Consider the following 57,671-nt stretch of genomic DNA (forward strand, 5'->3'; position numbering starts at 1 on the left):
GCATTGGCAATTGTAGCTTCTCGGCAATCTGCACAACAGGCCGCGTAGCAAGATTGAGCGCCTTACGGCGCGCAGGTTGCCTCACCCCGGCCTTAGGGCCGGGGCTTCAGGTCGCCTCCGGCGGGAGTATTTCGGGCAATACGAAATCTAGGGGAAATAGGTCGGGAGGTCGTCCGCCTGCCAAACAGGGTATTTTGTCATGATCTGTTTAAAGCGATCAGAATCAATGAACGCCTCAAGCCAGTGGTGCAGATTGGGCCATTCCTGAGAGTCGAACCAAGGTTTGTCGACAAACGCAAACTGACGAACAAACGGCAGAATGGCAAAGTCCGCGAGGCGTGGGTCATCGCCAAACAACCAAATGGTGTCCCCAAGTTGCACGTTGAGGCGTGTCAGGTGATCACTTGCCTTTGACCGTTCGATGTTTCGGTCACAGGCCTCGTAACGCGTGTGGTACTTGTAGCGATCCAGCGCTGTTTTGAAGGGCCCATCAGTGTCTGAAATCAGATCGTGGCCCGCAGATGGCATCGCGAGGAGGTTTTCAGGATCGTTCTGCTCCAGCGCCCAGAGCATGATATCAAAGCTTTCATCAATCACCTGCTGTCCAGACTTCAGGCAGGGCACAGAGGCGCTGGGAGAAGTGTCCAGAAACTCAGGCGCCTTGTCACGCAACAGCACTTCGCGCAGTTCAACGGTCAGTCCTGCACTGGCGACGGCCAGCCGCGCCCGTATCGCATAGGGGCAGCGGCGAAAACTGTAGAGAATGGGGTGATCCGTCATGCCCGAAGCTGGCCGTTTTCGGCGCCTAGAATCGTTGCGGTTACGATTTGGCCCTCGGTTTGCAGGGTGTCAAACTGGACTTCGGTGAATTGTTCGGTGCGGCCCATGTGTGCATTTTCCATCAAGATCTGATGAACCTTGCCGATTTGGGCCGCGAGGTGTTGTTTGACCTGATCTTCACCAACAGCCCGCAATCGGGCAGCGCGGTCCTTGATAATGTTGCCGTTCACCTGTTTGGGGATTTTTGCCGCCGGGGTGCCGTCGCGCTTGGAATAGGGGAATACATGCAACCAGGTCAGGTCGCAGTCGCTCACCAGTTTCAGCGAGTTCTCGAAATGGGCCTCGGTCTCGGTCGGAAATCCGGCGATGATATCAGCACCAAAGGTCATTTCGGGGCGCAGTTTTCGCGCCTCTTCACAAAAGCGGATGGCGTCGTCGCGCAGGTGGCGGCGCGCCATGCGTTTCAGGATCAGGTCATCGCCATGTTGCAGCGAAAGATGCAGATGCGGCATCAGGCGGTGCTCGGTAGCGATGGCTTGCATCAGCGCATCATCCGCCTCAATCGAGTCGATAGAGGAAATGCGCAGACGTGGCAGGTCTGGAACCAGCTTGAGAATCCGTAACACCAGATCGCCAAGACGTGGGGTTTTGGGCAGGTCGGCGCCCCAGGATGTCAGATCGACGCCCGTCAGAACAACCTCGTTAAACCCTTTGTCGACCAGACGTTTGATCTGATCCACCACAACGCCTGCAGGTACTGAGCGCGAGTTGCCGCGGCCGTAAGGGATGATGCAGAATGTGCAGCGATGGTCACAGCCGTTCTGCACCTGAACATAGGCACGGCTGCGGGTGCCAAATCCGTCGATCAGGTGTCCGGCCGTTTCCGTCACGGACATAATGTCGTCGACCTGAACCTTTTCCGTGTCACCGACAAAGTCTGCGGCCATGCCGGTCCAGGTTTCGGGCTGCATCTTTTCCGTGTTGCCGATGACCTTGTCGACTTCGTCCATCGCGGCGAAAGTCTCGGGTTCGGTCTGGGCGGCACACCCGGTCACAATGATGCGTGCACTTGGGTTCTCACGACGCAGTTTGCGAATCTCCTGACGCGCTTTGCGGACGGCTTCGGCCGTCACGGCACAGGTGTTCACAATGACAGCGTTTTCCAACCCTGCATTTTGAGACAGATCCTTCATGGCCTCGGTCTCATAGGCGTTGAGACGACAGCCAAGGGTCGTGAACTTGGGTGCGGTGGACATCAGACAGACTCCAGAAAGTCCTGAGTGAATTCACCGGCAAAGACGGTCATGGTTGGCCCGGTCATCCAAACGCCATCCTCGGCCCAGTTGACCCAGAGGGTGCCACCATCCAAATCGATCTGCACCTTGCGGCCAGTAAGCCCTCGTCGTGCGGCGGCGACCGCGGTGGCGCAGGATGATGAACCCGAGGCAAGCGTCGGGCCGACGCCGCGTTCCCAGACACGCATACGAATGTGATCTGGTCCTACAAGCGAGGCAACCTGAACATTGGTGCGTTCGGGATAAAGTGGGTGATGCTCATGGGCCGCGCCAAAGCTCTCAAGGTCCACCGCATCGGCGTCTTCGACAAAAAAAGTGCAGTGCGGGTTGCCCATACCGGTGGCCGTCGGCGTGCCCTCGATGGGCAACTCAAGCGTGTCCATTTCGCGGGCAAGGGGAATCTCGTGCCAATCCAGTTGTGGCTGGCCCATGTTCACAGCCGTCAAACCATTGCCAGCGTCGCGGGCAAGCAAAAGGCCACGTTCTGTGGTCAACCGGAGAGTGGTCAGGCCGGTCTCATTCATGAGCTTGCGGGCGATACAGCGGGTTGCATTCCCGCATGCCGCTGATTTTGAACCGTCGGCGTTGTAAAACGTCAGATGCGCATCGTGAGTGCCCTCAGAAATCACCGCAAGCTGGTCAAATCCAACGCCGCAATGCCGGTTGGCTATGGCTCGCACAAGACCGTCCGCAAGCGGAACATCGCGCTGGCGCGCGTCAACGACGACAAAGTCGTTTCCCAGCCCATGCATCTTTTCAAAGGGCAATGCGGTATTTTTCCGAGCGATCATGAGGCGCATATAAGCGCTTTGCGATCGGATGACTATATGAGTCTCGCGCCCAACGGTCCGATGATGGCATCGAAATCACATCCGATTTGACGGTTGCGTTCATTCGATTCTCTGAGTGTGGTGGGATCAGGCAGGGCTTTCGCAGAACCAGAACACTTTTCGCTCTATTCGAGACGAGACGGCATGGCGCATGACCAAGTCTAATTGATCCAGACATGTCAGCTTGGGTCGGGCAATAGAAGATTATAAAAAACAGGCACTTAATTGTAACATCCCTAGCTAAAGTAGGGATTGGTAGAATTGTGATGCGGGCCGGGTAACAGCGAATTAGTCATGAAATTGTTTGGTGCGAGGGAAAAACACATTTCCGGCGATTTCTGTCTTGACCGCCACATGCCAAGGGCATAGTAAGCGCGCCACAGAGTGGGCCGTTAGCTCAGTTGGTAGAGCAACTGACTTTTAATCAGTAGGTCGAAGGTTCGAACCCTTCACGGCTCACCACTTTTCCAAAACTGATTGTACCACCGCGATGGTCGCTGGCTTTAGGCGCCTGGAACGCTTGCAGCCAGTGTTGTTTCGAGCATAGTTGCGTGCGACGCAGAAACTCGGAAAGACTTGCCATGATCGAAAGACTTCACACCAGCCAGCGCATGAGCAAAATCGTCAAGCACAACGGCGTGGCTTATCTCTGTGGACAAGTTGGGTCGGGTGATACCGTGGCCGAACAAACCCGCGATTGCCTGTCGCGAGTTGATGCTTTGCTGGCTGAGGCGGGGACGGATAAATCCAATATCTTGCAGGCGATTGTCTGGATTTCGGACATGGCTTATTTTGCCGAGATGAACGACGTTTGGGACGCATGGGTGCCTGAAGGTCACGCACCGGCACGCGCCTGCGGTGAAGCAAAGCTCGCACGAGATGTTCTGAAGGTTGAAATCATCGTAACTGCGGCACTGCCCGAGTAATCAGGGGTTCGACATGACAAAACCAAAGATCATTCACTTCTCGGATATCTTATGTGTTTGGGCCTATGTGGCACAGTCTAACCTGTCCCGATTGGCACAGGACTTTGGAGACCAGATTGACGTCGAGGTGCGCTATTGCTCGGTGTTTCCTGACAGCCACGGGAAAATCGATCGCGTCTGGGCGGATCGGGGCGGTTTTACCGGATATGCGGCACATGTACGTGACGTGGTCACCGGCTTCCCCGATGTTTCTTTGAACGATGATACTTGGGTTGCCACCCGTCCCCGGTCGTCAGCCAGCCCGCATCAGTTTATCAAAGTCGCTGAACTGATCGAAGCGGAACAGGTGGCATCCGGCAACCCGCTTGATGAGCGACTGAGCGTTCGTGCGGCCAAGGAGTTGCGGCGGGCGTTCTTTGTCGAGGCTCAGGATATCTCGCACTGGGATGTCCAGCGCGAGGTTGCAAATCGCCTTGATATGAACTTCGATGATGTTCTTCGTCGTTACGAAAGCGGCGAGGCCATTGCGCGACTGGTAGGGGACTATGAGTTGGCTCAAATAATGAAGATCGAAGGCAGCCCCACCTATGTTTTGAATGAAGGGCGCCAACGGCTTTATGGCAACGTTAGTTACGGCATCGTCGCCGCCAACGTCCGGGAAATCCTCAGCAGCCAACTGGATGAAAGCGCGAGCGCGTGTTCGTGAGTTTGCTTTAACGTCGCGTTTCGTTTGCTGCGCGCGCTGGGCTCTTTCATAGTAGTGGGGCGAGCGGGGAGGCTGCAATGAACGAAAGAGTGCACGACTTTGTGCAATTGGCCTCTGTGGCATCACCGGATCGGCTTGCCATCATCGCGGCCGACGGGCGGCACTGGTCTTGGGGCGATTTATCAGCAGCGATTGACGATGCGCAAAAGCAGCTCAAAGCGCTTTCTGTAGCGCCCGGCGACCGGGTGGTGCTGGTTCTTGAAAACTGTCCCGAGATCGTCGCGTTCTTTTTCGCGGTCACCCGGATGGAGGCGGCCGCGGTGGCGGTGAACGCCCGTATGACCGATGCCGAGCTGCAAAGGATCGTTGACCACTCTGACCCCAGCGCAATCGTTTTCTCAACTTCAGTTCCCGGCCCGTCTCAGGATCACGCCGACGCGTTCGGGGCCACAGAAGTGACGGGGGCTTTTGGGACCGCACACATTGTTCGCAGAGAGGGCAGCCTGCCAGAGCCCAGCTTTGCTTCAGCCGATGAACAGGTTGCTTTGCTGCTTTATACATCCGGCACCACCGGCGCACCCAAGGCGGCGATGTTGACCCATACGAACCTGATGGCCGGCGCGCGCGCTTCGGCAGACATGCGTGGCATGCAGGATCAGGATATGACTTATCTGGCTTTACCACTGTCCCACATCTTTGGCCTTGTGACCCTCTGTGCTGTTTGTTTTGCCAAAGGCTCGCTGCGGCTCGAGGCTCGGTTTTCTGCTCAGCGTCTGTATGAGGCATTGCAAAAGGACGTCACGCTTTTGCCGGCCGTGCCGCAAATGCATGCACATTTGTTTCACTACGCCCGAACCCACGGCATGGCGCGCTATGACAAGGGGCTGCTGCGCTACGTGTCATCGGGTGGGGCACCTCTGGATCCATCGTGGAAACGCGAAGCCGAGGCCTTCTATGGGTTACCGCTTCAGAACGGCTATGGGTTGACCGAATGCGCAGCCGGTGTTTGCGCAACCAAAAGCGCGATCTCGGACCCGGATGTAAGCGTTGGCGTGCCGATGTTGGACAGTGAACTGTCGCTGGATTTTTCCGTGGACGGGGCCGAGCCCGACAAGGGGATCGGAGAGATCCTTGTAAGCGGTCCGCAGGTCATGAAGGGGTACTTCCGTGACCCGGAACAAACCGCACCGGTGTTAAGCGACAAAGGTGTGTTTCGGACCGGTGATCTTGGGAGAATGGACGAAGAAGGCCGGTTGCACATCGTTGGGCGCAGCAAGGAGTTGATCATCAGGTCCGGGTTCAACGTCTACCCGGTTGAGGTCGAAGCGGCGCTGACTGAGCACCCTGATGTCATTGTTGCTGGTGTGGTCGGACGTGCCGTTGAGGGCAACGAAGAGGTTCTGGCCTTTGTCAAAACCGCAAAGGACAGCGGGTTGACGATTGAAAGCCTGCGCGCGCATTTGGCGGATCGCCTGGCACCCTACAAACGCCCCAGTCGAATTGTGATTGCAGATGATCTGCCAGCGGCGCCAACAGGAAAAATCCTCAAAGCCAAGCTGATCCCTTTCTTCGCCGATGTGCTGGAAAATGATGACGATTGAAGGCCTTGTGATCTCAGACCTTGAATCAGAACGCCCGCCAATGTCTAACTGATAATGACAGGGACCAAATAGATCAGGACGAAAGTAAGCGCATGACAGCAAACGGTTTTGATCCGGTCAGGTTGGACCGCATTCGCGGATGGATGCAGCGGTACGTCGATGACCGGAAGTATGCCGGATGTAGCCTGCTGATCTCGCGTGGCGGTGATGAGGTCTTTTACAACGCCGTCGGCCACCGCGACCACGAGGCAGGATCGCCGTTTGAGCGGGACACCATCGTTCGGCTGTATTCCATGACGAAACCGGTAACATCCGTTGCGCTTATGATGCTCGTTGAACGGGGTTTGGTGCACCTAGAAGCTCCGGTCAGCCAGTACATCCCGGAATTTTCGAATATGCAGGCCCTGATACCCGGTGCAGAGACGATCGATCAAACCGAACCAGCGCTAAGCCCGACATTGCACCAGCTGCTGACGCATACCAGCGGGCTGAGCTATCACTTTAATCCGGGCCTACTTCCACAGGCGATGGCTGGTAAAAACCTGTTGTTCCATCCAGATCAGGGATCGCTTGCACGAATGGTCGATCGGGTTGCCGCGCTGCCTTTGGCCTTTCAACCGGGCGCCCGGTGGGAATATTCGATTGGGATCGACGTGATTGGCCGGGTGATCGAAGTGGTCTCGGGCCAAACCCTTGATGCGTTCTTTAAAGAGCACATCCTTGACCCCCTTGGTATGTCCGAGACGGCATTCTCTGTCCCACCGCATGGGTATGATCGGTTCGCCGCGCTTTATACGCCGTTGGATGGTGATGCGATGGCGCTGAATGCAGCACAAACGGGCGGTGACAGCTTGCGTCGGGCCGATGGTGGCGAGGCCTCTCCGTTTTTGAATGCAGACCTGCACTCTGGCGGTGGCGGACTGGTGGGAACACTGGATGACTACATGCGCTTTGTCGAAGTCCTGCGCCGCAAAGGGCGCTTTGATGGCGGGCAGTTGCTGTCGCAAAGCACCATGTCATTCATGATGCGCAATCATTTACCGGGCGACATCGCCTCATTGGGTCCCCAGAGTTTTGCTGAACAACCAATGGACGGCATGGGCTTTGGCATCGGCGGAGCCGTAGTGCTTGATCCGGCTCGTGCCCGAACACTTGGATCGGTTGGGGATTTCAGCTGGGGTGGCATGGCCTCGACCTTTTTCTGGGTCGATCCGGTGCAGGACCTCAGCGTTGTTTTCCTGACCCAACTGTCACCATCCAGTTCCTATCCGTCCCGCGCCGAGATGAAAGCTTTGGTGCATGGCGCGTTAACAGACTAGCGGCGTTTCAACCGGGTGACGGTGTTTGTTGCAAGGAAGATAACCGCAGCAACACAGACGATCGTGGGGCCAGCGGGCGTGTCCCAAAGGAAAGACGCACGCAGCCCGAGGATGGCGGCTGTGCCACCGATAAGCGCGGCGATCACGGCCATAGACTCGGGTGTACGGGACAATGGCCGGGCGCTGGCGGCAGGGATGATCAGCAACGCCACGATTAGCAAAGCGCCGACCACTTTGATCGCCACTGCCACAACAATGGCAAGGCCAAGGGTCAGAACAAGCTGCTCCCGCTTGGGGTCGATGCCGCTGGCGTAGGCAAGATCGGGGCTGAGCGTAGAGGTTAAAAGCGCAGACCACCGCCATGTTACCAGAGCAACAACTAGGGCCGCGCCAATCCAGATCACCGCGAGATCCGACTGTCCAACGGCGAGAATGTCGCCAAAGAGATATGCGTTCAAGTCGACGCGAACCCCTTTCAGAAAACTGACTGCGACGAGGCCAAAGGCCAGCGCGGAATGGGCAAGCACGCCAAGCAATGTGTCCATCGCATAACCTCGACCCGACAGGGCCGATACGGCAAAGGCCATCATCAAGGCCACCGCCAAAGCTCCGGTAAAGACCGAGGTTGAAAGTGCCAGAGACAGAGCCACACCAAGAATTGCGGCATGCGCCGTCGCATCGCCAAAATAGGCCATACGGCGCCAGACGACGAAACATCCCAACGGGGCCGCAGCCAGCGCAACGCCAAGTCCGGCCAAAGTTGCGCGCACCAGAAAGTCATCAAGCATGGTCGCAAGCTCCATGTTCGTGGCTGTGATCCGAATGGCTGTGGTGGTGATGGTCGTGATCATGACGATAGAGCGCCAATGCGCCTTGTGTCCCGGATCCAAAGAGTGCGCGGTACTCTGGGGCTGATGCCACGATCTCTGGCGTTCCGTGGCAACAGACATGACCGTTCAGGCACACAACACGATCTGACGCGCTCATCACGACGTGAAGCTCATGGCTGACCATCAGAATGGCCGTGCCCAGATCACTGCGAAGTTGTTCGATTTGACGGTAGAGACTGGCCGAACCCGGCTGATCTAGCCCAGTGGTGGGTTCATCAAGAATCAGCAGATCTGGTTTCTTAAGAAGCGCACGCGCCAGCAAAACGCGCTGAAACTGCCCGCCAGACAATGCCACCATTTGGCGGCTTTCAAGCCCTTCGGCGCCGGCATGATGCAGTGCGGCCTCAATGTCTGGGCGGCGGTGGCGCAGGGGTAAGTTGAGGAACCGCTCAACGGTCAAGGGCAACGTCGCATCAATCGAGAGCCTTTGTGGCACATACCCAATCTTCAGACCTTTTGCCCTGTGGAGTTTCCCCGCCGTCGGTTTTTGAGCCCCAATAATAGTCCGCAGCAAGGTGGTTTTGCCGGACCCGTTTGGCCCGACGACGGTCACGATCTCACCCTTTTCGATACCAAAATCTACGTTTGACAAGGCTTGGTTTCCACCAATGCGTACACCGATGCCTGAGAGTGTCACCAACTCCATGATCAAGCCGCCTTTTGGCAAATGGGGCAAAGGCCTTCGGCCTCAACAACAGTGGTTTCGATCAAAAATCCAACATCTTCCGCAGCTTTGCGCAGCCCGATTCTTGGAATTGCCGACTCTGCGACGGCACCGCATTCACGGCAGATCAGGAATAGGGGAGAGTGCTCGGATCCGGCATGCGAACACGCAAGCCACGCGTTCAGGCGCTCAATCTTATGTACCAACCCCTGTTTTTCAAGGAAATCCAGGGCGCGATAAGCAACTGGGGGCTGCGAGCCCAACCCTTCCTGAGCAAGTTGAGCCAAAATATCGTAGGCGCCCATGGCCCGATGTTCCTGAAGCAGAATCTCCAGTACGCGACGTCGGACCGGGGTCAATTGAGCCTGGCGCTCGGCACAACAGGTCTCGGCGGTTTTCAGTGCTTCAACAACACAGGCCTCGTGGTCGTGGCTTTCGAATCCGATGTCATGCATGGTTGCCTCATTTTGTAGGAACGCTACTTGATATAATATAACATATCATATAAAGCCAGCATCTTGTGACGTGTTTGCTAAAGGAATTATTGTTGTGAGAAAGCAGCTTTGGGGTGTTGTTGCGAGTGTTGTTTGTGTCGGGTCGGCAATGGCAGAGGATGTGCAAGTTATTGCAGACATCGCACCGGTTCATTCCATTGTTTCGCGGGTTATGCAGGGTGCAGGAACGCCTGAATTGGTTTTGCGTCCAGGTGAATCCCCACATGACTTCGATTTGCGCCCGAGCACGGCGCAAGCCCTGCAAGAGGCAGATATCGTCATCTGGATGGGGCACGCACTCATTCCGGGGCTGGAAAAACCCCTTGAAACGCTGGCCGGAAGTTCGAGAGTTTTAGATTTGTCAGACGTCGCCGGTACAACCCGACACAATTTCCGCGAGACGGCTGTATTTGAGGATCATCACGAAGAGCCGCACGAAGACCACGATCACGAAGATGAGCATCACGACGATCAAAAAAATGATCATGAAGGTCACGACGAAGCTGCGGATGAGCACGACGCGCACCATCATGATCACGAGGGCATGGATCCACATATGTGGCTTGATCCTGAAAATGCTGCAGTCTGGGCGGTTGCCATTGCCGAAACGCTCGGAGCCAGTGATCCCAAAAATGCAGCCCTCTATTCAGAGAATGCCAAGCAATTTGCATCGGAAGTTCATCAGGTCGAAGGTGAAATTCGCGCCTTTTTAGAACCGGTTTCGAGTGAGCCATTTCTAGTGTTCCACGATGCCTATCAGTACTTTGAGCATCGCTTTGGGTTGAACGCTGCCGGATCTCTGTTGATCTCAGATGCCAGCACACCCAGTGCCGCCCGGTTGGTCGAAATCCAGCACGCCATAGAAGAGCGGAACGTGCACTGCGTCTTTACAGAGCCACAATTCGACCCACGCCTAGTCAAAGCGGTCGCGGGTCATGTCCGGAGCGGCATCATGGACCCAATGGGTGTTGATCAAACCGTTGGTGCTGATCTTTACCTTGGGATGCTGCGGGCCTTGGCACAGAACATGTCAGACTGCCTCACAGACTGAGAAAGATTAGGTTCGCCATGCCCCAGAGCGTCATTTGGAAATGGGTGTTCTGGGCGCCTTCGTGGCAATACCAATAGGAAAAGTTCTCGCCAACGATCAGGAACATTGCCCAAATCGACGTAAACATCAGCGCACCCAATGTTGCGACAGCTTTTGCGGTGCTAACCGGGACACTTGCGACCAGAGACAAGACCATAAGGGCAACGGCGCTCCATAACACGATCACCGTCGAAAGCTCACCCAGAACCACCAGTCTAAATGCAATCTTTTGCACGGTTCGGTTGGATACTGCGCGGTGCTGCACCCGAGCATAGTCATCAGGATAGTCGTCTTTCATACGCTCCATCGCAAAGACCTGAGCGGTAAAGGTCTCATTGAGCGCGGGGTGAATGATGTTGTCACGTACACCCAGAGTCAGCCAAAGCGCAGGGAACACCAATGAGATGGTTTGCGCGATCAAAGTCATATCCATGAAGGTCACCTGCAACAAAAAACGGGCCGCCCCAAAGGCGGCCCGTATGTCGATGTCTAACCCAACTTAGGTCCAGTGAACATCGGCTGGACGGATCTCGAACGAGATGTGGTGTCCTGCGTTTGCCAGACCATCTTTGGTGTGGTTATAGAGCGAGCGCCAGTAAGGCTGGATCGTTACTGCATCTTCTTGCAGGATTGCTTCGCCCTTAGCCATCAAAGCACGGCGTGCTTCAACGTCGGCTGTTGCCAGAGCTTGCTCAAGAACCGCGTCGAACTCAGGGTTTGCATACCCAAATTCGTTCCAAGCTTCGCCAGATTTATAGGCCAAAGCCCAAATCTGCACGCCCAAAGGACGGTGGTTCCAGTTGGTCGACGAGAACGGATACTTGGTCCAGTCGTTCCAGAAGGTCGAGCCGGGCAGGATGGTCCGTTTGACATTGAAACCAGCGTCGCGCAACTGAGCGGCCACGGCGTCGGTGGTGTTCTTGCGCCATGCGTCGTCAATCGAGTGGATTTCCATCTCGAAGTCACCCATGCCAGCTTCGTCCAGCAGGGCCTTGGCACCAGCAGGGTCGTGCTTGGGCATGCCGATGTCGGCATACTCGGGGTGTGCTGGTCCAACGTGGTGGTTCGCAGCAACAACGCCGCGTCCATCGTAGCCCAGTTCCAGCAGAACGTTGTTGTCGACGGCCATTGCAATCGCCTGACGTACGCGTTTGTCGGCGTAAGGCATTTTGCCATCAACTTCGGCCAGTTGGTTTGGACGGATTACAATGGTTGCCATGGTGACAACTTCATTCTGATTCCATCCGTCCAGCGAACCAACGATGTCGATGAATTCGCCATCAACTGAATAGAGGGCGTCCACTTCATCGGATTCAGCAGCGGCCATCCAGGCTGCTGGGTCCGTGCCGTAGTCGACATACTCGATACGATCCAGCCATGCGCCGTTGCCAGCATTCCACCAGGTGTGGTCTTCGTTGCGTACCAACGCACTTTGAACACCAACTTCCAGGCCGTCTGGCAGATAGGGGCCAGTGCCGACTGGGTTGCCGAGCATGTTGTTGGCGTCGTGCGAGCCGTGAACAATCGCCGCCGGATAGTCAGCCATGCCGGGAACCAGCGAAATGTCGGGCTTGGGCAGGTTCAGGCGAACAGTGTGGCTATCGACAATTTCGATGCCGCCGTCGATGGCCTTGTTGGTGTTGGCGTCGATCAAAGTCGCGAAACGACCAGCCATTGAGTTGCCTTCAACGTCTTTGTCGCACCAACCCGCGATATTGCGTGCAACATCTTCGGCGGTGAAGTCGTCGCCATTGTTCCACTTAACGCCCTTACGAACATTCAGAGTGTAGGTTTTGGCGTCGTCCGAGATGTCCCAGCTTTCCAGCAGCTGAGGCTGGAATGTACCGTCGTTCTCATAGGTGATGAGGTACTCAAGCCAGCCGCGCGAGAAGTTGGCGATTTGCGACCAGTCATAGGTGCGCGGGTCTTTCAGGGCGCGCACTTCCATCTGGATGCGCACGGTGCCACCTTGCTTGGCGTGACCATCGGCCATTGCAGGCGCAGCCATGCCGAGCATGCCATAAGCTGTCGCAGCCGTCGCACCGAATGCGCTGGCGATGGCCAGGAATTCGCGGCGGTTGACCGGGTCTGTGCCGACTTTGCTCGCCTGATCGACGATCATCTTCGGCATCGGGTCTCCGTTGCGTTTGTAAAAGGTCATATTATTCCTCTCTGTTGGTATTTGGGTTTTGTCCCATATGCGCAGCTATGCTGCATTTTTTTGTGACGGATCGGATCGACCGCCAATCTTCATTGTTCAGTGGTTTGATCCCCCCTGGGAAGAAACCGAATCTATCGAGCATCGGGACAATGGATAAAGTCCCAATCTTTCCAACCCGGTACATCCATCCACAGCTTGGGGGGGTGATGCAACAATTTTTGACTCATTTTTTCGCGTGTTCCAGCAACAATCATAAAAACCGCCCGGGGTGTCAGGGCGTGTTTGCAGCATGGTCGCTGGCAGAAAAATGAAACCGTTTAAATGAGTTTGCATAACCCAGATTAGCTGTGCTGCCTGCTGTTCCCTCTGGCTCGATAGCGACTTACAGAGGGCGAAAATCGACATGCAGACGTCGCAAACGGACTTCAGATCGAAATTTCCCTTAAACAGGCAAGAAACCGATTCCCTTTGTTGGTGCACGTGACGGGCTTTAACACTGGCTAGGCAGGCGTCATTGCTTCAATCTCTTCGGCCGTAAGATGGGCCACATTCTGCCACTCTCGCGACTTCGCTGAATTCAACAGCCCTTTGGGATCCATGCGTTTCTTCCATGCCAGATGAGTGTAATCGGCGTTCTTTAAGCCGCCACCTTCGACCATGCAGACGTGGGCATCGTAGACGGGGAAACCATTTGCTTCATATGTGGCCTCGATTTCGCGCAATCGCTCTTCTGTGCTGAACCAGATGATGGGCAGATCAAATGTCACGATTTGTCCGTCCAACAATGCAAACTCGTGGTGCTGCCACACATCGTCACCCAGTTTTGGGCGCAAGTCAGAGATAGCTCGAGGGTTCGGAGGCGTTGGGCAACCAATTTGTAGATAGGTTGCAGAACGATCCGCTTTCAGAACCTGCAGTGTGGTATGATTGTAAGCGAATTCAAACACATGCGGTAGCTTGGCTTCTGCCAACTCTGCTTCTGACATGGCCAGATCTACTGAGCCGCCCTGATCCGAGATGAGTGACCGATAGGCGCCCATATCCTCTGCCGGAACCAAAGAGGTCATCAGGTGCTTCCCAGCGCGCAGATGCTCTTTCAGACGTGGAAAATACTCGCAGATACGGGCATCAACGGTTGAAACCAGTTTGCGCGCGATGTCAGGGGCCGAGGCGAGTGCGTACCCGGCGGCATAGGTCTGAGCATAGTCGTCAAAAGTCGCCATGCATCCAATCCAATCGCGATGAGGGACGGTACGCAGCGTGACCTCGGTAATGACTCCATTCAGGCCCCAGGCATGGTGTATCTGGTTGACGTCGTCGCCTTCGAACACCCGCTCTTGCGGATCGTCCGTGACGGACATCGCCTTGAGTGAAATGATGTTTCCCGGATCGCGCAACATGCCTTGGGCGACCGACCCGATCCCCGAGGACCCGCCCGCGATAAATCCGCCAATAGTTGCGATGTCTTGTGTTGAGGGAAAGATTGCCAATTCCCAACCTTGTGCATGCAGGGCCTTGTTGACCTCTTCAATATTGGCGCCCGCTTCGGCAGTGACATATCCATCGCCAATCTCGACAACCCGGTTCATTGATGTGGTTTCAATGATCAACCCGCCGTCAAGTGGAACGGCCTGTCCGTAATTGCCCGTTCCGCCGCCGCGAAGAACAACGGGCGCGTCATGTTTATAGGCGATTCGCAGGCAATGGGCCATTTCGGACGCCGACTTAGGCACAGCGACAAGATCCCCGAAACTGCGACGCAGTTGTGCGTTTAGAATGGGCGAATACCAAAAGAAGTCGCGCGAGCGCTTCTTTACCAGAACGGGTTCTGAAATGGTTTCAACCGGGGCGAGTTCAGCCTCAAAGGCTGCCCAGTCGATGTTGGTTTTTCCGGAAATTGAATAAGTCATTGGGTTACCTCACTAAGCTGGGTGGCGGGTGCGAGGGACGCTCCGCAAATCAAATTGGACAGGTCTGAGGCCTGGGCGACCAAGAGGTCTGGCAATGCGGCACCCCGAACGTAGGTCGGTGCATGGCCCATTGCCTGAGCTGCGTCGGTGGTAATCGACGGCAACCAGCGATCAAACGGTGGATCGAGGTGTGCCGAGAGAATGCCGAGTTCCAACGCAAAAAGTGGATCGTGCCGTCCCACGGGGCAAAATGCATCGCGCACATTGTCATTACCCAAAAGAACGCGAACTCCAGCTCGGTGAAGTTCATGCGCCAGTGTCACGCCACGATCCTTCGGCGTGCCGCCGTTGCGCCCTTGCAGATACAGATTTGTACTCGGCAACATCGTGACGGCAATTTCAGCACGGGCCAACTTGTCCGCGATGCGGCCAACTGTTGTTTGGTCCCGCAGGGAAAGGCTGACTGCGTGACCGCACATAATGGGACCAGAGTGATTAAGCTCCAGCGCAATGTCTGCAATGACTTCCAGGCCGTTCAGCGCCGGGTCCAAACCTTCATCGACATGAAAGTCGAGCAGCAGGTTTCGACTCTGTGCTTGCTCAAAAGCGTTGCGGATCGCGGTCTCGTATCCTTGCTGACCAAAGACAAACATACCCAAGGCATGCCCTTCCGGAATGGCCTTGGCGATGTCAGAGGCCATTTCCGGCTCGGCCATCTGCAGAGGGCTTGTGAGAGCAGCGAGTTGCAGCGTGATGTCGTCCCGCTCTTCTGCCAGTTCGCGTAGAACGTGCCACGCGCTCGGCGGGGTGGCTGTGTCGCCCCAATCGACGTGGCTGCGCACCAACCCGGTGCCACTGGCATGATATTCTCGCAGGCCCCGGCTGGCGCGGGTGCGAATGTCATTGCCGGTCCAGTTGTCTTTGTCTCTGCGCTGGGCTTCGATCGCCTCCGTCAGATTGCCACCGATACCATCTAACCGATCCGCAGTATGACATTTGTCCAAGTGACAATGTGGATCGACGAGCTTCGGGAACAGGATCACGGGCTGATCCCTGTGGACCGTCGCTGGCACCATGCCCGCAACACATCCACCGTCAAGGATCACATCCCCACGGACCAACCCATTGCCTTCGACGCCTTTGAACCCAGATTTGTTGCCCAGAACGGCAAGAGGGATGCCAACATCCCTAATCGTTGTCACCGACATCTCAGTGCTCCGGATCAAAGCTGGCGAATTCCTGCAGGAAATCGGCCAAGTTCTTGGCCGCACTGTTCAAAAGGGCCTCACCCTTGTCCGAACTTGCAGCCGAGGCGTTCCCGCAAACCCCGCTGGGGGTCAGGTCATCAACCTTCCAACCCGGGCGCGCCGCCTGCCCATTGAGGCCGATCCAACGCAGATCGGATTGCCAGTCACGGCTTTTGGGCGCCTGGTTGGGGGCAAGGTCCATGTCGACCAAATGGCCCTTGGCCGCCAACATGGCCGAGGTCTCAATGTCGCCCGCATGCAGATCATGGGCCGCGTCTTCGGTCTCAATCCGAGTGTCAGAATCTGCAAACCCAAACCACAACGCGTGTGCGGAAATCAACCCATGCGCAAGCCGCAACTCACGACAGGCCACTTCAAGGATGGCCGTATTGCCACCATGACCGTTCAGCATCACAAGCCGCTTGATGCCTGCGCGCGCAACCGACGCGCCGATATCGTCCAGCATGGCAAGCAATGTCCTTGCCGTTATAGTCAGTGTGCCGGGATGGTTCAGATGCTCGTTGCTCTTGGTGATGCTCAGCGTCGGCAGGATCAGAGCATTGGTCTTTTCCGACCACTGCGGCAATGACCGTGCCAAAACCGCCTCAACCAAGGTTGTATCAACCGATACCGGCAGATGCGGTCCATGCTGTTCAGTGGCGCCAAGCGGCAGAATGGCAATTGTATCGCCGGGTAAATCTCGAAATGTTGGGGCCTTTTGGTCGGCCCAATATCCCTGAACGCGCATAGTGTTCTCCTGACAATGTGGGGGATCCCATGTGACACGGCTGTGCGCCACGCGTGACCCATCCCAAATGGAATAGTCTGCGAGGCCCTTAGAATAAGTCTGTGCCAGAGATGTGGTGAAACTACTTACAAGTGCTGCAGATTTCAAGACGGCTGGTGTCGCCGTTGAGACTCAGTCATCCAATCAATCGCAAGGATCGACTGCCCAGCCGTTCAAGGCCATGCTATGTGAAGGTGTCAGCAGCCGTTACAGGGGTTCCTTTTTTGCGCATTTTGTCAGTCACGTCGGTCCGCAACGAAGGCTCTTATCTGCTTGAATGGATAGCCCATCACAAAGCAGCGGGTGTCACGGACTTTCTGATCTTCTCCAACGATTGCGATGATGGCACCAACCTGATGCTGAATACGCTCGATCAGGCTGGAATAGTGACGCATATTTCTCACGAACGTGAGAAGAATAAGTCCATCCAATGGCAAGCCCTCAGGGCGGCATGGAAACATCCCTTGCGTAAAGAAGCAGACTGGATTCTGGTTTCGGATGTTGACGAATTCATCAATATTCACGCTGGGAACCATGATATCGCATCGCTGTTGTCGGCCGTGCCGGCCGAGGCCGACGGGATCATCATGCCTTGGCGGCTCTATGGGCATAACGATGTTGTCGGCATCGAAGATCAGCCTGTCACGCAACAATTCACGCGCGCGATTTCGCCGGACACGAACTACCCGGTCTCAGCGGGCATGTTCAAAACCCTCTTTCGGACCCGTGGTCCTTTCCGCCAACTGGGTGTGCACCGACCAAAGCAAAAGCCCGAAGAAAACGGGCCATTGCCAATTCTGGTCGATGGGTCTGGCGCGATCCTTCCCGAATGGTTCGCGCGCAACCAGCAACGGCTGTCTCTCTTCGGGGTGTCGTCTGGCCGGAGCCTGGTTGAGATGAACCACTACGCTGTACGATCCGCAGCCGGGTTTTTGATCAAGCGAGACCGGGGCCTCCCCAATCGCTCCAAAAAGCCGGTGGATCTCAGCTATTGGGTCGAGCGGAATTTCAATACGGTTGAGGACACATCAATTCATCAGATGCGCCCAGCCACGGAAGCCGTCTTGCACGCCATTTTGCAGATCGCAAACCTGCAAGACCTGCACGCCGAGGCTATGAAATGGCACCGTTCACGGTTTGACACTTTGGTGCGCGATCCCGAGACCCATCAATTGTTAACGCAGATCCTGACAGCTGGTGGATCAACAGTCTTGCCGGAGCAACTGCAAAGGCAGTTGGTTCGCCTTTATCAAGAAACAAACAAGCCCGGCTCTTAGCGTCGCTTCAGAGTATCGCCGAAAGAAATCTTTGGTGTCAGCTCGGTCACCATCGCGGTGTCCTTGCCCTCGCCTTGCGCGGCGATAATCTCAGCCGCCTTGACGCCGATCTCGCGACGACACGCATCCATTGTGGCAAGTTGGCGTGGAAGGCCTTGCAGCAATTCAACACCGTTGAAACCTGCGAGTCCGATTTGACCCGGCACATCTATGCCCTGTTCAAGCAAGTACAACAAACCGCCGGCGCCAATCATGTCGTTTGAGTAGTAGAGGAAATCCAATTCCGGCTCACGTTCCAGCATCGTCGCGGTCATTTCGCGCCCTTTGGCGAGGGCAGATCCGCCCGAGTAGAACTCTTTCTGAGCAATCTCGACGCCCTCTTTGGCCAGCGCTTCGGTAAATCCCTCAAACCGTTTTCGGGCGCGGTGATCCAAAGGCATCTTGGTGCCCAAAAAGCCGATGTTGCGGTATCCCGCTTTGAGGATGGCCTTGGCCATTTCGCGACCCGCGCGGCGGTGTGAAATACCAACCATTGCGTCCACTGGCTTGCCGTCCACATCCATGATCTCAACAACCGGAATGCCGCTTGCAGCCAGCATGGCACGCGCAGCTTCGGTGTGTTCGAGGCCAGCAATAATCACGCCTGACGGGCGCCAGGACAGCATTTCGTATAGAACTTTTTCTTCCTTCTCAGGCAGGTAGTCGGTGACCCCGACCACAGGCTGAAGGTCGGTGCTCTCCAGCACTTGGCTTATTCCGCTCAAAACCTCGGGAAAGACCATGTTGGACAGCGACGGAATGATAACGGCGACCAAGTTGACCCGCTGACTGGCAAGCGCTCCGGCAATTTTGTTCGGAACGTAGCCCAGATCCTTGGCGGCCCTTAACACCCGTTCACGTGTGGCGTTGGACACATCGCCTCGATTTCGCAGCACGCGGCTGACCGTCATTTCAGAAACCCCCGACACTTCCGAGACATCGCGTAGGGTGAGGGAGCGTTTTTCGTCGTTTGCCACAGAGGAATTCCTGATTGTTTCGCAGAAATGTTATCGCGAACAACGCTTGAGATACAAGCGCCTCTCTCGCACCGTTTTGCGGGGTTGGCGATTTAATCCAACAAAGTCCGATCGCGTGCCATTTTCGGTTTTTCTTGATTCCGCGAGGTGTGATGCCAATACTGACTGGGCGATCAGTTAGGATTCGAATTATGGCGACATCGACCACAACCAGATCTGAAGAAGCTCAAAAGGATCTGGATCAGCCGCGACGAGAAAGCCGGTTTGGTTCAATTCTGGATGCCGCCGAATTGGTCTTTGCCGAATCTGGTTACGATGGCGCGTCGATGCGGGAAATTGCGTCAAAGGCCGATGTTGCGCAGGCCCTCATTCACTATCATTTCAAAAACAAGGCACAGCTGTTCGAAGCCATGGTTGCCCGCAGATCCTCGTCGATCAATGACGACCGGGCTGAGCTGCTTGATAGACTGTTCGAAAAATCGAGCCACCCCGACCTTGAAGACATCGTTGAGGCACTCTTTCGGCCGACCATCGAAGCCGGACGCACCTCAACGAACAATGCGGGTCCATATGCGCGGATACTGGCCTCTGTCGCGAATTCTGCGGGCGCGCGGGATCAGGAATTGGCCAAGAAATACTATGATCCAATCGCCCTGAAATACATCGACGCACTTCAGCGCGTACAGCCGGGCCTTAGTCGGGCTGACGCGGTCTGGGCCTATATGTTCGCGATTGGCGTTGGCATGACAATGATGGCGCAGACTGGGCGCCCAAAGCGTCTTTCCGACGGCGCATGTGACGATGGCGATGCCGAGGAAATGCTTGGCCGCATTGTTCCATTCATTTGCGGAGGAATTCGCGCACTGGCCTGAAGAGTGGCCGGAATACCTGAAACCTAGGAGGAGAACTATGAGACACACATTAACCCAAGGCCTGATGGCCGCCGCCATCGCGGTCAGCGGCTTAGCTGCTGCACCGGTGATAGCAGAAGACATGAACGTCACCATCGTCGCCGGTCACCCACCGGTCTTTCGCTGGGTGAAACATGCGAGCCAGACCTTTATTCCGGCAGTGAACGCCGCGCTTGAAGGCACTGGTCACAGCATCAGCTGGTCAGAGCAATATGGTGGATCACTTGCGAAAGTAGGTGAAGAACTGGAAGCCGTTGAGGAGGGCCTGGCCGAAATCGGACTTGTGTCCTCTCTCTTTGATCCGGCAAAGCTGGCGCCGCAGAACGTGACCTACTTTACGCCCTTCGTGATCTCGGATTCAAATGTGGTCAGCGAGTGGATGGATAAGCTGCAAGCCAGCAATGGCGATATGAAGGCGGCTTGGGAGGCCAACGGTCTCGAATATCTTGGCGGCGCCATTGGTATTGACGATTACCTTCTGATGACCAACTTCCCTGTGAACTCCATCGGCGACCTCGAAGGCCGCAAGATCGGCGCACCCGGACCGGCGGTTAACTGGCTTAAGGGGACAGGCGCGGTAGGGGTCTCGGGCAACCTCACGACCTATTACAACGAGATTAAGACCGGTGTTTATGACGGTGTCATCGTCTTTGCCAGCGCGGCCCTGCCCGGCAAGTTGCATGAGGTTGCGCCCTATATCACCAAGATCGGCTTTGGGGCGCAATACGCGGGCGGATTCGCCGCCAACAAAGATTGGTTTGACGGGCTTGACCCGACTGTCCAGCAGGCGTTGCGGGATGCTGCAGATGCAGACCGCGTCGCCTATCACGCCGACCTTGACGCCTCAGTGGCCAAGTTCCTCGAGATCATGACCTCTCAGGGCGCGACTGTGACCGAAGTGGATGAAGATTTCCGCCAGCAATGGGCCGCTGGCATGGACAATGTCGCCAAACTTTGGGCCGAAAAGCTGGATGCGGCTGGCGTGAACGGCAGCGAGGTTCTCAACGATTATATGGACACGATGCGTGCAGCTGGCGCGACACCAGTCCGCAACTGGGATCAGGAATGATCTGACCTGTTGGGGCGCCACGTGGCGGGCGCCCCTGACACATTCAAAGTCATGGCAAGGGACCACCTAAATGGATCATGCGAACGACCCAGAGGCAGGCAATTCTAACCTGCCCGACTGGTTCCTGTTACTTCAACGCGGGGTCGACGGCGTGACCGTGGCATTGAATGTGGCAGGCACGGTCCTGATCTTTCTGGTGATGCTGCTGGTCAATTTTGACGTGATCGGCCGCAACTTTTTCGCCAGTCCGGTGTCCGGTGTTCCCGAGATGGTCTCGATGTCGATTGTCGCTATTGTTTTCCTTCAGATTGCGCAGGCCTTTCGCAAAGGACGTCTGACCCGCACCGAAGCGGTTCTTGGCTTTGTCGAACGCCGCGCTCCGCGCCTGAGGCTCGTGATGGACATCGTCTTTGCCTTGGGGTCGGCCCTGTTGATCTGGCAGCTCTATGCTGCCTCGCAGCCCCTGTTCGTCAAGGCCTGGGTTCGTGGCACGTTCGAAGGCACCGTGGGCGATTTCACCGCCCCGATCTGGCCGGTCAAACTTATTATCCTGATCGGATGTCTGGCACTTTTGGTGCAATTGGTGATGTTCGCTGCTTCGGCTTTTCTGCGTCTGATCGTCGGGCAAGGGGCACGGTCATGACCGCCTTTGAGATTGGCATGATGTCCTTTGGTGCGATGATCGTCATGGTCTATATGGGCCTTTGGGTCCCTTTCGCCTTAATGCTGTCTTCGTTTGGCGGCGTGTGGCTTATCAAAGGGTCTCCCATACTCGCAGGTAAGTTGTTGGCCCTTGCCGCCAGCAAGACGATCGCCAGTTACTTCTTTGGCGTTGTGCCGCTGTTTGTGCTGATGGGTTACATCGTATCGGTTTCAGGCATGGGGCGGGACGCGTTCGATGTCGCCAACCACCTGTTTCGTCGCCTCAAGGGCGGTCTGGGCATCGGAACGGTCGGCGCCAATGCAATCTTTGCCGCGATCACCGGTATTTCCATCGCATCGGCTGCGGTCTTCACGCGTATCGCAGTGCCAGAGATGATACGCCACGGCTATTCTGCGCGGTTCTCCGTCGGCGTAGTCGCTGGCTCATCTGTTCTGGGCATGTTGATTCCGCCTTCGCTTCTCTTGATCCTCTATGGCTTGCTGACAGAGCAATCCGTCGGAGACCTCTTTATCGCAGGTGTTCTGCCCGGTCTGCTTCTTGCGATTCTCTTTGGTGCTGGCATCTGGCTCACGGCGCACCTGAGGCCCGGTGCTTTGGGATCTGATCTGGACTCCGATGACACACCGCCACTCACGCTCCGCGAGCTGGCCCAAAAAGGCTTGCCGCTGGCCCTATTGATCGGATTGGTTTTGGGAGGCCTTTACACGGGCTTCTTCACCCCGATCGAGGCTGGAGCCGTCGGATGTCTCGGAGCCATCCTGATCGGATTGGCGCGACGCTCGCTTACGCTGAAAGACTTCTGGGAGGTTCTGAACGACACGGGGCTTGTCACCGCGTCAATCTGCTTTCTGATAATCGCCGCACAGATGTATTCCCGCATGTTGGCGCTGTCGGGTGTTCCCGCTGAATTTGGCAACTTTGTTGCCACGGCCGATATTGGCTACTGGGGTGTTATTCTGGCTTATGTTGGACTTGTGATCGTCATGGGAACGATCCTCGACTCGTCATCGATCATGCTGATCCTTGTGCCACTGATGCTGCCCGTTCTGGCGTCGATGCAGGTTGACCTGATCTGGTTCGGCATCCTCACCATAATTGCGGTCGAGATTGGCCTGCTGACGCCCCCCTTCGGCATATCTGTGTTTGTCATCAAATCCGCGTTGGATGATCCCAACATCACCATCGGAGACATATTCTTTGGTGCTGCACCCTTTGCGCTGCTGATGCTTGTCTTGCTCGGCCTTGTTCTGGTCTTCCCCCAACTTGCCACCGCGCTCATTTAGGAAAGGAGCCCTCCCATGTCCCGTCGCTTTGTTGATCTTTCGGTGCCACTCGAGGCTGGAATCGTCAGCGACCCGCCGATCATGCTGCCCGAGATTGAATACATGACCCACGAGCAGACCGCCGAGCAGGTCATGGCCTTCTTTCCGGGCCTCAAGAAAGAAGACTTGCCCGGTGGCGAAGGCTGGGCCGTCGAGCGATTGACCATTGCCACCCACAACGGCACCCATCTGGATGCGCCCTATCACCACCATTCGACCATGAGCAACGGCGAGCGCGCGATCACCATCGACGAGGTGCCCCTGGAGTGGTGTCTCAACCCCGGGGTCAAGCTGGACTTTCGACACTTTGAGGATGGCTACGTGGTCACGGCTGCCGACGTTGAGGCCGAGTTGGCGCGTATTGGCCATGATCTTCAACCGCTTGATATCGTTGTTGTAAACACCTCAGCTGGCGCGAGGTATGGAGAGCCGGACTATCTGATCAAGGGCTGTGGCATGGGGCGTGAAGCCACGATGTACCTGCTTGAACGCGGCGTCCGCGTGACCGGAACTGACGCCTGGAGCTGGGATGCTCCCTTTGCGCTGACGGCTCAGGAGTATGCCAAGAGCGGAGATGCCAAAATCATCTGGGAAGGCCATCGTGCCTCAATGGAGATTGGCTATTGCCACATGGAAAAACTGACCGCGCTGGACACGTTACCTGCGACAGGCTTCGAGATTTCCTGCTTCCCTTACAAAATCAAGAACGCCAGTGCCGGGTTCACCCGCGCGGTCGCCATCTTTGAGGAGTAACCCATGCAAAAGACCATCGTCACCTGCGCCATCACCGGAGCTATTCACACGCCAACCATGTCAGATGCGTTGCCACATACGCCGGAACGCATTGCAGAGCAGGCAATCGAAGCAGCCCATGCCGGGGCCACTATTTTGCACCTACATGGGCGCAATCCAGATAATGGCATGCCCTCGATCAACCCCGAGCACTTCACCGAGATGCTGAAGCGCATCAAGGCCGAGACGGATGCCATTGTGAACATCTCAACCGGCGGCAGTATCACGATGAGCATCGAAGACCGTCTGGCCCCGGCCACGGCCTTTTCGCCGGAAATGTGTTCGATGAACATGGGTTCGCTGAACTTTTCAATTCATCCATTGGCAAATCGCTATGAGACATGGAAATACGATTGGGAAGAACCTTACATCCGCGCCACTGAGAGCGGCATCTTCCGCAACACCTTTGCTGATATCAAGCTGGTCGCCGACCAGATGGGTGGTGACCCGCACAATGCCAAGTTCGAGCATGAATGCTACGACGTTGGACACCTGCACAATCTGGCCTTCTGTCTCAAGCAGGGCATGTTCAAGGCGCCGATCTTTCTGCAATTCGTGATGGGCATTCTCGGTGGAATTCCGGCCGAGCTGGAGCATATGAAATACATGAAGGAAACCGCAGACCGTCTGTTTGGAGATACCTATCAATGGTCCGTGATTGGCGCCGGAGCGGCCCAGTTGAAAATGGCGGCCGCCGCTGCGCAGATGGGCGGGCACGTTCGTGTCGGGCTTGAAGACTCTTTGTTCATTGACAGGGGTGTTCTGGCCAAATCCAACGCCCAGCAGGTGGAAAAAGTCGTGGGAATCCTGCGAGATCAGGGAAATGAGGTGGCCACACCTGACGAAGCCCGGAAAATTCTGGGCCTTAAGGGTGGTGACAACGTCGCCTTTTAACTGCCTTACAACACGAAAGGAGCTTTGATGAGCCTCACACAAGACGAGATGCCCCAGCGGGCCGTGGTGCAATTCAATTGCACCGGCCAGGCTGTTGGCAAAATGCGCAATGAGCTTGACGTGCGCATGGTCAAACCCTTTGAAGAGCGTTTTGAACTGGCCACCGATGAAGGCGCCTTTCACGGCGGCGACGCCAGTGCGCCCCCTCCGCTCGCCTTGTTTGTCGGTGGTCTTGCAGGCTGTCTGATGACCCAAATCCGAGCCTTTGCAAAACGCCTAGATGTGACGATTTCAGATCTCAAGGTCGACGTTAGGGTTCAATGGGACTGGGAGGCTAAAGGGCGCGTGTACGAAACCGCCCCAAAGTCGTTTGAGATCGATGTTTTTCTGGACAGCCAGGATCCGTTGGATGCGCAACTGAATTTGATACAGGCCGCAAAGAAGGGATGTTTCATTGAACAAACGTTGGGCCAGTCAAATTCAATCCGTCACCGGATTCGCCATGAAGGGGAATGGATGAGCATTGACTGAACTGGATAACCGCGACTGAGAGTTTGAACCCTCTGCGGTAACAAAAGGATCTAAGCCTGCTGAAAGCGCGGGGCGCCTTGCGAACCAAGAGTTCAAAGACCTTCAGGATCGCCCTTGGCGCCGGTTGCGAAAGCTCAATCCAATTCTCAAGACAGAACCCCCGCATATCTGGACGAGCCACTAGTCAAGACCGAGGTCCAGAAACAGTCTGATAGTGAAGCCAACACTTCGTCCTCAACGTGCCGAATCCACGGGCAAAAACAATTGGTAACAGGATGCGGCGTCTTGTTTCTCGGGCCACGACCTGTTGACCAATCGCAACTGAGGCGGCAAAAGATACTTCTGATTTCGAGAGCGTTTCTGCTTCCCTCTGACGCCCCCGTGTGGCGGCTTTGGCATTGAAGTGATGGCCGCCTCTTTAAAAGCGATACGGCCCCGTGGCTCAACTGGATAGAGCAGCCCCCTCCTAAGGGGCAGGTTGCAGGTTCGAATCCTGCCGGGGTCGCCATCACAACTATCAGCCTTGTCAGTGGCTTATGTGCGAAGAATATATTTGTTTGCTTCGCAAGCAGACCCGAGCGCTGCGCCTCCGCTGCACCAACAGCTACAACGCTGCACGTAGATCGCCCTTCATCGCACGGAGGAGTGATGCGAAATGGCGACGATTAATAAACGACCAAGCGGTAAGTGGCAGGCAACGGTAAGGTATCAGGGACGAAGCGCCAGCAAGTCCTTCACTAAGAGAGCAGACGCGGTGAAGTGGTCGCGCCTGACCGAGATGCAAGCCGAGAGTGGTGTACTAATTCAACGCAGAGGCGGCACGCCTGACAAGCGGACGCTGGCCTTAGCCCTTGCCAAGTTCAGAGATACTGTCGCGCCAACACATCGCAGCGGAGACCGAGAGCAGCGGTGCATCGACGCGATGTTGAAACATCATCAGAACTTCACGCGCCTACGGTTGGATAGCCTGACGGTTGCGGACGTATCCAAATGGCGCGATGAGCGGTTGCAGAAGGTCGCTGCAAGCACGGTTGTTCGTGAGTTGACGCTTTTGCAGAGTGCAGTCGGCTACGCGCTTGATGCCGGTGCCGCGAACGTCGTGCGGCAAGTAAAGCGTCCACGCGTCGATGATCGGCGGGAACGACGCTTGCAGGCTGATGAGTGGCAACGGTTGATGCAGGCTTGCGACGGAGACCGCAACAAGTTGCTTCGTCCGCTTCTTGTACTGGCAGTTGAGACTGCAATGCGTAGAGGCGAGTTGCTCGCTATGGAGTGGCGACATGTCGATCTGCAACGATCTACAGTGCTGTTGCCGAGGACGAAGAACGGATACGCGCGCACGGTGCCGCTCAGCCCGACAGCGGTGCAAATCTTTAGCGAATTGCCGCGAACCGATGGCCGCGTTCTGCCACTTAGCGGGGATTGCGTGCGGCAGGGCTTCGAACGATTGCGAACCCGCGCAGGCGTCGAAGATCTGCGCTTTCACGATCTGCGGCATGAAGCCATCAGCAGGCTGGTTGAACGCGGCCTATCGCTGATCGAGGTCCAGCAAGTCAGCGGCCACAGAACACTTCAGATGCTTCAGCGATACGTTCATCTACAGACCGATGACATAGTTGCAAAGCTGCACATGCGCGCCGTTTCTTGATTATCTAGGGGGGGCAGCGCATGGAGCGCTGCCCTGGTTCTGCGACTTGTATCACTTCTCTACATCGTCGTCAGGCCAATCCCAAGATACGCCTGTAGAACGATCAAAGGCTTTACGGCACTCTGCTAACCTAGGGAAGACATAGCTACGTTTTCCGCCTGAACGGGTGTTCTGGATACTTGGCACCATACGCTTCAAGAATTTGCCGACTTGGGTTTCAAGGCTCCTGCCTCGCACGCGCATGCCGTGACAGAAATCTTCAAAGTCGTTCATTACACTTTGAACCGAAAGCCGACTGGGCCAACCACTTGAGTTTTGCGGCAAGGCTCCGGCCTGCAATCGTTCAAACCACCAACGTTCAAGTTCGTTCATAGAGAGCATCTTCTGCTCTACCAACGCACGCGTTTTTGGCACGGACCTGATTTCCACATCTGACAAATCCCAATCCATCAGCACCCGCATAAAGGCCGCTCTTCCGCCACTATCCATGAAACGAGCCATACTGGCGAAATAGGTCGTATTTCCTTGCTGTTCATCGGAAACGCTCAACACGGCGTACCTACGTTCGTCAAACTGTGCACGTATGACGTGCTCTTCATTGCTAGCGATGACCAATCTCATGAAGTTAGCGACCGGTAAGGCATCAATTCCCTTCTGCTCCATCAAGAAAGTTGGCTCTGAGATACGGGATTTCAGGACGTTTGCAGCGTGAGTGCGCGTGAAGGACCCTTCGTCTGCAAATACAAGCAAAGCGTTGGCTAGATGCGCGTTGAAACTGCCGGTGAGATGTTTTGGCTGCGTGGCAAGCACGTAATGGTTGGCGATAAGCGCGCCCATTTGTTGCATGAAAAAGCCCTTTCCGACCCCTTGGCGCCCCAACAGCACAATGGCGGTGCCAGGCAATTCACGTGGCTTCTGCACCATGTGCGCAAAGTACGACATCAGATACTGATAGGCCTTTTCGTCAGAACTACAGATGACCTCCCGCACGAAGGTGAGAAATCTGGAAGCGTCGCCTGGTCCCGGTTCGACAGAGAAGCCGAACCAAAGATTTAGGAAACTGTTATGCCCATGCTCCGGATCGAATAAAATGCCTCGAAACTGCTTTCGGTTCTGGCTGTTCAGCCAGATATCCACCCAGTTCACATGGTCAGGCTCAGACCGTCCTTGTCTATACACTTCGATGTATCGGTTTGAATACTTCAGACGAATTCCACTCTCGCTGAAGAAGCAGAACCTTTTCCGTTTTAGTACCGGGTCTTCAACTATCTCTACTATACAAACCTTTCCGCCCACTGGGACAATTGCATAGCGCCGGTTCATGTAGAATACGACCTCTTCTCGAGTTTCAGGTAGTTTCGACATTTTGTTCTCCTTCTGGTGCCCACCGAAGTTGAACAGCGAAGACTTTTTCGTTATATTTCATGTGGATAAAACTCAGCCCGCTGTCCTTTCGAGGTGGCGGGTTTGTTTTAGTTTGCAGCTTCGGTGAAAGTGGCGAGCCAAACTTGTGCGGCGATAACGGGCACGACAACCCGTCCGCCAAGTCTTGCAACGCGTGGACCTGTTCCAGCCTTCCGCAGTCGATAGAACGAAGACCGGCTAACACCGTACGCTTCACAGAATTCATCGATTGAATATACTTTGGTGCTCATCAGAGACCTCCTTGGTCGGAGGCGACGCCACAGCACGTGTCTCACCCCCTAGGTTAATGGGATGAGACATCTGCTACTCGCGTCAGAAGCTTCCGTCCCGCTGGTCTCACGCTGAGGCGTGGTCAATCCGACGCGGTTGTCTTGACGCTACCCGACACGCCATGACACATCAAGAGATTTTTTATTGTGGGACAATGGCTTACACTGCATGCAGCGCTCTGCAGTTGCATGCAAATGACCCCTCATATCGATCCATCATATCCAACATCTCCGACCTGATTAGGATGCTGTGTGTGCTGTATGAGCCTTCAAAGAGTCCAGCCCAAGTCGTTAGCAAAAAATTAAAGTTGGAAAGGTTGGATATGTCGGATCGAGGCTAGCCCAGCATGGCAATAAAGCCTTCAGATGGTATCATAAAATCCAGTTGTTAGGATCCAGCCAGAGCTTTCGTAGGCAGGAGGGCAAGATGCCAAGAACAGATAGTGTAGGCGATGAAGTAACCGGTTGTGAGCTGGGTTCACTGAGCCACTCTGGCACTTCAATCGGGTCTGTCCCGACACTGACCCAGATGATCCGATACGACGGCACAATCTATGCCCACGAATTCTGCCGGGTTACTGGGATTAAGCCAAACACACTTCGAATGTCTCGAGCGAGAGGTAAGGGACCGCCCGCAAAGCGCATCTCGAACAACCGAGTCATCATGTCCTTACGAGACGCAGCGGCGTGGTTACAGGCGACTGGACGTTACGGCGAAGCCATACGACTTGCGGAATGGCTGGATCAAAGGTGGCGAGAAGCCGCTCGCGAACACCGGCAGATGGACGTGCCCTCAGTTCAGTTGGCTACGCGACACTTAGATTGGCGGACTGTGTCTGGTTGAGTTGCGTGGTTGCTGCAAAGAACACCCAAAACGACGCAGTAACGCCTTGGTGGCGCACGGTGACTCCTGTTCGTTTTCTGCGATTGACTGTTTCTGCCGGGTCCGGACGTTCGAGATAATCCAGATATACGACCGTTCAGCGGGACCAAGCGGCCGTTTGGTGAATGTCCGCTTTCCAGAAGCGGCATTCGGTAGGGAGCTAAGCTTCCCTGTGCGATCGTTTGAAGGCTGCCGGGGACATCCCGGTCCATTTCCGAAACGCTCGCGAGAACGCTGTGGGGTCGGCATAACCCAACCTTCGAGCTATCTCGGCAACCGACGTATTTCCTTCGATGAGATGGCTTTCAGCGGCATCCTGTCTTAATCGCGCAATCACCTGCGAGGCCGTCAGACCATAGGGTTTCAGCCGGTTGTTAAGCGTTTCGCGATGAAAGCCACAAAGGTCGGCTAAGGCATCGACACCAAACTCCGGTTCAGCCAAATGCACCCGTATCAGTCCTTCCAGTCCGGCAAGGAAATCCAGCGGCGCGGCCAGATCATTGTCCTTGATCCAGAGGTCTGACGGGTCTTCCAATGCCTCTTGTGTCAGCCGGTAGCTCAGCCAGTTTGACGGAAACCTGATCGAAAACCCCTGCGGCGCACACTGGATTGCTTTGACGCCATGAAACTGTTCGGGGAGCGCATTCGGATCGTTGACTTGCAGAATGACCTGGTGGGGGTCCCATCTGAAATCCAGAACCCGATGCAACAGGGATATCCAGACGCTGGCCTGAAACGCATCGGCCTGCGCCGGTGAAACAGAAATGGCAAAGTTTCGTCTGGCGTGGAAATACGTGTGCTCGTCTTCGACAAGGAGCGATTGGGTGACAGCATTGGATTCCTTGGAAATCGCCTGCGTGAACCTTGTGAAGAAGTCTCCTAGTGTCAGCGCGTCCGCCAACATGTTGCCAAGTGGCAGAAACCGAACAAGGTCGACGGACTGACCGACTGTGGCGCAGAACACCGGTGATGTGGCATCGGCCACAGCCTGAAAAATCTGGTAAACCGTGTCATGGGGCACGAAATTCTGCCGGTCCATCACCTGGGCTTCATTTAGTCCGAGCGGATCGAGGGCGAACGCCGGTTCGATGTTCACTTTGCGAAGGGCGGCGACAACAGGACCCGCAACGGACGCCCTGACGAGCGGCAGTGTCTTGTCCGATTTCCTGATACGTTCGCCGGTCATTGCGCCTCCTCTTCGTTGAAACTAGGACGGAGGTGCCAAAAATTTCTACTGAAAACGCGCCAAACCTTGCAGTTTGCCAAAACTAATTTTTAACCTCCGACAAGATGTCAGGCAATTTTTGGCTCAGTCCCTAAACTCATATTGGGAACCCAAGTTCCTTGATTCGCAGAAAGGAATGCCGCCATGATTTCGAAACTGGCCCAAGTTCTGACGACGACGACCCTTGTCGCAGGTCTTTTGTCTTCAACCCATGCCTTTGCACAAGAGGAAAGCTTTCCGATCCTCTTTACCAATGTGCACGTCTTTGACGGCGTCAATGAAGAGCGGATCGAGAATGCCAATGTGCTAGTGGTCGACAATTTGATTGCCGAGGTCTCGGCCGAGCCTTTGGCCGTGGCGAACGCTCGGATCATCGATGGCGGTGGCCGGACGCTGATGCCGGGGCTGATTGATGCGCATGTGCACATGGCCATCACTGAACCGATTGCGGATCTGAGGGACAATTTCGACTGGATGTATTGGGGGGCCACATCGACGGTGGAAGCAGAAAAGATGCTGTTGCGCGGCTTTACTTCCGTCCGCGATGCGGGTGGGCCAGCGATGGGGCTTCAGAAGGCCATCGACCGCGGAAAAGCCGTGGGTCCGCGGATCTATCCGTCCGGCCCCGTGATCTCGCAGACCTCGGGGCATGGCGAGCACAGGCACTACACGGAACCGCATCCCAATTTCGAAGGGTCCTCGCCCTCGTTCTTCAACCAGCACCTTGAGTTTCTTGCTGACGGCGTTCCAGAAGTTCTGCGCGCGACGCGGGAGGCACTGCGTCTGGGCGCATCGCAAATAAAGGTCATGGCGGGCGGTGGTGTGTCCTCCAGCGTGGATCCGCTGCACACCGTGCAATACCTGCCCGAAGAACTGGAGGCCGCGGTCAGAGCTGCGGCGGATTATGATACTTACGTTCTTGTACACGTCTACAATGACGAAAGCATTCTGCGATCCATTGAAGCCGGTGTGCAAAGTATCGATCATGCACAATTGATGACCGAAGTGTCTGCTCAAGCGATCAAGGATGCGGATGTTTGGGTTGTCCCATATTACTCGCTTCTGGGGCTGGATGAGGAAACCGTCGTCAAAGTCCTCGGCCCGCTCGCAGCGCCGAAATTTCTTGCGGTTCAGGCCGGATCCAGAAATCAGATGAAGCTTCTGAAAGAGTTTGGCATCGAGAAAGTCGCCTTTTCGACCGACATTATCGGGGACCCTGCCGCACTGACCAAGCAGAATGATGAGTTCAAATACCGCCTCGAGGAGTGGTCCTCTTACGAGGTGCTCATGCAGGCGACGTCGAAAGCCGGTGAGTTGTTGGCCCTGTCAGGCAAACTCAATCCCTATCCCGAAGGTCCGCTCGGTGTGATTGCAGAAGGGGCTTATGCCGACATTCTACTGGTCGATGGAAACCCGGTCGAAGACGCCCTGATCATGACCGACTACGAGAACAACTTCGATCTGATCATGAAAGACGGCGTGATTTACAAGAATACACTCGACTGAGTGTGGCGCGGGGTGAAGTTACCTCGGCATCCCGCGCACCCAAAACACTGAACGAAAGGCCACTCGATGAAACAGCTTAAACAGATTGCAGTGACGGCAAGCGCGTTCGTATTCGCGGCGAGCGTTTCGTTTGCGCAGGACGCTTTGCCTCAAACACTGTTCACCAACGTGCATGTCTTTGACGGCGTGAACGAGGCGCGGATCGAAAACGCCAGCGTTCTGGTTGAAGGTAACCTGATTAAGGAAGTTTCGACCGACGCCATCGACGCGCCGGACGCCACCGTGATCGACGGCGACGGACGCACGCTGATGCCAGGTTTAATCGACAGCCACGTTCACCTGAACCTGACCGGCCTATTTACAAGCTTTGGCGGCGCTGAATATGCCAATTGGGATGGAATTGGCGCAATGGCGGCTGCGAACGCGCGAGATTACCTGATGGATGGCTACACGACGGTTCGGGACGCCTGCGGCCAGGGCGATGCGATGAAGAAGCTGATCGATCAGGATATAATCGTCGGACCGCGGGTTTACCCAAGCGGTGCCTGCATCGGTCCGCAATCCGGTCACACGGACTGGCGGAGCCCGCGTGCCCGAGCCGAAGGTGGCCCTGTCACACAGGTCGAGGAGCTTAATCTCGCGGTCGTCGCAGACGGCGTAGACGAAATCAGGGCAGCCGCGCGCAGAAACCTTAGCTTCGGCGCCACGCAGATCAAGCTTACGGTTGGCGGTGGTGTTTCCTCTGAATTGGACCCCCTCTGGTCCGTTGGGTACAGCGTGGAAGAGATCAAAGCCGCAGTGGACGCGGCCGCATTTTATGACACATATGTGTTCGTACACGCCTATACAGACGAGACTGTCAAACTGGCTCTCGATGCCGGAGTGAAGGTCATTGACCACGGCCAGATGGTCACCGAAGAAACCGTAAAGCGCATGGCAGATGAAGGTATTATCTGGTCTCTAAATACCGCGGGGTTCTCACCGATCCTGTTTGAGCACCCCAACTTTGCGCCCGGCACGCCCGCAGGTATCAAACTCGCGGTTGCTCAGGACCAAAGCAAAGATCTCATTGAACTGGTCAAGAAGTACAAGCCCAAGATTGTGCACAACGTGGATACAGTACTTTCAACGCTTGATCAGGGCCGTGCTCACCGCGATTTCGAGAAGTACCAGTTTGCCGACTGGTTCGGAAATTATGCCATGCTGGTTTCGGCCACATCGGCGGGGGGCGAGCTGGCGCAATTGACAGGACAACGCAATCCTTACCCCGAGAAACTGGGCGTGATTGAAGAAGGCGCCTATGCCGATATCCTGATCGTCGATGGCAACCCGCTTGAAGACTTGTCCGTATTGGGTGCCCAGCCAAAGTGGTTTGACGCAGAACCCCGCCAAGAAGGTTTTGATACCATCCGCGTCATTATGAAGGACGGCAAGTTCTACAAGAACACGCTGGAGTGATAAGCGGAGGCTCTTTGAAATCTGACAATGTCTGCGCCGGATCGAACCTTTTCTGGCGCAGGCAGACAAGCCAAACAGCAATCCCCTGCCGAAGGAAGACACCAGTGCGCATATCCCCGATACTCGCCGCAGTGCTCAGCGTCACCGCTGGGCTTGCGCAAGCCCAAGACACGACAGTTTTCACCAACGCCAATATCCTGACCATGGATGCCGGTTTCTCTGTGGCGCAGGCGATCGCCATTCAGGGCAACCGTATTGTAGCGGTCGGTGCTGAAGCGGATGTGATGGCTGAAGCCGGACAAGGTTCAACGGTTGTTGATGTGGCAGGAAGCACGATTATGCCTGGCTTCATAGATGCGCATACTCATCCTGTTGGCGGGGGTGCCTCTTCTGTCTTTGACAATGTGGGAGTTGACCGTTTTTCCACAGTGGAAGAGGCACTTGAGTACATGAAAGAAGCCTCAGATGGCCAAGGACCTTCCGATTGGGCATTGTTCGTGAACCTCGATCTGGCAACGCAATCCTTTGCCGATGGCCTTGTTACCCGGGATCATTTGGATTCAATCGCGCCCGACACGCCGATGGTCATCTGGCAAGCGGGTGGCCACAAGATGACCGTAAATTCTTTTGTGTTGGACTTGATGGGGGTGACTGACGACGCGCCAGATCCCGAGGGTGCACAATTCGGGCGGTTCGACGACGGTCGTCCAGACGGAAACTTGTCCGGTGGGGCGCTTTTGTTCGGTGCGTTGTCCGTTATTGAGCCTTATCAAAATTACGACCGCGTCGAAGGCACAAAGGCAATCGCTCAGGATTGGGCGACAAAAGGGCTGACAGCAGTTGGCGTGGCCGGGGTTGCCAATCCCGGAGATTGGGAGGTCTTTGAAGCTCTCGGTGCTGACGCTGAGTTTCCAATTCGTACACGTAGCTATCTTCAATGGGCAGAGCTCGACGCTTGGGACGAAGCGGGCGTTGAACCTGGGAAGGGTGATGCCATGGCGCGGGTCGTCGGCTGGAAGATTTCGGCAGATGGATCAAATCAGGCATACACTGGGCTGCAACGCGAACCCTATCTGAATTCGGATAACTACGGGCTCGCTTATATGCTCCAGAACGACATCAACTTTGCGGTATATGACGGAACAAGACGCGGCGGTCAGATGGCCATGCACGGAAATGGGAATGCGTCCATCGACAACATCATCGCTGCGGTCGAAAGAGCCCGTGCAGAAGGCGTTGATGTTGTTCGACCGCGTATTGAACATTGCTCGATCACCGAAGACGATCAGATCGCCAAGCTCAAAGAACTGGACATCTCGTGTTCTTTCTTGATTGCACACGTACTCTACTGGGGAGGAGCGTTCCGGGATACCGTGTTCGGCCCTGAAAAAGCGGTAAAACTGGATCGCACTGGCAGCTTTGAGAGGGCCGGTGTGCCCTATTCTTTGCACACAGATTATTCAGTCTCAGTTCTTTCTCCTCTGGAAATGGTCGAAGCTGCAGTCACAAGATCCCTTTTTACGGACCCGGAGACAGTACTTGGCGAACATGAAAGAGCCTCGGTCGATATGGCGCTGCGGGCGGTTACAAGCGTTCCGGCATTTCAACTCTTGTCCGAAGAAGAGATCGGCAGTCTTGAGGTCGGCAAACTGGCCGATTTCGTGATCCTTGCCCAAAACCCCCGCGAAGTAGCCGCCGAACAAATCAGCGAAATCGAAGTGGAGCAAACCTGGATGGACGGGAAGAGAGTTCATTGAAATCTCCAGCCAGCTTTCCAAGTTGGCTGGCAGCCCCGGAAACCAAAAAAGCGAGAACCTAACATGCGCCAATTCATTTCTGCCCTTGCTGTTATTATTGCAGGAAACCCGCTTTTTGCAGAGGTTGCGCAGATCAATTGGACTGACCTAATCGACCAAGGCGTTCAATCCTACGAGGACCCTTTCCGTGATCTGAGTTACGAACAGATCGACGGCTTGCGGCAGGTGGTGAAATTGCAATCTGAATTGGAAGGAGAAAACCCGCCGGCAGATGCTGCGGAGACGCTGGCCGAGGTCAAGAAATCCCTTTCCGACGAAGGTGTGGATGCCGATTGGCTTATTTCCCAAAGGTGGGTTATCGCCGACCGGAGAAAGCTGGCACGAGAGGCCGGAAACCCTGCGAAAGACGGGGCGATCATCAAACTAGGTGGATTTGTAATCCCGGCACCCGCAGCAGAGGATGGCACGCCCATGGGCTATCTGGTTCCTGAGCGGGGGATGTGCAGCCACGTACCTCCACCACCGCCAAACCAGATGGTTCGCTTGCGTCTGACCAATGGCTGGAATGCAACCAAGATGCATGAACCTATTGTCGTGACGGGCCAGATCCAGATTCAACAAACCAAAGAACGAATGATGGTGGTCGACGGCGTCGTTTCGATGAACGCAACTTTCTCGATGGATGTTTCGGACGTGCAAACCTTCGATCAACCTGCGGTAAGGCGATCATTCACTGCTGAGCATTCTGGTTCAAAAAACGAGCGGGCGGCGGGCCTCCCCAACAAGTTAAGGCGAAACGGTCATTCTCAAACTGAGAAACGATAAATAAAATTATAGAAAGGGCGTACTATGAAACGTTTTGTGCTGGGGGCTCTTTTTGCGGGCTCCGCCACATGGGCCACTGCAGAAGACAACCAAAACATGCGTACGTTTCTGTTCATTGGAACGTCCAACAGTGCCGCGTGGGAGATGCAGATCGCAAATCCCGGCGACCGTGCGGCTAGCGTTAAAGGCGGGATCGAAGCGCTCGGCGGCGAACTTTTGAGTTACTATTGGGGCCTCGGAAACGGAAAAAACTATATCACCGTTTCTCTGCCGAACGATCCCACGTTCATTCAGGCGTTTTACGTTAGCCGTCTGGGTGATGGCTTGCTGGATGACTACCAGATGATCGAATTGATGAGCAGCGCAGACATGGCCGAAGCGCTATCACGCGTGCCCGAGATCAAGGCGCAGGACGATTTGAAGTAGTGGCACAAAATTCAGAAAGAACACCATGAGACGAAATCCCTCTGTGAGAGCTGCAATGGCACGAATAAAACAGACAATGAGCGTGTGCGCAGGAGTGCTTGCCATCGCATCCGGGACATCTGCCCAAGAGAGCAGCGTGCAACGGCAACTGGAGGCAGCAGCCACCGCATCGCTTGGGGGGCCAGCGTCGGCTCAGGCCCAATTGGAACAGGACAGGCTCAGGCGGCTTGAAAACTCCAGATTGCCGGGGCTGGATCGATTTTTTGATCCGTTCGAACAATCTCGCGAAGCTTTTGCCGAGCGAACGGGACTGAACCTTTCCTTCGATTATCAAGCGCTTTACCAAAACTCGTCGGACAGTCTGAATGGCAATGATGAGGCCGCATCCGGTCAGGCACGGATCATCGGAAACTGGGAACTTCTCAATCGTGGGAGTGACAACGCGGGCAGCCTCGTCTTCATCTTGGAGAACCGTCACCTTTTGGGTACGGATTTCGCGCCCGGCGGTCTGGCAAATGAAATCGGGTATCTCGGTGTCACTGGAACGACGTTCAGCGACACAGACACAACTCTGTCGGTCGCCTATTGGTCGCAAGCCTTGCCGGGCATCAACGGAGGCTTTGTGGCAGGTCGCATCGATCCCGGCGACTATTCGGATATCCTTGGCTATGTGAACCCGCGCACGACCTTTTCGAATTTTTCGATCCTCTTTAGTCCTGTGCTTCCCATTCCCGACCCCGGCTTTGGAATTGCAGGCGGCGGATACATAACCGACCAGATTTACGCGCTTGGCGTCGTCAGCGATGCAAATGGGTCGCTCACTGATGTGGAATGGTTTCCAGGTGGCTCGGAGTTTTTCACTTACGGTGAGATCGGCTGGACGCCCGCAAGAGACCAGCGATACCTCACAAACGTCCATTTGGGAGTTTTCCATGTGGACGACAGAGAAGACGCAGGCGTACCCGGCGGTCACGGAGCAATACTTTCGGGGAATGTAACCCTAAACGAGAGTGTCATGCTGTTCGGCCGTCTTGGTTGGTCAGATGGCGATGCGTCGATTGCGAAACGTGCCGTCAATGCCGGTGTCATGTGGCGCCCCGGATTGTATGACGACTTGTTCGGGTTTGGCGTGACAGTCGCCGATCCAACCGATCCAAGTCTCGATACACAGACTACAGTCGAAGCATTTTACCGTCTGGATATTTCCGACAACCTCGCGCTTACGGCAGATGTCCAGTATCTGAACAATCCCGGCTTCACCGATGATGATCCTCTGGTGTTCGGGCTGAGGTTGAGATTCAACTTATAAGACAGAAAAAATACGAAACCTCATCCTTATACTTGGTATTCTGTAGGCCGGCTTCCGCTTTTAATATCACATGGAAAGTCAAGGTAGTCAGACAGCTTGATAATAATTGTCTGGTCTGTCTGGCAAAGTCAAAAACGATCGTTTCCGCAATTCACGATTTCTTGCGGCAACACCGCATTCACTTGGCCGATTCGGTATCGCAATACTGCCTCTCGAAACCATCTTCTCAGAACTTTTGTCTTGTGATGAGTTTCGAGAAACCAGCCGCAAAGCTGACGTTCGCTGCGACCTGACCAGGGTCCGCACTGGGCTCGAAGCAGACAGCCGACCGATCTTCTAGGATGTCTCCTACAATAAGATTACCGGACGCTGGAAGCATGATCCAACCTATCCAACCTAGGCAACCTCGCTCTGAGGTTTGCTTTAAAAGAGGTGGCCTAGTTCGTTACTAGCCGTGGTGCCTTCAAACTAAACTAAAGAGAAATGTTGGACAGGTTGGATAAGTGGGATCAGATAACAGCCATACAGGGGGACGCATGACATCACCCCTGCAGGGCCACCGCACAGGGAACGGTGTTTTGGTTCTGGGCGGGGGAGTGTTGCTGAAGTCCAGAGAGGATCGGTCACAGGTGCTCTGGTTCTTCCGCTGCACTTCCGCTGCAGTGCGCTGCACTTCTGACCTTGTTTGGCCGATCACATCGTGTGTTTGCCTTGCATGTCACGTGCGCTGTTGAACATGTCGCGTGTTGCACTTAATGACACTGCATGCGACACTCAACTCACTGACAACATGGGCACTTCTGCGTGGTTGAACGTGCGTGTGGAGGCAGTGCATGACATCGCAACGTGGTCGTGCTCCCGTGGCTCAACTGGATAGAGCAGCCCCCTCCTAAGGGGCAGGTTGCAGGTTCGAATCCTGCCGGGGTCGCCAACAAAATGTTGAGATAGATCGAAACGGGGTTTGAAGGAAGGTGGAGCCATAGTTGGCGCGCGCAACTCTGGCACCTGTCAATTCCCGTAATCAGATCGACACGGGCTTCGCCTTGACACCACGTTTTGATTTTTTGATCATGCCTGCGGAAAAGTCACGATGTACACAGAGTTAGAATAGCCTGTATGTTGATTGGCAAAGTGGTAAACGAGTAAAAAAATCGTTCAGCAACAGAACGGTATCAGCAGGCAAGTATTCCAGATGTCCCCGACGCCAAGTGTCACCCGACCGATTGAGATCGCCTCAGCATCTGAGGCGGCCGGGCTTGATGCCTTTTTCCTGGCAGGCGAACATACCGATGCCTGGTTTGAGCGAGGCTCGGATATTCTGATTGTCTCGTTTTATAATCTGGCAACGGTTGGCGAGCATGAGCTGCCTCACCCTTGGTTCTACGGTAATGCCCTTAAACAGAACTACTCGATCCTTGGCCTGATTGCCCACCGCAAGGACTGGTATCGGAACGACGATGCGCCGCGCCTTTTGACAGAGCTGCGGGAGGCCGGGGTGTTTGAAGGTTTCCGCAGAATTCTTTTCATTGGCACCTCGATGGGCGGATTTGCGGCGCTGACTTATTCATCCCTTGTACCGGGTGCAGCCGTGTTGGCCTTTAGCCCGCAAAGCACCTTGGCGCCTGAGATCGTTCCCTTTGAAAAGCGCTATAAGAGAGCACAGAAACTCATTGACTGGACCGCGCCCGCACATCTTGATGCAGCCGGGTCGTTCGAGCATGCGTCAGATGTAACCATTGTCTATGACCCGCATGTGCCAGAGGACAAGGCGCACGCTGCGCGGCTTGCGGGAGACAACGTCCAATTCATCCACGCCCGCCATATGGGGCACCAAGCCATTCGGTTGCTCAAACATCTGGATGCTTTGCCTCTCATCTTCAAAGGCGTTGCAGAAGATAACTTTGATCGCGCAGGATTTTTTCGCCAACTCCGGACTCGTCGTAGTGAATTGCGATGGTTGCGTGGATTGTTCGGGGCTGCCCATGCTCAAGGGCACCAAAAACTCTTGCTGGCGACAGCGCGCAGCCTAAAGACAGATAACCCAAGAATGCGCCGATACTTGAACCGTGTCAGCCAAAGGTTTGAGGAGGAGGCAAAGTTAGAAAGCGATCATAGTTTTGTGGCCTCTGACCCGCCTCCGGAAGCACCATTTTCTGGTGAAATTGTATCGTTGGTTAATGCGTTGGTTGTTCCCCAAACCGCCCCAAAGGCGAAACACGCTTTTGGTGTGCTGACCTCTGAGGGGGCTTGGTGTGAAATGTCACAGACCTGGATCATGAACAGGCTGGCATCCAGAGCGCCGACGATCGAACAAGGTGAGGTGATTGAGCCGTTGCCCGGGACGCATTTGTTTGCCGGTCATTTCCGCGGCCATTTTGGTCATTTTCTGGTTGAGTCCACCAGCCGACTTTGGGCGCTGGATCATATCGGCGTTCGCCCGGACAGTATCTTGTACGTTCCCTTTGGAGAGGTTGAACCGGGGCAGCACACTGTCATCGAAAAGTACAAGACGTTTTTTCATCTCTTGGACATCGATATGCCGGTTCAATCTTTTGGGTCTACCATGCGGGTTGAGAGACTGCTGGTGCCGGAGATTGGGTTCGGGTGGGTGAACAGGTTTGCTGGTTCTCCAGCCTATCGGCAGTTCTTTCAGTCGCGCTTGATGACCAAGGTCAAACCGGAAGGGCCGCCAGATCTTTATGTGTCTCGGTCCAAATTGCGCTCGCATCTGGGACAGATCATCGGTGAGCAGGTGATCGAACGAAACTTGGCGCGTCTTGGCTATGATGTGTTTTACCCTGAAAAGCATCCGATCGAAGTGCAACTGGCCCGCTACAAGGCCGCGCGCAGAATTGTGGCGTTAGACGGCTCAGCTTTGCACCTTGTGCCATTCGTCATGGCGCCCGGTGGCTCAGTTGCAATGATCAAGCGCCGTTCGACCGCAAATATTGATGACTACCGTCAGCAGTTCCGCGCCTTTTGTGGCGTTGAAGTCGACGGTATCGACGCTCTGAAGCATGACTGGATTTCTAACGATAAAAACAAAATTGACATGCGCTCTGTCGGCGAACTTGATTTTGTAAGCGTTTTTCAGCAATTGGCGGACGCAGGATATGTGCCGTCCGATTTCAAACCGGACTTGCCAAATTCACAAGAAATGGATGCTCTGCGGGAAACAGCAATTCTAAATCGCAACGGACAACTGCGCCAGGTCGGGGCCACCTCGGTAAAGGTTGGGTCCTAATGGGTATTTTTGACTGCCATTTGACCGACACAACGCGATGTTCACGAGGTGCATTCCATGACCGTTGAGAGGATTATCCTTCATGTTGGCACCCCGAAGACGGGGACGACATCCCTGCAGACAGCGCTGGTCGCTCAGGAAGAGGTGCTGGCCAAAGAGGGAATCCGGTATCTAAAATCCTTTCGGGCATCGGTCAGCCACAACAGGTTGATCCAAATGCTCAATCGCGGAGGGGAAGAGGCCAAGAAAGTAAGGCGCAAGACGTTGCGCGAGATTGGTCAAAGTGAGCAATCGACGATCCTTATTTCCACAGAAATTGCCTATGGTATTCGCCCAACCAAAGCGTTGATGACCCTCTTTGAGGAACGGTATCCCGGCAAGGCTGAGATCGTGTTTTACGTCCGCCGACAGGACCTGTTTCTTGAGGCAATGGCCAAACAGAAACTGAAAAGCGGGCATTACAAAGGTGAACTGGATAGTTTTATTGCGGCGCGCAAAAAAAACGGCTTCTTCATGAAGTACATCAAGCGGGTTCAGAAGAACTTTCCGGGCACAAAAATCACTTGCCGCCCCTATGACCGCCGCGAATTGCTGAACGGCGATATCGTGGCGGACTTTATGAGTTTCCTAGGCGTAGACTATCAGCCAGAGGCGGATGAACCCAAAAAATCCATCAATGTAACGCCTTCCAAAGAGCTTGCCATCGCCTTGTCGTTACAAGAGTTCGCTTCGCCCTATCATCGACGAAGCACGATCAGCGAAATCCACCAAAGAGTGCCCAGCCTGTTCAGGTCCAAAGACATTATGGATGCGACAGAACGAAAGGCGTTCCTAGAGGAATTCCGTCAAGACAATCGTGCGTTGTCTCAGTTCAGTGGATACGATGTCGAAGGGTTGTTCAACGACACCGTAGATTTTGAAAAAGAGAGCAACCTGATCACAGACGCGACGGAACAAAAGGACATCATGCAACTTGCGACGGATACGGTTCGGGACGTGGCCTTTGAGCTTCACCCAGCACAGAAACAGGCAGAGGGTTAGCTCCATGCAAGCCGATTTTCTTAAGCAGAAACCTCACCCAACCGCGCAGTTTGACGTATTGAAAGAAGTATAGGGCATGACACAAGAGTCTGAAGTCGCCGCAGTTTTTAATGGGTTCAAAATCCCCAAGTCGCGATACATCAAAGAGGGAACGGGCCACCGATTTGAAGACGGTAAGTACGAGCGTAAAGAGCTCGAGGCGGGCACGGCACTTCTGCGCGAAGATGATCGGATTATTGAGATGGGGGCTGGTCTGGGCGTTGTGGGCGGATACTTGGCCTACAGCAAACCAACGGTCGAGCTTTGGTCATTCGAGGCCAATCCAAATCTCATCCCTCACATCGAAGAGATTTACGGCTTAAACGACCTGGGTCCGCGTGCTCGTGTGAGCAACAACGTCGTGCTGACCGAGGATGATCTGCCCGAGACAATCCGATTTCATATCTATGGCTGCTACCTTGGTTCTTCATTGTTTGACCGACCGGACAAGCCCCGCCCCTCGGTCGAAGTGCCGACGTTTGCGTGGTCCGAGATTTGCGAGAGTTACAAGCCAACCTTCTTGCTAATGGATATCGAAGGTGGCGAACTGGACTTTCTCGAGAACGCAGACCTGAGCGGTTTGCGCACCGTGGTGATCGAATTTCATCCTGACCGGTACGGCATCGACGGAATGAAGCGCTGTAAGCGGATTTTGCGCGGGGCCGGTTTTGAACCTAACAAAGAGCTGAGTACCCGCACCGTTTGGGGCGCCGTCCGGAGCTAGCGATTGCTGCGCTACGTGGTGGCGTTGAATTCGAACCCATGTGACCGACAGCATTCCTCAAGCGCCGCAGACATTGGAGCGTATGCAGGGTGCGAGGGGCCAAGGTCGTGTTGCTGCCAATAGTCCTGATGAATGTCGTAAAGCTGGGTGCTGCCATCTTCATACCGGATGAACCGATAGTCGCCTTTTCTGATCGACGCATTGTCATGATAAAAGGTAGGGACGGCCCTGTCTGCTTCGGTTGCTCCGGCGAGCATTGGTTTGAGGGAACGTCCGGGTAAGTCTGCGTCGGGTGCCGGCAAATCCACAAGATCCAGGATCGTCGGCCCGACATCAAGAAGTGCGACTGGATCGTGAATGCTTTGCCCCTGTTTTGCGTCTGGATCGTAGATGATGAGCGGCACGCGTGCGACCTGTTCCCAGAGCGTCGTCTTGCGGTAGAGATTGCGGTTTCCAAGGTGAAACCCGTGGTCAGACAGAATGACAACAATGGTATTGTTGGCGTGCGCGGATGCCTGCAAAGCTTCCCAAACGCGGCCAAGGTGAAAGTCTCCGTGGCTCAATGCTGAGAAATAGTTTCGAACGCTGCACCGCCACCATTCTTTGTCCCCTTTTTTCAGGAGCGGATTTTCGGGCATATGCTCTGCGGCGTAGTCATTATGGTCGAAACCATCCTGCCATTCCGGCGGCATTTCAAAGTTGTTTACGTCGTACATCTCTTTGAAGCGCGCCGGTGTGACATGCGGCCCATGCGGACTGTAAAACCCGACCTCCCGATAAAATGGCGCATTGCCTTCGTAGTTTTGCAGGAAATCAATCGCAGAATTTGCGGCCTGATGATCGTAATAAGTCACGTCATCTTTTGGATCTGTCGTTGCCCAGCCTTTCCGGTGCCCACCAAAACTCTTTATTTCCAGATGCTTGGGGATACGCATATCACCGTCAAACCGCTTTCTTCTGTCCGAGTAAAGCTGGCGGTGAATGGGGCCTTTCAGCATGCCATTGTTGCTGTGATAGACCTTGCCCCCGGACGAGCAGTAGTATCCGTTTTGCTTGAACGTGGCAGGCCAGACCTCCTGAGGCTGTACCCTGTCAAACAACGCAACATTGTTGTCGAAAATACCGGTCTGATGAGGGGCCTTGCCAGACAACATGCTGGACCGTGAGGGCCCACAAATCGGCGCCTGACAATAGGCAGATCGAAACACCGATGCTTGGTCACAAATGCGGTCAAGGTTGGGTGTTTGCAGGGGCTCGTTGTAGGCAGTTTTTTGGTCCCAGTAAGATATGCAATCGTCAAAACTAACAAGCAGAACGTTTTTTCTTTGTTCCGTCATGCTTTAGTTCCCAAATTTGCCTGTACCAATAATAATCAAAATGGCCGAGAGGTCCTGCTTTCGCAACTTGAAAGTGTCAGAAAGCTGGATTAGCGCCCGGCCAGTCTCGTTCCAACCGATCGCAGCCGTTTTGCCGCCTCTGTTCTGTCGCGATACGCAGCAAATTGTCCAAATTGCAGCGTGTTGTCGCGGCGGCGCCCCTTGCGCCGCTCTTCTCGAAAAGCCTATATCTTAGGTCTGTTCTTGCGAGAATGAGTTTGCGGAGATCCCAAGTATGAGTGAGATTTTGGAAGAGTCTGCGATTGCCGATTTGAGAAATGCCAAGACGACCTTCCTCTGGATCGAAGCAATGGAAGACCTGGTCAATTGCCTTAAAAATGCCTTTACCGAACACCTCAGCCTCGAAGATCGCGCGGTCTACGTTGAAAGAAACGCCACGTTGCTGGTCGTCTTTGAAAGAGTCAGTGATGTACTTGCCAGAGGCGGCGAGCAGATGCCAACGGGATGGGAGCGTGCCAAGAAAGACGGCTTAAGCTATCTGGGTGTGTATGTGGGCGAAGACGACGAAAGTTTCTTTCGCGAAGCGCTATCCCTTTTTGAAGAACTCGCCAGCGAAGGGATTTTTGAAAAGCACAACAGAATTGTGTTCTTTGGAACTAAGGACTTCTGCGGTGTCGCCAGCGCCTTCTCGGCATTTTCGTCCAATTCGACTGTCTTACTGGTTGAACCTCCGCAAGCCGTTATCGATGCGGGTGCGTTGGGGCGTATTGAAAACGACGAGACGCAAATCAATCAGATCCCCCGCAGCAGTATCTACAATGCCCTGAGTGCGGCAGATGGGGTTGTCACTGCGTTCGATCCGAGCGTTTACAAAAACCTTGATCATTTCAAAGGTGAAATTGCCGGGGCTCGGTTTTTCAATTGCCGCCATATGGGGTTCAAGACGGAACTTCATTTGCGCAAACTGCATATCCTCGACAGTCTCATCAGCGAAGTCGCCTCGGAAGATCCGCAATTTGGCAATTTGTATCGGGATCTTAGGATTAGGCGGAAAAGCAGACAGTATTTGCGGCAATTGCTGTTGAAAGCCAACCAAAGCGAAAGACCGTGGTTAGAAGAGCTTTTGTGCAAGCATGTAAGTGCGGAAATGAGCCTTCCGACGTTTACGAGACGGTTGCGCGTGCTTCTGGCTGCCAAAGACCAGCAGGTCTAAGCCAGTCTTGCAGCACTATTCCTGATCCGTTTCGTCCTGCGGTGCCAATCTCGCGACGAACCGTTGTCCGGTTGCTTCCTGCAGGTACCTCCGGGCCGTTTTTAAATGCCCAACATCCTTGAGGTTCTGTTTGTTGCGATAGTGAATCGTGTAGACGTCTTGATCCTCGGGCAGGGATTTTCCTCTGAGTTTACCACCCAGAATAAAGTGCTGCTCTTCAGGCAAGATGTTCCAGTTCAAACCAGCCCGCCTGATCGCTGCCGGCAGCGTCATCTGGTCCAGATAGGGGCGGCGGCGGTCCAGCGTTTCAACCTTGTCCACGATCTGGGCCGTTTCATACCAGACGTCCGGAAAGCGTCCTTTGCCGGTGTCATTTTCAGGAAAAACAACAAGACCCGAGCTGAAATAGGGGATCACCTCGCCCTTGCTGCGCCGCATCAAGGCGTATCGCTCCTCGGGAATATCCATATCGAGGGCGCCATAGATATCATCCCAGATCGACTGTTCAGCCCACAGCATCGAAGCGGCCATGGAACACGAGACATGTCCTTCTTTGATGATGTTGGACGGCTGATTGTCGCGAAGAAACAAGACGTCCGAGTCAACAAACATCGAATAGGTGCTGTCCCGCGGCTCAAGACAGGCGAGGATCTTGTTGCCATGGGGGTAGGCAGGGTCAAACATGCCATCGGTTTTGAAGGTTCGAACTTCGGATCCCATTAGCTCATGCGCCTTCAGCACGCCGGTACTAAGTTCGGAATACCGATGTTCCGGGCAGTACCCGACAGCCTGAACGTCAGCAGGAAAGTGCTTTCGGATCGATGCCAGCAAATTGCAGGCCATCATTTCGTAATCTGGCGGCTCGACGATAAAAAAGATTGTGAGCTCTGGTGTGTCGGACACTGGATTTGCCCCTCGGGTTACTTCAACGCCAGGCTAGGATCGATGCCGACCTGCTTACACATGCGGTCCGCATAGGATCCCTCGAGCGGCACATTCTTACGCCACCAAGGTTTGGTCCCGTTGGTGTAAAGGTGCACCGACAACGTGTTGTCTGTAAAATGCCCTTCCACGCGCCCATAAGGATCATAGAAAATGTCGTTCAGCTGGAATGGCACAGGATACAAATAGTCTGGCGACAGTGCCTTGTCATAGTCACCCGATTGCTGTGCGAAATAGGTAAAGGCCTGGGGTCCAAACGCGGTGCGCTCGGCCTTGTAAATCCGAACGGCGTGCGGTTCGGATGCAAAGCGATCCAGCTTGCGGCGTTGGTTCTTGTTAAACCAAGGCGGCGCCTCGGGCAGATTCTCATAGTAATCGAGCAGCATGTCGATCAACTCGCCCTTTGGCGGGATGTAGACAACGCCGCAGTTCAGGGCGCCGCGGAACCCGTGACCGGCATAGATATGTTGCATCTCGTCAGGAAAGGGCTTGTGGCAGAACGCATCGCAGTCGATCCAGATCGCGTCGGTCTTTTGGATCATCTTGTAGCGAAAGACGTTGGACAGAAACGACGCGCTTGTCTGATCGACGATCGACATGTCGATGTCCATGATCTCGGATGCGGGCCGGATTTCGACGCCTTCAGGCGCATTCTGAACATCATCTGTGCAATACAGCGTGGTCGGATGTCCCGCGAGAATATGGGATTTCAGACAGATCTGATTTAGGTAATGAAGGCTCTCGCCAATCCAAAGAGACGCAACTGGGCGACGGTTTAACTCTACCACAAAATTCCCCGATTCACTTATGATTTGGGGCCGTACTGCTAAGACGGGCCTGTATTTCTTTTGGCTAAAGAAATGACTGTTTTTGGGTTGTTTGTCTAGAGTCTTCGGTGTCTTGCCGAGGGTTGGCCACGGAATTGCCTACCATCTTGAGGGGCGATGTGGCAGTTTACCGGCAAGAACCGGAACACAAGCAAAAATACCGGGACAGAGCGGCAATGAGTAAGAGTAAGCAGAACAAAGGTGGGCAGGGCAAAGGCAAAGCTAAGCCTAAATCCGTTGTTTCCAAGATTTACGGAACCGTCGATTTCCCGGTTAAGCCAAATGTCAGCCCGCATGGGCGCGTTACGGCTGTGTCGATGATGAAAGATGAAGGGCCGTTTGTTCTTGAGTGGGTCGCGCATCACTTGGCGTTGGGTTTCACGGATCTGATCGTCTTTACCAATGACTGCTCTGACGGCACCGATGACATGTTGATCCGGTTGGAAGAGCTGGGTCTGGCCCATCACCGCCGTAACGATATCCCAGAAGGTATCCGGCCACAGCCATCAGCCCTGAAGCACGCGCAGGTGGATCCGCTTGTCTGCGACAGCGACTGGCTGTTGGTGTTCGACGCGGATGAATTCCTCTGTATCCGTCACGGCGATGGCAGTCTGGATGGCATGATTTCCGCAGCAGAAGAGGTGGGCGCCAACGGCATCGTCATCACTTGGCGCATCTTTGGATCTGGTGGTGTGCATGACTGGTCCCGTGATCCGGTGACCGAGCAATACCTGCAAGCTGCGCCGCCGATGTGGAACAAGGGTTGGGGCGTCAAAACCCTGTTCAAGTTCGACCCGGAATACTGGAAGCTCGGCATTCACCGCCCCAAGATCAAGAACAAACACCTCGAAACCGGCTTTCCGGATCAGGTGCAGTGGCTGAACGGATCTGGTCGGCCAATGGAAGACTATTTCAAGTTCCGTGGCTGGCGCTCGATTGTGCGCACCGTTGGCTATGACTGGGCGCAGTTGAACCACTACGCCGTCAAGTCGATCGAAAGCTACGCGATCCGCAAGTTCCGCGGCAACGTGAACCTCAAGAAAGACAAGTACAACTCGGACTACTGGGCGCTGCAGGATCGCAACGAGGTGCATGATGCCTCGATCCTGCGCCATTCCGAACGCCGCAACGAGATCCTCGAGCAATTGCTGACAGATCCGGTTCTGAACGACTTGCACTTCAAAGCGGTTGAAAAGGCCGAAGCACGGCTGGCTGAGTTCAAGGCAACACCGGCTTATGACGAGCTTGTCGCGGGTCTGAAGAAAGCTTCAGAGGTGCCGATCGCCGAAGTTGATGCCAAGCCCCCAAAACCACGCGATGCGGCAAAGATCGCGGCTTTGATGTCTGAGGTCGAAAAGAAGGTTAACCAGAAATCCAAAGGGGAACGCGCTGAGCGCGTGCAACCTGATTGGACCACAGCGGGTGACCTCTATGTAAATGGCACCATCGACATAAGCGGTGACACGCCTCTGCAATACTTCGAGAACCAGAAACTAAAGGTTCCCGCAGACCCGCGTGTTTTCACGCCCGGCACCTTGCAGCGGGTGGTGGATGGAAAATATGAGAGGAACATAGCTCGCGGTCTCGCGCGGATGGTGCCTCAAGGGGCCACTTTCGTCGAGGTCGGTGCCGGTGTTGGGTTCCTTCCGGCGGTCGTGAAAACCCAGATTCCGTCCGCTCAGGTCATCGCGCAGGAAGAAAACACGGCACTGGCAAGTGTGGCCGAGAGCATCTGGGCGATGAACAGCATTGAACCAAGCGACATTCAGCATTCCAAAGACCCCTTGGTACAGACGCAGGACAGCCCGAATGAGGCGTCGGGGTTAACGGACTTACTGGTCGAAGCGTCCAGCAATGTGTTGGTGGTCAGCGACCCAAGCATCAACGCGACGATGCTTGCCACGGCCGTTCAAAAAACCGCGCCAAATCTGCCCAAAGTGATCCTCATAACCGCACGCGCGCTAAACGGCCAGATCAAGCAGAACGTGATCGAGCCGCTTTTGGTTGAGCAGGGTTACAAACTGGAAGCCGAAGCGCCGTTCATTTCAGCGGTGATGTACCGGTTGGCTTGAACGTGGCCGTTGCCTTGAAAGACCGAACTTAGCTCGTGGTCAGACACGAAAAAGCCCGCCCCTGTAAAGGAGCGGGCTGAACATCACGATGCGACCGTGACTTAGAAGAAGAATTTCACGCCAAAATACGGGCCATGCTGGATGGTTTCATACGCAAAATTTCCGCCATCTGTGCTGTAGTCGACGCTAAAGTAGCGATAGCCAAATGTCAGAGCCGTGTTGTCCCAAGGCTGATAGTCAAAGCCCAGATTGACGCTGTATTGAAGGTCATTACCGCCAGCGCCAAAGCCACCTGCGTCAGCCGAAGCCATGGTCGACCATCTATCGTTCAGACGCCACATGCCACGAATGCCGATGACGGGCTCAATCCAATCTTCATCTCCGCCGAAGGTTGGGCCCACCGTCTGGATGGTCTGCTTGATCGAGTTCCAGCGCAATCCGCCCTGAACGTCGATTGCAAAGGGTTTGCCATTCGCAGTTGTGCCGTGAGAAACCCGGTAAGCGCCAAGAAGTGCTGCCCACTTCTGGCGCGAAGTAATCTCTACGTTTCCAACTCCAAGCGGAGACTTGTCCGAGATACCGGCATAGTTGGCGTCAAAGATAACACCCCAATTGCCCTTCCAAGCCTCGTAGCGGCCTGCAGCGGCAAAGTCCAATACGTCCAGGATGTCACCCAAATCCATATCAAAGTCGCCGGAGTTGCCTCCAATTGTCGATGTACCTGTGGTGCTGACCGGAGCAAACAAATAGATCGCGGCGCCATGGCGCCACTCATCGCTTTGGGTCTGTCCGGGCGCTGGCAAGGATTGGGCGGAAACATGGGTTGCGGGGATCAGTGCTGCCGAAAGCAAAAGAGCGGCAATTCTGCAATTAGTCATAATATCCTCACGGTTGGGCGGGTTGTTTTGAGTTCTTGGAAGAGTTTAGCACTCTTAACTCATACCCGCTATGGACGAAGAGCCGGGGCGCAAAAAAGGCTCCAACAGTGTTACCTTATTGCTCAACTGAAGCCCGCTTCAGCATGAATGCTTCCACTGCGGCCTGTGTTTCTGGGCGAAGGTTCTCAATGCCTTCGTAGGGAACACCAAAAGCTGGCGGAACGTCCGGGTACTTCTGTTTGCGCGCCATGTGACGCTCTAGAATACGCACGAACTCTTTACCGCCCCAAGCACCCACTTCGGTCGAGACAGGATACTTCTCATGGGTGTCTCGGTAGACATCAAAGAAATCCGCAAGGATCGGGCTTTCGCCGGGTCCAGGCAGGTTCAGTTTGAGATGGTCCTTGATGATCGCCTTGGGTGAGTGCACCGAGTAAACGATCAGGTGATCGCGACGCCCCTTGGTGTCATCGAGCAAAAGCGATGCCGATTGATCCACGCCATCGACCAGACGATCGCGTGGGATGTGTTTGTCAGAACCGGTAAAGCGCGCCAGCGTGGTGTAAAGGTCCGAGACGTGGATGATGTTGTTCGCAATCGCGTCTTCACCAACCATGCCGGGCCAACGAATAAAGGCGTCAACGCGAATGCCACCTTCCGTGGTCGCGCCTTTGCCCCCACGGAACACCATCGGTGTAAAGCCGGATCCGGGCGAGTATTTGGTGAAGTGACCGTTGTCACCCATCAACACCACAATCGTGTTGTCCGCGATGTCCAGTTTGTCCATCTCGGCCATGATTTCGCCGACCCATGTGTCCAGTTGCTGCAACTTGTCCGCATAAAGACCGCCGTTCGGAGACTCGGGGCCGGTGCGTCCGGTGCGCGTATTGTCCAGCGGGATCAGCGGCCAGTACTGCAGGAAGAATGGCTCATCCTGAGCCGCCAGTTCCCGCATTTTTTCAAGTGTCTGATCTTGATAGCGCTGGTTCATCTCGTCGTATTTATGAGCGTCCCAGGTCTCACCGGGTTCCATGCCAACTTCGCGGATCGGCCCGCCTGCCGCGCCTTCGATACCAAGGACCATTGCCGAGGGATCAGGGCGGAAGAATTCATCCAGAACATATTTGTCATCAAAGTCCTTGATGCCGACAGATACCTGCTCGCGAACAGCCGAGTCAGAGTAAATCGTCAGCTGGCCTTGCTGGTGAATTGGGTGTGCAGCCCAGTCGAAGCCCTGGTTCATGGCCCAGCTTTCGGCGATATCGCCCATGTGCCATTTACCAACGTGTACGGTGTTGTAACCTTCTGCCTTGAGAAGCTCTGCCAGCGTCACTTCGGCACCGGGCAGCCCAAAGCCTGCAATGTCAACTGTCGTATCACCCATGCCCATGCGCACCGGCAGGCGACCGGTGGTAAAGGCCACGCGGGTCGGGGTGCAGGACGGCTCGGTGTACATGCGCGCCATGCGCAGGCCTTGATCCGAAAGCTCGTTGATGAAGGGGGTCGAAATACCGCGAACAGCGTTCAATTCGGGGATACCCATGTCGCCGAACCCGATGTCGTCCACCAAGATGTACAAGACATTCGGAGGTTTGCCTTCGTTGCCTTCTCTAAACTCGGAAAGCATATCATCAACGGCTGCGTTATCCTCGGCCCATTGTTCGGCGTTTTGTGCATGCAGAATGTAGTATTCGGCGTCTTGGACGATTGGATTGTCCTGAGCCACCACTGCGGCACCGATCACGCTCGCTGCAATCGCCGTGCTTAGGATGTGTCTCATTTCGCTTCCTCTTTTGAATGTCTTTTTGGGCTATATGGCTCAAAAATCGCCGATATCTCGTTTTCCAATCCTCGGATTGAATCCATCATGTCTTGTCGTGCCTGCAAATCCAGCTCTGCACCTCGCTGCGCGTAGATCTCCGAAAGTGCTTCGAGGTCATTACATATCTCTGACAAGGTGGCGTTGCGCTTGCGGCTAGCTTCGATCCGGTTGTAAAGGGCCGGAAATCTTGTCTGAAGGTAGCTCACACTTACCACCCTTCCAAGTTTGATCTGATTTGTGCTTGAGCGTGCATTCGTGATTCAAGTCTAAGTTGTCGGTCTGGGGGTGGATAGGTTTGAATAGGTCTGTTACGGTAACAAAGTAGAAATCAGGTGATACAAATCAGTGACCTAAGATACTGATAAATAATCCCTTTCAAAGGCATGCGCTGGTGGATAAATCAAACACGGAAGTCGACGAACGCGCTATTCGCGATGCAGTGAGCCGTATACTTCAAAGTCCGGAATTTGCGCACGCGAAACGGTTACGTGGGTTCGTGGCTTACGTGGTGGGCGAGGCACTCGAGGGCCGCAAAGACTTGATCAGCGCCCGAACAATCGCCCAGGACGTGTACGGCCGTGGCAATATGGAAAACGACTCCGACCTGAGTGTTGTGCGTGTTGATGCTGGCAGACTTCGCCGTCGTCTGGCTGAGTATTACGCCGGAAGCGCACAGGGCGATCCTGTTAGAATTGACATTCCGATGGGGTCCTACAGCCCGGAATTCAGTGTCGGGAAACCGACAATCCCGGCGGACACAACCGATGAAAAAACTGAGCGCCGCGTTACTGGGCGTCTCGCGATCGCGGCCCTTCTGGGGGTATTGGCGCTGTCGATGTTCCTCTTGATAGATCGTGTTCGCGAAGCAAATGTCCCCGCGGTCAACCCCTCTTCCGAAGTGAAATCTGCAACAAGGCGGGCCTTGTTGGAAAAATCACCTTCTGCCTTACAAGCTGCCAATCAAGCCGAGCAGGCGCGTAATCTGTTGTTCCCAGCGCCTGACCCCGTGCGTTTGCAATTGGTGTTGAGCCTCTTTCAGCATGTCATTGATTTGGATGACACATATTTCGGAGGCTATGCAGGAGCGGCACAGGTCACCGGATTGTTGGCGGCGTTGATACCCGAGGGGCCGGATCGGGATGCGGCTTTGGAACAGGCCAAAGCCTTTAGCTCTCGGGCTGTCAGCCTCAGGCCGGATTCGTCTTGGGTTCAATCCGCCGCAGCCTGGGTCGCGCTGTGCGACAGGGATTACGCCACCGCCAAGCGATTGTCTGAAAATGCCCTGGAGTTGAACCCCAATGACCTGCACGCCCGCGAGATTGACGCGTTGATATCGCTCTTCACGGGCGATTTTCAAAGAGCCGTCAAAATGAGCGATCCAGCAAGCTATCTTGCGGCGGGCATCGAGCGGGGAACCAGCCGAAACGTGTTCGCAATCTCCAAGTTCTATCTGGGTGATCCCGCGGAAACTGTGCATCAGTTCGAGATTCTGATTGGCCAGGGCGAACCGATTAGCGAAATCTCAATCTTCTATCTGGTTGCCGCCCTGTGGAAGATTGGCGAGCACGAGGCCGCACGCGATTATGTCTCGTATTATCACAAGGCTTGGTCAAAGGGTCGGGTTGACCAGTTGCTTGCCCGAGTTTTCATCTCAACCGAATATTTGGAAGGGCCGACTGCCCTGTTCCGTGAGGCCGGCGGGTTCTAAGCCAATCGCATCAATCCGAAATCCCAAAACAGGACACGGCCTCGCGGACGTTGTGCAGCTCAACGGCCCCCAGAGGTGTTCCGGGGCACTCGGGTGTTGTGAAATCTGAACTGGCAATGATGCGGTAGCCCGCTTTCTTGCCGAAATCCCCCAGCCGCGCGGCAACATTGGCAGCATGGCCAATCACGGTGAAATCCAACCGTTCGCGCGAACCGATATTGCCATAGGTCACACAGCCATAAGAGATGCCGATCGAGCAATCGGCCTTGTATCCCTCGCTGCGCAATTCAGCCAGACGTGCGACGATCTCTCGGGCGGATGTCAGAGCCTCAAGCCGGGCCTTGGAGGCGTCGCCTTCATTTGGGAAAACGGCCAGAACAGCATCTCCGATAAACTTTAGAACTTCGCCACCATGCGCATGAACGCAATCGGTCACACTGTCAAAAAACGCGTTCAGCATTTCGATGTAGTCGGCTTGTCCCAACTCTTCGACCAGTCTGGAAGAGTCGCGCAGATCACAAAACATGATGGCGGCGTCAATCTCGTCTCCGTCACCGCGGCGAATTTCACCGCCTAGAACGCGGGCACCCGTGCGCTTGCCGACATAGGTTTCTAGAACCCCTCGTGCGGTGTCCCGCAGAGCGAACACTTCAAAAATCCGACTGATCATAAAACTGCATTCAAAGACCAGCCCGAGATTGCCCGTGGTGAAACCGTCGGGGTGGTCGCAGGTCATGGTCAGCACGTTCACTGTGCCATCAGAAAAGAACAGCGGCATGGCGACATAGTCGGTCCCGCCCTCCTTGCGCAGATCTTCGATGATCGGAAAGCTGTTGTCCTCATAATCTACCCCAATCTTCTGCCGCACACCGCCCCGTCCTTGCGAGACATGGTAGAGTGGGCTGTTCACAAAGGCCGGGTGGTCGAAGATTTCATAAGACGGCAGCATCGTTGTCAGTTCGTCCTGCCCCTTGTTCCAGATAAAGTGCCGACCGGCGATAGATGGATGCAGAGACCAGATCATGACGCTGATCCGCGAGACAGAGATGCCGTTTGCCAGCAGCTGATCGGCCAAAGCGGTTGTAAAGGCTTCAGGGGACTCAATGAACGGAGCTGTTCTCAATAACCAGTCGACCAAAGGGGCGCTGATGCTACCTTCGGTCGGGGGCTTCAGTTGGTTCTCACCCAAATCCAAACGCGCCGCCGTGCCCTGCGCAAAGCCGACGTATCCAGCAATCTCCATGCTTTCAGGCAGAGGATTGTCGTAACTCCAGACTGCGTTTGTAATGGCCCCGCCGTCACTTGTCAGATCGCGATAACGTGCTGTGCCTTTGAACGGGCAAAAGGTCTTGAGCTCGGTCGGCTCAGACAAGTCCGCCAGGATATCTTCACGCGGAAAATAGACCGCTGGGGGCAGGCGGGTTTCATACATCACCTGCGCATTTGTTGTTTCGGCAACAAGCCTGTCTCCAAGCCAAGCGCGAACGACCCCCTGCAAGGGTTCGATCCGAATGGCATAGTCCTGCGTTAAGTCACGTTGATGAAGGCTCACCGTGCATATCCCTGTCGTTGGTTGTTGGCTAAAAGATGTGGTTGCCATCGGGGAATGCCAAGTGGTGAGGGCAAAACTTTACGGGCCTGCCCACCATTCTGACGGTTTTGTGCGCCCATCTTGGGGGCGTTTCTTATCCCACCAGAGCGCCAGTTTCCGCCAAGGCGACAAGGCAAGGCGCAGCCAGATACGATCCTGCCAGCGCGAAAAATCCCGGTTAAAGGGACAGACCCGCATGCAGATCGCGCAGTCAGATCGTAGCTTGGCCCAATACCCGAAACAGGCCTTGGCGTCTGATGTCCATTTGCGCACCCCGCGAATGGACGACTGATCGTCATCGCGGGTTGCGGGCGGGCCATAGGGCAGGGCCTTGGCCGGGCAGGCGTCCGCGCATTTGGTGCAGATGTCACAGAACTCAGACACGCCAAGTTTGCCGGGCGCATCATGTGCCAAGGGCAGCGATGTAAAGATTTTTGAAAACCGCAGCCGCGGCCCGAATTCGGGCGTGATGACCATCTGGTTGCGAGCATATTCTCCAAGACCTGCCTTGACCGCATATGGGATCACAAGGCCCGTGTCATTCATGGATCCAACGGCCTCGTACCCCAAGTTGCGGATATAGGCGGCCAGTTGCATGACTATTGCAGCCTCGTGGCTGTATTCACGGCCCGTCGCAGCCCCTGCCAGTGCGCTGGGATAGGTCGCCACTAGCTCGCGGTCCATTTGGTGCCCCAGGACAATCACCGAGGTCATGCCCTCGGGCAAGTCATTAGACGCCTCGGAAAAGTCGCGCACGTCCACGCGCGCTGAATATAGCCAGCGTTCGTCCATCTCGGTGATTCCAGCAAGATCCGCGCCAAAAAACTTGGCGATCCGTTTTATCTCGTCTGCCATCTTGGCCGGGTCATCGATATCGGCCCGTGATTCCGCCACAGGCGTGTCGGCGGCAATCGGTGCCTGGAACCCCTCGCGTCGCCCGTCGGCGGCGCTACGATCCGAGATCACGTCCGAAATCAGCCAGCTGGCATTGCGCAGGGCAAAGTCTTTCTGACGGAAGCCATCGCCTTTGCGATAACTTGCCTGCATTCGGTAGCTTTCGAAGAAGGCATCTGTATGAGGGCTTTTGACAGTGTCGTCCCAAAAGGCCCTCGTGAACATATCGTTGATCTGATTGAAAGGCTCAAAGTCTTCAGTCACGTCGATCCCGGCCGCTGCATCACTCTCTGCGAACCGTTCTTTCCAATCGGCGATTTGTTCATCGCTGACATTTCTGTTGGATGGCCATGCCATGAGTTTTGCTCCGAGCGCCGAGGTCAGAGCATCAGAGCACGCGGATCACGTCCTTGTCGATAGCCAGCACATAGCCTTTGCGCGCAATGTTCTTGACCAACAACTCACTGACCAGTTGATTGCCCAGAGAGTCACGCAGGCGCTTGATCCGGGTGGCACCGGCTGCTTCTTCGCAATCGGACTCGGACCGCCCTGAGATCATGGCTTCGATCTGCACGCCAGACAGCATGTCATCATCCATGCGGGCTTCTGCCAGAACCGACAATGTTTCCATGGCCGCGTCTGTCAGTTTGAATCCCATGTTGTTGAGGTAGACGGCTTTCTCTTCGCGGCTGATCAGCAGCGAATTCACTTGGATGCCCGACCGTTCGATTGCCGCCATGCGTTTGTTCATGACAATCAGCATCACAAGAAAGACCACTGCCGCAATCAGCATGGCACTGGCGAAAACCAAAAGCACGAAGATCACAAAACGATAGCTGGCCAGTGTATCGGAGAACGCTGTTCCGGACTGCGCGAGGATTTCCAAGAGCTTGACCTCAGCCTGGCCGGTTAAATTGTCGTTTTCCGTGAACAACTGCTCAACACGTGCGCTGAACGCATTGGCATCGGGCAGGGTCAGCAGCAGAACGACGGCGACGGCTGCCAGAATGGCAACAATCGCGGCAATCCCAAAGGTGACAACACGACCACCGTGTCGCCGCGCCTCAATAGCGGAGATAGAATTGTCCGGCACTGGCTTCCTTTCCGGCAAGTTGAGAAGCGTCAAAAACAGATAGGACGTTCAAGAGTTTCCAGCCGTCCTGGGAGATTCGAGCGGTAATCTCGGATTTGGCTGATGACTTTGAGCAGCCCTGATACAGCTCTGCCACACCATAGTGCAGGCGCAGAGGGTTGTCTTTCTTGGCTTTGTAGTCGGCAAAACACTGCTCGGCAGAGGCCGCGCCACCAAAGGCCGCAAGACAGACAACAAGGGTTATCGCGATGACATGTTTCATGGCCCCAGAGTGTGCTGAAAAGGGATGATATTCAATAACAACAACCGGTTCAGGCGCCTGATATTCGATATCAACGT

The 57,671-nt window shown here is 55.0% G+C and carries 52 protein-coding genes and 3 tRNA genes (1 of these 55 cut by a window edge); 30 read left to right on the forward strand and 25 right to left on the reverse strand.

Annotation, left to right across the window (positions count from 1 at the left end; all coding sequences use genetic code 11):
• Positions 1 to 48, forward strand: the 3' portion of a protein-coding gene (locus Q0932_RS02515; RefSeq protein WP_299349408.1) for a 6,7-dimethyl-8-ribityllumazine synthase. The gene continues 393 nt to the left of window position 1, outside the view; the window shows 48 of its 441 coding nt (coding positions 394-441); its start codon lies off the left edge, out of view; it ends in the stop codon at positions 46 to 48.
• A gap of 99 nt (positions 49 to 147) precedes the next feature.
• Here the strand turns inward: Q0932_RS02515 and Q0932_RS02520 are convergent, their stop codons facing one another.
• The 3 genes from Q0932_RS02520 to dapF are packed head-to-tail and all read right to left on the reverse strand — an operon-like array spanning position 148 to position 2,866.
• On the reverse strand, positions 148 to 780 hold the full coding sequence (locus Q0932_RS02520; RefSeq protein ID WP_299349409.1) for a glutathione S-transferase: 633 nt from the start codon (positions 778 to 780) through the stop codon (positions 148 to 150).
• Complete coding sequence (gene mtaB, locus Q0932_RS02525; protein WP_299349410.1) at positions 777 to 2,036, reverse strand: tRNA (N(6)-L-threonylcarbamoyladenosine(37)-C(2))-methylthiotransferase MtaB; 1,260 nt, start codon at positions 2,034 to 2,036, stop codon at positions 777 to 779. Before mtaB ends, Q0932_RS02520 begins: the two co-directional genes overlap by 4 nt.
• Positions 2,036 to 2,866 (reverse strand): diaminopimelate epimerase, encoded by an 831-nt coding sequence (gene dapF / locus Q0932_RS02530; protein WP_299349656.1) that lies wholly within the window; start codon positions 2,864 to 2,866, stop codon positions 2,036 to 2,038. The genes mtaB and dapF overlap by 1 nt, the downstream gene beginning before the upstream one ends.
• 425 nt (positions 2,867 to 3,291) lie before the next feature.
• On the opposite strand from dapF, the gene Q0932_RS02535 reads away from it, so the two are divergent.
• From Q0932_RS02535 to Q0932_RS02555, 5 genes are all read left to right on the forward strand, one after another.
• Positions 3,292 to 3,367 (forward strand) — tRNA-Lys (locus tag Q0932_RS02535).
• A 119-nt stretch (positions 3,368 to 3,486) separates the two neighbouring features.
• Positions 3,487 to 3,831 carry a RidA family protein gene (locus tag Q0932_RS02540; protein WP_299349411.1) on the forward strand — a complete coding sequence of 115 codons (345 nt, stop codon included), beginning with the start codon at positions 3,487 to 3,489 and terminating at the stop codon, positions 3,829 to 3,831.
• A gap of 13 nt (positions 3,832 to 3,844) precedes the next feature.
• Complete coding sequence (locus Q0932_RS02545) at positions 3,845 to 4,537, forward strand: DsbA family protein (protein ID WP_299349412.1); 693 nt, start codon at positions 3,845 to 3,847, stop codon at positions 4,535 to 4,537.
• A 77-nt stretch (positions 4,538 to 4,614) separates the two neighbouring features.
• On the forward strand, positions 4,615 to 6,138 hold the full coding sequence (locus Q0932_RS02550) for a class I adenylate-forming enzyme family protein (RefSeq protein WP_299349413.1): 1,524 nt from the start codon (positions 4,615 to 4,617) through the stop codon (positions 6,136 to 6,138).
• 92 nt (positions 6,139 to 6,230) lie between these two features.
• A complete protein-coding gene (locus Q0932_RS02555; protein ID WP_299349429.1) occupies positions 6,231 to 7,457 on the forward strand; it encodes a serine hydrolase domain-containing protein in 1,227 nt (408 codons plus the stop codon).
• Here Q0932_RS02555 and Q0932_RS02560 read toward each other — a convergent pair.
• The 3 genes from Q0932_RS02560 to Q0932_RS02570 are packed head-to-tail and all read right to left on the reverse strand — an operon-like array spanning position 7,454 to position 9,466.
• Positions 7,454 to 8,245 (reverse strand): iron chelate uptake ABC transporter family permease subunit, encoded by a 792-nt coding sequence (locus tag Q0932_RS02560; protein WP_299349657.1) that lies wholly within the window; start codon positions 8,243 to 8,245, stop codon positions 7,454 to 7,456. The genes Q0932_RS02555 and Q0932_RS02560 overlap by 4 nt on opposite strands.
• Positions 8,238 to 8,993, reverse strand: coding sequence for a metal ABC transporter ATP-binding protein (locus tag Q0932_RS02565; RefSeq protein WP_299349431.1), 756 nt, complete (start codon positions 8,991 to 8,993; stop codon positions 8,238 to 8,240). The genes Q0932_RS02560 and Q0932_RS02565 overlap by 8 nt, the downstream gene beginning before the upstream one ends.
• Before the next feature lie 2 nt (positions 8,994 to 8,995).
• Entirely contained in the window at positions 8,996 to 9,466 is a 471-nt protein-coding gene (locus Q0932_RS02570; RefSeq protein WP_299349432.1) for a transcriptional repressor, read from the reverse strand.
• Positions 9,467 to 9,560: 94 nt separating this feature from the next.
• Between Q0932_RS02570 and Q0932_RS02575 the strand changes: the two genes are divergently transcribed.
• Positions 9,561 to 10,556 carry a zinc ABC transporter substrate-binding protein gene (locus Q0932_RS02575; protein ID WP_299349434.1) on the forward strand — a complete coding sequence of 332 codons (996 nt, stop codon included), beginning with the start codon at positions 9,561 to 9,563 and terminating at the stop codon, positions 10,554 to 10,556.
• On the opposite strand, the gene Q0932_RS02580 is transcribed toward Q0932_RS02575, so the two are convergent.
• The 5 genes from Q0932_RS02580 to Q0932_RS02600 form a co-directional block, all read right to left on the reverse strand.
• On the reverse strand, positions 10,546 to 11,028 hold the full coding sequence (locus tag Q0932_RS02580; protein ID WP_299349436.1) for a DUF2165 domain-containing protein: 483 nt from the start codon (positions 11,026 to 11,028) through the stop codon (positions 10,546 to 10,548). The two genes, Q0932_RS02575 and Q0932_RS02580, sit on opposite strands and share 11 nt — an antisense overlap.
• Before the next feature lie 66 nt (positions 11,029 to 11,094).
• On the reverse strand, positions 11,095 to 12,756 hold the full coding sequence (locus tag Q0932_RS02585) for an ABC transporter substrate-binding protein (protein WP_299349438.1): 1,662 nt from the start codon (positions 12,754 to 12,756) through the stop codon (positions 11,095 to 11,097).
• Positions 12,757 to 13,256: 500 nt separating this feature from the next.
• Positions 13,257 to 14,666: an FAD-binding oxidoreductase gene (locus Q0932_RS02590; protein WP_299349440.1), complete on the reverse strand. Its 1,410-nt coding sequence runs from the start codon at positions 14,664 to 14,666 to the stop codon at positions 13,257 to 13,259.
• The gene (locus Q0932_RS02595) at positions 14,663 to 15,874 is read right to left on the reverse strand and encodes an amidohydrolase family protein (RefSeq protein WP_299349442.1); all 1,212 of its coding nucleotides are present in this window, start codon (positions 15,872 to 15,874) and stop codon (positions 14,663 to 14,665) included. The genes Q0932_RS02590 and Q0932_RS02595 overlap by 4 nt, the downstream gene beginning before the upstream one ends.
• Before the next feature lies 1 nt (position 15,875).
• Entirely contained in the window at positions 15,876 to 16,661 is a 786-nt protein-coding gene (locus tag Q0932_RS02600; protein ID WP_299349444.1) for a creatininase family protein, read from the reverse strand.
• Positions 16,662 to 16,924: 263 nt separating this feature from the next.
• Between Q0932_RS02600 and Q0932_RS02605 the strand changes: the two genes are divergently transcribed.
• A complete protein-coding gene (locus tag Q0932_RS02605; RefSeq protein ID WP_299349446.1) occupies positions 16,925 to 17,977 on the forward strand; it encodes a glycosyltransferase family 2 protein in 1,053 nt (350 codons plus the stop codon).
• Here Q0932_RS02605 and Q0932_RS02610 read toward each other — a convergent pair.
• Positions 17,974 to 18,993: a LacI family DNA-binding transcriptional regulator gene (locus tag Q0932_RS02610; protein WP_299349449.1), complete on the reverse strand. Its 1,020-nt coding sequence runs from the start codon at positions 18,991 to 18,993 to the stop codon at positions 17,974 to 17,976. The genes Q0932_RS02605 and Q0932_RS02610 overlap by 4 nt on opposite strands.
• A 191-nt stretch (positions 18,994 to 19,184) precedes the next feature.
• Here Q0932_RS02610 and Q0932_RS02615 point away from each other — a divergent pair, with 191 nt between their 5' ends.
• From Q0932_RS02615 to Q0932_RS02655, 9 genes are all read left to right on the forward strand, one after another.
• Positions 19,185 to 19,865: a TetR/AcrR family transcriptional regulator gene (locus Q0932_RS02615; RefSeq protein WP_299349450.1), complete on the forward strand. Its 681-nt coding sequence runs from the start codon at positions 19,185 to 19,187 to the stop codon at positions 19,863 to 19,865.
• A 37-nt stretch (positions 19,866 to 19,902) separates the two neighbouring features.
• Entirely contained in the window at positions 19,903 to 20,973 is a 1,071-nt protein-coding gene (locus Q0932_RS02620; protein WP_299349452.1) for a C4-dicarboxylate TRAP transporter substrate-binding protein, read from the forward strand.
• A 70-nt stretch (positions 20,974 to 21,043) separates the two neighbouring features.
• Complete coding sequence (locus Q0932_RS02625; RefSeq protein WP_299349454.1) at positions 21,044 to 21,616, forward strand: TRAP transporter small permease; 573 nt, start codon at positions 21,044 to 21,046, stop codon at positions 21,614 to 21,616.
• Entirely contained in the window at positions 21,613 to 22,920 is a 1,308-nt protein-coding gene (locus Q0932_RS02630) for a TRAP transporter large permease (RefSeq protein ID WP_299349457.1), read from the forward strand. Before Q0932_RS02625 ends, Q0932_RS02630 begins: the two co-directional genes overlap by 4 nt.
• A 15-nt stretch (positions 22,921 to 22,935) precedes the next feature.
• Positions 22,936 to 23,712, forward strand: coding sequence for a cyclase family protein (locus Q0932_RS02635; RefSeq protein WP_299349459.1), 777 nt, complete (start codon positions 22,936 to 22,938; stop codon positions 23,710 to 23,712).
• Positions 23,713 to 23,715: 3 nt separating this feature from the next.
• Positions 23,716 to 24,645, forward strand: a complete 930-nt coding sequence (locus Q0932_RS02640) for a 3-keto-5-aminohexanoate cleavage protein (RefSeq protein WP_299349461.1) — start codon at positions 23,716 to 23,718, stop codon at positions 24,643 to 24,645.
• Between the two features lie 27 nt (positions 24,646 to 24,672).
• Positions 24,673 to 25,176: an OsmC family protein gene (locus Q0932_RS02645; RefSeq protein WP_299349463.1), complete on the forward strand. Its 504-nt coding sequence runs from the start codon at positions 24,673 to 24,675 to the stop codon at positions 25,174 to 25,176.
• Between the two features lie 431 nt (positions 25,177 to 25,607).
• A tRNA-Arg gene (locus Q0932_RS02650) sits at positions 25,608 to 25,684 on the forward strand.
• Positions 25,685 to 25,831: 147 nt separating this feature from the next.
• Positions 25,832 to 26,824, forward strand: a complete 993-nt coding sequence (locus tag Q0932_RS02655; protein WP_299349464.1) for a site-specific integrase — start codon at positions 25,832 to 25,834, stop codon at positions 26,822 to 26,824.
• A gap of 51 nt (positions 26,825 to 26,875) precedes the next feature.
• On the opposite strand, the gene Q0932_RS02660 is transcribed toward Q0932_RS02655, so the two are convergent.
• From Q0932_RS02660 to Q0932_RS02670, 3 genes are all read right to left on the reverse strand, one after another.
• A complete protein-coding gene (locus Q0932_RS02660) occupies positions 26,876 to 28,189 on the reverse strand; it encodes a primase-helicase family protein (RefSeq protein WP_299349466.1) in 1,314 nt (437 codons plus the stop codon).
• Between the two features lie 107 nt (positions 28,190 to 28,296).
• Complete coding sequence (locus Q0932_RS02665) at positions 28,297 to 28,479, reverse strand: helix-turn-helix domain-containing protein (protein WP_299349467.1); 183 nt, start codon at positions 28,477 to 28,479, stop codon at positions 28,297 to 28,299.
• Between the two features lie 1,082 nt (positions 28,480 to 29,561).
• Positions 29,562 to 30,587 (reverse strand): AraC family transcriptional regulator, encoded by a 1,026-nt coding sequence (locus tag Q0932_RS02670; RefSeq protein WP_299349468.1) that lies wholly within the window; start codon positions 30,585 to 30,587, stop codon positions 29,562 to 29,564.
• 183 nt (positions 30,588 to 30,770) lie between these two features.
• On the opposite strand from Q0932_RS02670, the gene Q0932_RS02675 reads away from it, so the two are divergent.
• The 10 genes from Q0932_RS02675 (at position 30,771) to Q0932_RS02720 (ending at position 42,955) form a co-directional block, all read left to right on the forward strand.
• Complete coding sequence (locus Q0932_RS02675; protein WP_299349469.1) at positions 30,771 to 32,132, forward strand: amidohydrolase family protein; 1,362 nt, start codon at positions 30,771 to 30,773, stop codon at positions 32,130 to 32,132.
• A gap of 66 nt (positions 32,133 to 32,198) precedes the next feature.
• Positions 32,199 to 33,590: an amidohydrolase family protein gene (locus Q0932_RS02680; RefSeq protein ID WP_299349470.1), complete on the forward strand. Its 1,392-nt coding sequence runs from the start codon at positions 32,199 to 32,201 to the stop codon at positions 33,588 to 33,590.
• Positions 33,591 to 33,694: 104 nt separating this feature from the next.
• Positions 33,695 to 35,347, forward strand: coding sequence for an amidohydrolase (locus tag Q0932_RS02685; RefSeq protein WP_299349471.1), 1,653 nt, complete (start codon positions 33,695 to 33,697; stop codon positions 35,345 to 35,347).
• A 63-nt stretch (positions 35,348 to 35,410) separates the two neighbouring features.
• A complete protein-coding gene (locus Q0932_RS02690; protein WP_299349473.1) occupies positions 35,411 to 36,172 on the forward strand; it encodes a DUF3299 domain-containing protein in 762 nt (253 codons plus the stop codon).
• Positions 36,173 to 36,196: 24 nt separating this feature from the next.
• Entirely contained in the window at positions 36,197 to 36,598 is a 402-nt protein-coding gene (locus Q0932_RS02695) for a hypothetical protein (protein WP_299349474.1), read from the forward strand.
• Positions 36,599 to 36,734: 136 nt separating this feature from the next.
• A complete protein-coding gene (locus Q0932_RS02700; protein WP_299349475.1) occupies positions 36,735 to 37,907 on the forward strand; it encodes a carbohydrate porin in 1,173 nt (390 codons plus the stop codon).
• Between the two features lie 854 nt (positions 37,908 to 38,761).
• Positions 38,762 to 38,838 (forward strand) — tRNA-Arg (locus Q0932_RS02705).
• 261 nt (positions 38,839 to 39,099) lie between these two features.
• A complete protein-coding gene (locus Q0932_RS02710; protein ID WP_299349476.1) occupies positions 39,100 to 41,151 on the forward strand; it encodes a glycosyltransferase family 61 protein in 2,052 nt (683 codons plus the stop codon).
• A 57-nt stretch (positions 41,152 to 41,208) separates the two neighbouring features.
• On the forward strand, positions 41,209 to 42,192 hold the full coding sequence (locus Q0932_RS02715; protein ID WP_299349478.1) for a hypothetical protein: 984 nt from the start codon (positions 41,209 to 41,211) through the stop codon (positions 42,190 to 42,192).
• A gap of 76 nt (positions 42,193 to 42,268) precedes the next feature.
• Positions 42,269 to 42,955 carry an FkbM family methyltransferase gene (locus Q0932_RS02720; RefSeq protein WP_299349479.1) on the forward strand — a complete coding sequence of 229 codons (687 nt, stop codon included), beginning with the start codon at positions 42,269 to 42,271 and terminating at the stop codon, positions 42,953 to 42,955.
• Positions 42,956 to 42,966: 11 nt separating this feature from the next.
• Here Q0932_RS02720 and Q0932_RS02725 read toward each other — a convergent pair whose 3' ends face one another.
• On the reverse strand, positions 42,967 to 44,292 hold the full coding sequence (locus Q0932_RS02725; RefSeq protein WP_299349480.1) for a sulfatase-like hydrolase/transferase: 1,326 nt from the start codon (positions 44,290 to 44,292) through the stop codon (positions 42,967 to 42,969).
• Between the two features lie 274 nt (positions 44,293 to 44,566).
• Between Q0932_RS02725 and Q0932_RS02730 the strand changes: the two genes are divergently transcribed.
• Positions 44,567 to 45,505: a hypothetical protein gene (locus tag Q0932_RS02730; RefSeq protein WP_299349481.1), complete on the forward strand. Its 939-nt coding sequence runs from the start codon at positions 44,567 to 44,569 to the stop codon at positions 45,503 to 45,505.
• A gap of 15 nt (positions 45,506 to 45,520) precedes the next feature.
• Here Q0932_RS02730 and Q0932_RS02735 read toward each other — a convergent pair whose 3' ends face one another.
• Positions 45,521 to 46,408: a hypothetical protein gene (locus Q0932_RS02735; protein ID WP_299349482.1), complete on the reverse strand. Its 888-nt coding sequence runs from the start codon at positions 46,406 to 46,408 to the stop codon at positions 45,521 to 45,523.
• 17 nt (positions 46,409 to 46,425) lie between these two features.
• Positions 46,426 to 47,235 (reverse strand): hypothetical protein, encoded by an 810-nt coding sequence (locus tag Q0932_RS02740; RefSeq protein WP_299349484.1) that lies wholly within the window; start codon positions 47,233 to 47,235, stop codon positions 46,426 to 46,428.
• A gap of 215 nt (positions 47,236 to 47,450) precedes the next feature.
• On the opposite strand from Q0932_RS02740, the gene Q0932_RS02745 reads away from it, so the two are divergent.
• Positions 47,451 to 49,346, forward strand: coding sequence for a glycosyltransferase family 2 protein (locus Q0932_RS02745; RefSeq protein ID WP_299349486.1), 1,896 nt, complete (start codon positions 47,451 to 47,453; stop codon positions 49,344 to 49,346).
• A gap of 101 nt (positions 49,347 to 49,447) precedes the next feature.
• Here the strand turns inward: Q0932_RS02745 and Q0932_RS02750 are convergent, their stop codons facing one another.
• The 3 genes from Q0932_RS02750 to Q0932_RS02760 form a co-directional block, all read right to left on the reverse strand.
• Positions 49,448 to 50,224, reverse strand: a complete 777-nt coding sequence (locus Q0932_RS02750; protein ID WP_299349488.1) for a hypothetical protein — start codon at positions 50,222 to 50,224, stop codon at positions 49,448 to 49,450.
• Between the two features lie 115 nt (positions 50,225 to 50,339).
• On the reverse strand, positions 50,340 to 52,004 hold the full coding sequence (locus tag Q0932_RS02755) for a sulfatase-like hydrolase/transferase (RefSeq protein WP_299349489.1): 1,665 nt from the start codon (positions 52,002 to 52,004) through the stop codon (positions 50,340 to 50,342).
• Entirely contained in the window at positions 52,001 to 52,252 is a 252-nt protein-coding gene (locus tag Q0932_RS02760; protein ID WP_299349491.1) for a hypothetical protein, read from the reverse strand. The genes Q0932_RS02755 and Q0932_RS02760 overlap by 4 nt, the downstream gene beginning before the upstream one ends.
• 185 nt (positions 52,253 to 52,437) lie before the next feature.
• Here Q0932_RS02760 and Q0932_RS02765 point away from each other — a divergent pair, with 185 nt between their 5' ends.
• Positions 52,438 to 53,754: a hypothetical protein gene (locus Q0932_RS02765; protein ID WP_299349492.1), complete on the forward strand. Its 1,317-nt coding sequence runs from the start codon at positions 52,438 to 52,440 to the stop codon at positions 53,752 to 53,754.
• A gap of 10 nt (positions 53,755 to 53,764) precedes the next feature.
• On the opposite strand, the gene Q0932_RS02770 is transcribed toward Q0932_RS02765, so the two are convergent.
• The 4 genes from Q0932_RS02770 to Q0932_RS02785 form a co-directional block, all read right to left on the reverse strand.
• On the reverse strand, positions 53,765 to 55,306 hold the full coding sequence (locus Q0932_RS02770) for a DUF427 domain-containing protein (RefSeq protein ID WP_299349494.1): 1,542 nt from the start codon (positions 55,304 to 55,306) through the stop codon (positions 53,765 to 53,767).
• A gap of 78 nt (positions 55,307 to 55,384) precedes the next feature.
• Complete coding sequence (locus Q0932_RS02775) at positions 55,385 to 56,596, reverse strand: reductive dehalogenase (RefSeq protein ID WP_299349496.1); 1,212 nt, start codon at positions 56,594 to 56,596, stop codon at positions 55,385 to 55,387.
• A gap of 31 nt (positions 56,597 to 56,627) precedes the next feature.
• Positions 56,628 to 57,332, reverse strand: coding sequence for a hypothetical protein (locus Q0932_RS02780; RefSeq protein ID WP_299349498.1), 705 nt, complete (start codon positions 57,330 to 57,332; stop codon positions 56,628 to 56,630).
• Positions 57,304 to 57,594 (reverse strand): hypothetical protein, encoded by a 291-nt coding sequence (locus tag Q0932_RS02785; protein WP_299349499.1) that lies wholly within the window; start codon positions 57,592 to 57,594, stop codon positions 57,304 to 57,306. The genes Q0932_RS02780 and Q0932_RS02785 overlap by 29 nt, the downstream gene beginning before the upstream one ends.
• Positions 57,595 to 57,671: the final 77 nt, after the last annotated feature.

Origin of the sequence: uncultured Shimia sp. (assembly GCF_947498095.1) — a bacterium.
GTDB lineage: Bacteria > Pseudomonadota > Alphaproteobacteria > Rhodobacterales > Rhodobacteraceae > Shimia.

Bases quoted from the DNA above. Each gene is read 5' to 3' on its own strand.
- Q0932_RS02520 (WP_299349409.1), bottom strand. From the start codon at position 780: ATGACGGATCACCCCATTCTCTACAGTTTTCGCCGCTGCCCCTATGCG.
- mtaB (WP_299349410.1), bottom strand. From the start codon at position 2,036: ATGTCCACCGCACCCAAGTTCACGACCCTTGGCTGTCGTCTCAACGCC.
- dapF (WP_299349656.1), bottom strand. From the start codon at position 2,866: ATGATCGCTCGGAAAAATACCGCATTGCCCTTTGAAAAGATGCATGGG.
- Q0932_RS02540 (WP_299349411.1), top strand. From the start codon at position 3,487: ATGATCGAAAGACTTCACACCAGCCAGCGCATGAGCAAAATCGTCAAG.
- Q0932_RS02545 (WP_299349412.1), top strand. From the start codon at position 3,845: ATGACAAAACCAAAGATCATTCACTTCTCGGATATCTTATGTGTTTGG.
- Q0932_RS02550 (WP_299349413.1), top strand. From the start codon at position 4,615: ATGAACGAAAGAGTGCACGACTTTGTGCAATTGGCCTCTGTGGCATCA.
- Q0932_RS02555 (WP_299349429.1), top strand. From the start codon at position 6,231: ATGACAGCAAACGGTTTTGATCCGGTCAGGTTGGACCGCATTCGCGGA.
- Q0932_RS02560 (WP_299349657.1), bottom strand. From the start codon at position 8,245: ATGCTTGATGACTTTCTGGTGCGCGCAACTTTGGCCGGACTTGGCGTT.
- Q0932_RS02565 (WP_299349431.1), bottom strand. From the start codon at position 8,993: ATGGAGTTGGTGACACTCTCAGGCATCGGTGTACGCATTGGTGGAAAC.
- Q0932_RS02570 (WP_299349432.1), bottom strand. From the start codon at position 9,466: ATGCATGACATCGGATTCGAAAGCCACGACCACGAGGCCTGTGTTGTT.
- Q0932_RS02580 (WP_299349436.1), bottom strand. From the start codon at position 11,028: ATGGATATGACTTTGATCGCGCAAACCATCTCATTGGTGTTCCCTGCG.
- Q0932_RS02585 (WP_299349438.1), bottom strand. From the start codon at position 12,756: ATGACCTTTTACAAACGCAACGGAGACCCGATGCCGAAGATGATCGTC.
- Q0932_RS02590 (WP_299349440.1), bottom strand. From the start codon at position 14,666: ATGACTTATTCAATTTCCGGAAAAACCAACATCGACTGGGCAGCCTTT.
- Q0932_RS02595 (WP_299349442.1), bottom strand. From the start codon at position 15,874: ATGTCGGTGACAACGATTAGGGATGTTGGCATCCCTCTTGCCGTTCTG.
- Q0932_RS02600 (WP_299349444.1), bottom strand. From the start codon at position 16,661: ATGCGCGTTCAGGGATATTGGGCCGACCAAAAGGCCCCAACATTTCGA.
- Q0932_RS02615 (WP_299349450.1), top strand. From the start codon at position 19,185: ATGGCGACATCGACCACAACCAGATCTGAAGAAGCTCAAAAGGATCTG.
- Q0932_RS02620 (WP_299349452.1), top strand. From the start codon at position 19,903: ATGAGACACACATTAACCCAAGGCCTGATGGCCGCCGCCATCGCGGTC.
- Q0932_RS02625 (WP_299349454.1), top strand. From the start codon at position 21,044: ATGGATCATGCGAACGACCCAGAGGCAGGCAATTCTAACCTGCCCGAC.
- Q0932_RS02630 (WP_299349457.1), top strand. From the start codon at position 21,613: ATGACCGCCTTTGAGATTGGCATGATGTCCTTTGGTGCGATGATCGTC.
- Q0932_RS02635 (WP_299349459.1), top strand. From the start codon at position 22,936: ATGTCCCGTCGCTTTGTTGATCTTTCGGTGCCACTCGAGGCTGGAATC.
- Q0932_RS02640 (WP_299349461.1), top strand. From the start codon at position 23,716: ATGCAAAAGACCATCGTCACCTGCGCCATCACCGGAGCTATTCACACG.
- Q0932_RS02645 (WP_299349463.1), top strand. From the start codon at position 24,673: ATGAGCCTCACACAAGACGAGATGCCCCAGCGGGCCGTGGTGCAATTC.
- Q0932_RS02655 (WP_299349464.1), top strand. From the start codon at position 25,832: ATGGCGACGATTAATAAACGACCAAGCGGTAAGTGGCAGGCAACGGTA.
- Q0932_RS02660 (WP_299349466.1), bottom strand. From the start codon at position 28,189: ATGTCGAAACTACCTGAAACTCGAGAAGAGGTCGTATTCTACATGAAC.
- Q0932_RS02665 (WP_299349467.1), bottom strand. From the start codon at position 28,479: ATGAGCACCAAAGTATATTCAATCGATGAATTCTGTGAAGCGTACGGT.
- Q0932_RS02670 (WP_299349468.1), bottom strand. From the start codon at position 30,587: ATGACCGGCGAACGTATCAGGAAATCGGACAAGACACTGCCGCTCGTC.
- Q0932_RS02675 (WP_299349469.1), top strand. From the start codon at position 30,771: ATGATTTCGAAACTGGCCCAAGTTCTGACGACGACGACCCTTGTCGCA.
- Q0932_RS02680 (WP_299349470.1), top strand. From the start codon at position 32,199: ATGAAACAGCTTAAACAGATTGCAGTGACGGCAAGCGCGTTCGTATTC.
- Q0932_RS02690 (WP_299349473.1), top strand. From the start codon at position 35,411: ATGCGCCAATTCATTTCTGCCCTTGCTGTTATTATTGCAGGAAACCCG.
- Q0932_RS02695 (WP_299349474.1), top strand. From the start codon at position 36,197: ATGAAACGTTTTGTGCTGGGGGCTCTTTTTGCGGGCTCCGCCACATGG.
- Q0932_RS02710 (WP_299349476.1), top strand. From the start codon at position 39,100: ATGTCCCCGACGCCAAGTGTCACCCGACCGATTGAGATCGCCTCAGCA.
- Q0932_RS02715 (WP_299349478.1), top strand. From the start codon at position 41,209: ATGACCGTTGAGAGGATTATCCTTCATGTTGGCACCCCGAAGACGGGG.
- Q0932_RS02720 (WP_299349479.1), top strand. From the start codon at position 42,269: ATGACACAAGAGTCTGAAGTCGCCGCAGTTTTTAATGGGTTCAAAATC.
- Q0932_RS02725 (WP_299349480.1), bottom strand. From the start codon at position 44,292: ATGACGGAACAAAGAAAAAACGTTCTGCTTGTTAGTTTTGACGATTGC.
- Q0932_RS02730 (WP_299349481.1), top strand. From the start codon at position 44,567: ATGAGTGAGATTTTGGAAGAGTCTGCGATTGCCGATTTGAGAAATGCC.
- Q0932_RS02745 (WP_299349486.1), top strand. From the start codon at position 47,451: ATGAGTAAGAGTAAGCAGAACAAAGGTGGGCAGGGCAAAGGCAAAGCT.
- Q0932_RS02750 (WP_299349488.1), bottom strand. From the start codon at position 50,224: ATGACTAATTGCAGAATTGCCGCTCTTTTGCTTTCGGCAGCACTGATC.
- Q0932_RS02755 (WP_299349489.1), bottom strand. From the start codon at position 52,004: ATGAGACACATCCTAAGCACGGCGATTGCAGCGAGCGTGATCGGTGCC.
- Q0932_RS02775 (WP_299349496.1), bottom strand. From the start codon at position 56,596: ATGGCATGGCCATCCAACAGAAATGTCAGCGATGAACAAATCGCCGAT.
- Q0932_RS02785 (WP_299349499.1), bottom strand. From the start codon at position 57,594: ATGAAACATGTCATCGCGATAACCCTTGTTGTCTGTCTTGCGGCCTTT.